Origin of the sequence: Halococcus sp. AFM35 (genome assembly GCF_051195015.1) — an archaeon.
GTDB lineage: Archaea > Halobacteriota > Halobacteria > Halobacteriales > Halococcaceae > Halococcus.
Map to the genome: position 1 here is coordinate 164,486 of NZ_JBNTJU010000002.1, position 52,451 is coordinate 216,936.

A 52,451-nucleotide genomic window follows, 5' to 3' on the forward strand; every position below is an offset into this window, starting at 1 on the left:
ACGCCGACGATGATTGAGGAAGATTTGTAGTGCGATGCCGCCTCCCGGATTTGAACCGAAGGAAGACGTGCTCACTCTCTTCGCTCGTTGCGCGCGACTTCCAGAGTTCAAATCCGTCCAGCGTTTCCATCTCGACCGTTCGCGTTGCTCACGGTCTCGAAGTATGCCGCCTCCCGGATTTGAACCGGGGACAGCTCGATCTTCAGTCGAGTGCTCTCCCAGTCTGAGCTAAGGCGGCTCATCTCGACGGATGCCGACCGAACGAAAAAGGATTTCGAAAGCCCGGTCAGTGAACGAAGAGGTCGGCCACGTCGAACTCGGTCCCACAGTCGGTGCAGACGTAGCCGAGTCCGTCCTGCGTTCGTACATGGCCGCCACACTCGGGGCAGGTCGAGCCGGATATCATCGCCGTTGCTTCACAGCGGCGGGCAAAACCCCTTTCGCTCGGCACACCTCCACGGGTTTTGTCGCTCCGGCCCAACGCATGCCATGACCTCCGGACAGGTGATGCTCGCCTTGGCTGTACTCGCCACAGTGGTGTTCACGACCGGTTTCGTGGTCATCGTCTTTCTCAATTGACACCCTTACGTGATACGGACGCGGCTCGCGTCCGCTCGCCGCGGTCCGGTATGGGCTCGGGCGGATTCGAACCACCGATCTCGGCCTTGTAAAGGCCGCGTCATAACCACCTAGACCACGAGCCCTCAACGGAGGAACCACTGCGTGCGGAATAACCCTTTCTCTCCGTCGGAACGTTTAGGCTCCCGGTCGCCTATCTTCCCGTGTGAACCGTGGGCGCGTCCTCAACGTCCTGCTCGCGGTGGCCGTCGTCGCGCTGGTCCTGACGACGGCCGTCGCCGCCGGCGTGGTGCCGCCGCCAGCGACGCTGTTCGACACTGGCGAGTACGAACGCGCGGAGGTCACGATAACGAACAACTGCTCACAGGTGCTGGGGACCGTCGAGGTTCGCATCGCCGAGACGCGCCAGCAGAAGATCGTCGGTCTCTCCGAGACCGCCACCCTCCCGAACGGCTCGGGCATGCTCTTTCCCTACGAGGAGTCAGGAGAACACACCTACGTGATGCGTGGGATGGAGTTCCCGCTCGACATCGTGTTCATCGGTGCTGACGGCCGCATCAACGCCATCGAGAGCGCCCCTGCACCCGGCCCGAACGAGGACGGCGAGAACATCCGACGCACCGGCACAGGAAAGTACGTTCTCGAAGTCCCTCGTGGGTGGATGGACCGCCATGGCATCGATGTCGGCCATCGAGTGTCTATCAACCGCTCTGGCTGAGGGTATGGACACCCCGATTCGACCGTGTGAGGGTGTTTCATGCGTGTGAGAAGCCTTTTAGGTGCGTACCCGTTTCATCTGTATAATGAGCTTTTCTCTCGACGACGAGGACCCCTTCGAGGACCAACGGGAGGGGACCGACAACGCGATGCGGCGGCTGTTCGCCGAGTACGGCCGCGAGAACGCCTTCTCCTTTGCGGTCGGTACGCTTGCGAGTCTGGTCGCTCGCGTTCTCGACCTCCTCCCCCCATTATTGCTCGGTATCGCCATCGACTCGGTGTTCTATCAGAACAGGCCGTTCGGGCTGGCGTTCGTTCCGCAGGCGTGGCTGCCGGCGTCCCGAACCGGCCAGTTCTGGCTCATCGCCGGTCTCACCGCCTTTGCCTTCTTCGGCGGTGCTGGCTTCCACTACGGCCGTAACTGGGGCTGGAACGCCTTCTCACAGAACGTCCAGCACTCGATTCGTACCGATACCTACGACAAGATGCAGCGCCTCAACATGGATTTCTTCGCCGACAAGCAAACGGGGGAGATGATGTCGGTGCTCTCGAACGACGTCAACAGGTTGGAGCAGTTTCTCAATGGCGGGATGAACTCCGTGTTCCGGCTCGCAGCGATGGTGGTCGGCATTGCAACCGTAATGTTCCTCACCAACTGGCAGCTCGCTCTCATCGCGCTGTTTCCGGTACCCCTGATTGCGGGGTTCACCTACTGGTTCGTCAAGGCCATCCAGCCGAAATACGCCGACGTCCGCTCGTCGGTCGGCGAGATGAACTCCCGCCTGGAGAACAACCTCGGCGGGATTCAGGTCATCAAATCAACCAACACCGAAAACTACGAATCCGACCGCGTCGAGGACGTCTCCAAAGGATATTACGATGCCCAGTGGGGCGCAATCACGGTTCGTATCAAGTTCTTTCCCATCCTTCGGGTCATCGCGGGCGTCGGTTTCGTCGCCACGTTCATCGTCGGCGGCGTCTGGGTGCTTCAGGGACCACCCGGTCCGTTCACCAGCGAGCTTTCGGTCGGACTGTTCGTCACCTTCATCCTCTATACACAACGGTTTATCTGGCCGATGGCGCAATTTGGACAAATCATCAACATGTATCAGCGCGCCCGCGCCTCCGCCGAGCGCATCTTCGGGCTGATGGACGAACCGAGCCGGCTGAATCAGGACCCCGATGCCGACGACCTCGCCGTTACCGAGGGTCGCGTCGAGTACGACGACGTGAACTTCGGCTACGACAGCGACGAACGCACAGTAAAGGACGTCTCCTTCGACGTGGCCGGCGGGGAGACGGTGGCGCTCGTGGGACCGACGGGTGCGGGGAAATCGACCGTTTTGAAGCTCCTCCTGCGGATGTACGACGTCGACGACGGCGAAATCCGTATCGACGGCCAGCCCATCAGCGACGTGACGCTGTCGAGCCTGCGCCAGTCCATCGGCTACGTGAGTCAGGACTCGTATCTGTTTTACGGAACAGTCAAAGAGAACATCGCCTACGGCACGTTCGACGCCACCGACGAGGAGATTATCGAGGCGGCCAAGGCAGCCGAAGCCCACGAATTCATTCGAAATCTTCCGGAGGGCTACGAGACGATGGCCGGCGAGCGCGGCGTCAAACTCTCGGGGGGCCAGCGCCAGCGCATCACCATCGCGCGGGCGATCCTCAAAGACCCCGCAATCCTCGTCCTCGACGAGGCGACCTCCGACGTGGACACCGAGACGGAGATGCTCATCCAGCGCAGCCTCGACAGGCTGACGGCCGACCGGACGACGTTCTCGATTGCCCACCGGCTCTCGACCATCAAGGACGCCGACGGGATCGTCGTGCTGGAGGATGGCCGGGTCAAAGAACACGGTACCCACGACGAGCTGCTCGAACTGGACGAGCTGTACGCGAACCTCTGGGCCGTCCAGGCCGGCGAAATCGACGAGCTACCGGAGGAGTTCGTCGAGCGTGCGACCCAACGACAGGCCCGGACTGGAGCTGGAACGGGCGACTAAAGCGACTGGTCGTCGCCGCTGTCGGGTTCGGTCGAGGTGCCTCTGTCGGAGTATCCCTCGCGGCCGACCGCGTCGTCGCCGACCATGTTCAGAACCATCGTTTCGAGTTCTTCGGCGTCCTGATACGTCTGGTCTTCGTCCTGGAGCGGTGCGAGCAGTTCCGCAAGGCGCGTGCTGCCGTCGGGCAGCCCGATTTCGGCATCGCCGTGGTCGTCGACGAGCGTGTCGTGGTCGATGGGGTAGTCGAACGAGTCCATCCGGTCGCCGAACGCGCCGAACTCGACGCCCTGTTGTCGCGTGTCATCTTCGTCGGCCATACCCGACCTGTGCGGAGCGCGCCCAAATCAGTTGTGCCTGCTTTAACCCGTTGGCATCCCACTCCGGCGTATGCACCTCACCGAGGCGACGTGGACCGACGCCGACGACCTCGATACGGACCTCGCGGTCGTGCCCGTCGGCAGCACCGAACAACACGGCCCGCACGCCCCGCTCGGCACCGACCACCTGACCGCCCGCGCGGTCGCGGCGGGTGCGGCCGAGGTCCGTGAGGAAAACGGACACGAAACCGTCATCGCGCCCGCGATTCCCGTCGGTATCGCCGAGGAACACCGCCATTTCCGGGGGACGCTCTGGGTCTCGCCCGACAGTTTCCGAGGGTACGTCCGCGACGTACTCACGAGCCTCGCCGCACAGGGCTGGAACAGGATAGTGCTCGTCAACGGCCATGGGGGCAACGTCGGCGCGCTGCGGGAGGTCTGTGCGGACGTGACTCGCCACGAGCAAGCGTACGCAGTACCGTTCACGTGGTTCGACGCCATCGGCGCGACGGGAATGGGCCACGGCGGGCCGGTCGAGACCGCCATGCTCAGAGCAATCGAGCCGGAACTCGTCCACGACGAGCGCATCGAGGCCGCGCATGAGGGTGCAGGCGATGGCTGGGGCGAGTGGGTCGCGGGGACGAACCTCGCGTTCGATTCGGCTGAGTTCACCGACAGCGGCGCGGTGGGCGACCCGAGTGAGGCGACCACCGAGCGTGGCGAGGAGCTGTTGGAGCGGGCGACGGCGGCGCTCGTGACGCTGCTCGAAGCCGTCGAGGAGCGAGACCCCTGACCGTCTACTCGGCGGCTTCCTCGCTCCCGTCGGTCGCGTCGGCGCTCGCCTCAGCGTCGTCTTCAGCCGTCTGGAACTCGTCGAGCGTCTCGCGGAGTTCGGGAACCGTGCTCGCGAGTTCGCTTGCGTGCTCGTGGGCCGCCTCGATGTCACCCATCGCGTCGTCGAGCGCCGCGATTCGTTCGCCCAGTTCGTCGCCGTCGGCGAACACCTCGGCGCGCTCGCCCATCATGTACGACTTCTTCGCGTCGCGGAGGTGTGCGGCGGCGTCGCCGGTATCGAGCGCCGAGCGCAGCGCGTTGAGCACCCCGAGCGTGTTCTCGGCCTCGACCGCCCAGATTTCCTCGGCGGCGGGCAGCGCCGCCTCGGCCGCATCGAGGTGCTCACTCACATCGGCCCGAATGTCGTCTGCGGCCTCGTCGAAGAGGTCGTCCTCGTCGAACGTCGCTTGGCTCATGGTTGGTATTGTGCCGCACGAGGTTTAAAAGCGCGCCCGAAAGCGGAAGTGAAACCCGGTTCGACAGGGTGGTTCACCGTTGCTCAGCGATTTTCGACCGACTCGATTTCCATCAGCGGGTAGCCGTTGTCCATCGCCATCCGCGCGGTGACGGTTCGGTCCTCGCGCGCGACGACGATTTTCACGGTCATGAACCGGCCCGTGAGTTCGGTGTAGCCGCCGTCGGCGGCCGCGGCGAGTGCGTCGTCATCCATCTCGACGGTGACCGACTCGCAGTGGGGCTGGTTTTCGATGGCGTCTTCCATCGCTCGGGCCAGACTCGCCGCGCTCTCGGGACTCACGGGGGTGCCGGCGAATTGGTGATACAGCGAGCCGAACTTGATGCCCACCTCGAAACACGCGCTCTCGGCTTTTGTCGGTCCCGTATCGTTGTTCTCGGAATCGCTCATGGGGGATGGTACGTGATTGTTGACCAAATGCGCTGGCAATCGACCGACCGTAAACTAACGGACAACGATATGTATCGGCAACGCATCGCCGACGGCGATTGCTGACAAAAATGAGAGACCACCACCGCCCCGCACAGCCCACATACCTCCCCAACCGATTCCCTTCGCTCGGGCTTTGGCCCTCACTTCGCTCATCCCTCGCGCGTTCTCCGGTCGCCGGCCGGATTCATCGCGCGCCACCGCGTTCGGTTATCTGGTAAAATCCGGGTAGCGAGAGCGTGGCCGCCCAGCGAGTCTGTCGCGGACTCTCACGGAATCCATTTAGGTGCGGACACCCCAGTTCCGCTATGGATTACGAAGCCAGCCTCGACCGGGCGATGGATTCGGTTCCGGACCTCGACACGGGTGATTCGCGCCTCGACGTGCCCGACGCTGAGGCACAGAAGGACGGCGCGTTCACTCGACTGACGAACCTCGGGGACGTCGCCGACGCGCTCTCGCGGGACGCCGAACACGTCCATCGGGTGATTCAGCGCGAACTCGGCACCAATGGGCAGTTCAGCGGCGACCGTGCGCGCTACAACGGCTCGTTTTCGGGGGCGGATTTCGACGCGGCCATCGACAGCTATAGCCAGGAGTTCGTCATCTGCTCGGAGTGTGGCCTGCCAGACACCCGACTGGAGATGGAGGGTCGCACGCAGATGCTGCGCTGTGAGGCCTGCGGTGCCTTTCGTCCCGTGGAGAAGAACACCGGCAGCCAGGAGACCGAACAGCGCCCCGACGTCGAGGAGGGTCGCACCTACGAGGTAAAGATCACGGGAACGGGCCGCAAGGGCGATGGCGTGGCCGAACAGGGCAAGTACACCATCTTCGTCCCCGGCGCGCAGGAGGGCGACGTGGTCGATATCTACATCGAGAACATCAGCGGGACGCTCGCGTTCGCGCGACTGGCCTGAGCGAAAGAACCGCACGGTACTTACCGGTGCCTGCCCGATTGCCACACGAATGGCGGGGAGGCCACGGGAGCCGACTGTGTTACTCACTGGTGCGTCCGGGCGCGTCGGTCGCGCAATCGTCGGCCGGCTCGGCGACGCCTACGACTGGCGGCTCGTCGACCGCGAGCCGCCGACCGGCGACACCGAACACATCTACCTCGTCGCAAACATCACCGACAGCGAGGCGATGGTCGAGGCGATGGCCGACGTCGATGTCGTGGTCCATCTCGCCGGCGACCCGCGACCCGACGCGCCGTGGGACAGCGTGCTCGAAAACAACATCGACGGCACTCACACCGTGCTTGAGGCGGCCGCAACCGCCGGCGTCGGGAAGTTCGTCTTCGCCTCATCGAACCACGCGGTCGGCGGTTACGAGGCCGACGACCGCACTCCCGAGATGTACCGCTCGGACGACGACTTCCGTCTCGACGGCAGCGAACTGCCGCGTCCGAGCAACCTCTACGGCGTGAGCAAGGCCGCCGGCGAGACGCTCTGTCGATACTACCACGACGAACATGGGATAAACGTCGTCTGCCTGCGCATCGGCAATCTCACCGAGAATCACCCGCCGGAGGATTACGAGCGCGGACAGGCGATGTGGCTCTCCCACCGGGACTGTGCCCACCTCTTCGAGCGCGCCATCGAAGCCGACTACGGCTACGAAATCGTCTACGGCATCTCCGACAACGACCGGAAATACTACTCCCTGGAGCGCGCCCGCGAGGTCCTCGGCTACGAGCCGAAGGACAACTCCGCGGAGTATTAGGTCTCGAACAGGCCATCGACGCTGCGCTCGCGGGCGGTGCGGCGGTCGGTGTGCTCGGCGAGGCGCTGGTGGACGATGGCGCGGTTCCCGCCGCGTGCGAAGTCCATCACGAGCGTCACGAACGGGCTGGTCGCCCGACCAGCATCGAGGTCCGCGCGGGCGTATCCGATGGCGCGTTCGACCATCGCTTCGTCGTAGTCGCCGTGTTCGGCGAACACCGCCGCGGCGACGGCGCTCGCGCCGAAATCGAGGTCGGCAAGGGCGAGTTCACGGCCCTCGTGGGTGAGCGCCAGCGGCGGCGCGCGCTCGATACGTTCGGGGTCGGCGTGCAGCGCCGCGAGGGAGTCTCGCACTTCGCCGACGTTTACGTCGCGGTACTCGCTGGAGAGCGGTGTGAGGTACTCGCGGGCGGTCTCGGCGAGACCGGTCGTTCCGGGCCAGTTGCGATTTCGTGCGTGATGGACCGCCGCGGTGAACTGGATGAGACCGTGGAGAAAGCGCTCGTCGTCGCCCGCGAGGTCGAGCCAGCGCTCCTCCCACGCGTCGTGGGCGGCGTGGTGGTTGCCGGCGTTGTAGATGGCGATGCCCGCACGGAGATGGTCCCTCATCGCTCTCGAATCCGTTACGACGTGACTCAGGCGATGTCCTCGCGGCCGGCGAGGTGGTCTTCGAGCAGCGCGACGTTGCGCTTGTTCGCCTTCCAGACGGCGTCGACGAGCGTGCCGAGCACCGGCACCGACCCGGCGACCGTGTCGAGGGCGACGTTGCCGACCATCATGAGCAGCGTCTTCGGCGGGACGCCGAGCCGAGCGGCTTCGGCGACGATGTACAGCGACAGCGCCGCGCCGGCGGCGTCGCCGGAGACCGGGGCGATGCTGAGCACCGGGTCGAGACCGACGCGGTAGCCAATGCCGGGGATGGAAATCGCCTCGTCGAGCAGTCGTGCCATCGTTCTGGACCGCTTGAGCGCCGCTTGTTCACGCCCTGTGAGCGCGCCCATGTCGAGGTCGTCAGCCATACTTGATTGCTGGACTCCAGCACGGATAGGTGCGTTGCAAGCCAGCGCCGGCGCTCCCGGCCGAATCGTCGGGAGAAGATGTCATATCGGTGGTCGCTCTCGCTCTCTACGAGCGCCGCGAGAGCTAGGAGCCGAGGACGAACAGTCCGACGCCGGCAACGACGAACCCACCCGGTACCGCGAGCACAGTCAGCGGAATCGAACAGATGCTCGCACCACCGTCGCGGCTATAGACGACTTCGCCGTCGGCGACCTCGATGAACTGCACCGGACTCAGCCCGCCGATTGCCTCGCCCGTCCGCGTACACGTCGCGGTCGGCGCGAGCACGGCCACGGTGGCGATGGCGACGACGCCGAGCACGACGATGACGATGCCGAGTCCCGTTTTGGCGTTCATACGACGAGGTACTGTGGCACGAAAATAAATACCCGTGGGCTGGGTGGGTTGCGAGCGCCGGATGAACACTGATAAGCGCCGCCGTCGAAGCGGCCGCATGAGCGACCACGAATACACCCTCACGGTTCGTCCGAACGCCACCCTCCACGTCGCCTACAGTACCGACGGGGCGGGCGTCACGGAGGCGTTTCTCGCCGTCGAATACGGCCGCGACGGACTGGACGGCGACGACGCGACTGCCGAGGGCATCGAGTGGCGCGGCTACGAAATCGCGCTTGCCCGCGACGGCGAGACCGTCCTCGGCAGCAACATCGAAGCGGCGCTCGACCGTGGCGTCGAGCGCGTCCTCGACGACGAACGGTCGCTGGCAGACGACGAGCGTCTCCAGCGCGCCGTCGGCGTCGCGAGCGGGTACGGTCGCCGGGCGAAAGCCGGTCTGAACAAACTCCGCGAACGGCGCTCCGAAGGCACCGACGTCGAGCTGCCGGAGACGGTTCAGGTGCCGGGACCGGGCGGGACGACCATCGATGTCTCACTGTCGGAAACCGAAGCGGCGTTCGACCTCTACGAGGACGACGGTGAAAACTGGCGCTGGCGGCTGGTCGATGACGACGGCGATACGCTCGCGGTCAGCCCCTCGGGATACGACTCGCGCGAGGACGCCGAGGCGACTATCACCGCACTCAAGACGAACGTCCTCGGCGCGGACATCGAGGGCTGACGACGACCGCAGCGTTCACTCGGGTTCGGGCGCACGCAGCGCTAGGAGGACGCCGAGGAGGGCAACGCCGCCGGCGACGAGGAAAGCCGACCCATAGCCAGCACGGTCGATGACGGTGCCGGCGGCGATGGGTGCGACGAACGCGCCGAACAGGCCGACGCTCGTCAGCAGCGAGACGGCCGTGGTCCGCACCGCCGGCGGGACGATTTCGGCGATATACGAGAAGAGCAGGCCGGTGACGAGCTGGATGGCGAAGCCGACGACGACCAGCGCGGCGACGACGAGTCCGATGTTCGAGACGAGCGCGAAGGCCACGACGGCCGGCGTGGCGACGGCGAACGACGCCACCGCGACGGGGCGACGCTTGCCGCCGAAGACGCGCTCGGAGACCACGCCGCTGGCCGACCGACCGATGGCCCCAATCGTCGGAAACAGCGCGGTGAGCAGGCCACTCGCCGCCAGCGGGATGCCGAATCCCTCGACGAGATAGCTCGGCAGCCACGTGTTGACGAACAGATACAGCGAGTAGGCGAGAAAGCAGAGCACACAGACCGTCCACACGGCAGGACTGGTGAACAGTTCGCGCAGCGCCATCCGGTCGGGTGCGGCCGTCTCGACGCCGGGAACGCGCCGGCGGGTCGCACGCAAGAAGACGGCGACGCCGACGACGCCGATGGCGGCGTACGTCGGGAAGATTGCGGGCCAGCCGGCGACGCTCTCGATGAGGGGACTGCCGAACTGCCCGAGCGCGAACCCGACCGGTGCGCTGGCGGTGAACACGCCGACGGCACTCGCCCGATATCGGGGCGGGACGGCGCTGCCGACCCCGTTCGCGCCAGCGTTCCAGAAAATGACGTAGGCGATGCCGCCGAGCACACGCGAGGCGAGCAGCCAGAGGTACGCCCCGGCAGTGGCCGCATACCAGCCCCAGACACCGGCGACGACGAGCGCGAGCGTGCCGAAGACGACCGCTTTGCGCACCGAAAAGCGGTCGAGGGCGATGCCGGCGGGAACGCTGGTGACGACCGCGGTCGCGTACATGACGCTGATGAGCCAGCCCGCCGCGCTCGCGCCGAGACCGAGCGACTCCTGAACGACTGGAAGGACGCTCGCCGGCGCGATTTCGTAGGCTGCGGCCGCGGTCGAGAGCAGAAAGAAGCCGGCGAGCAGCCCCAGCGTCTCGCGCCGGGTCCCGCCAGTCGTGTTCGTTCGGTCGCTCACGGTTTCTATACCCGGTTCTCGGAGCCGTGCCAAACAGTTTGTCGTTTCGCCCAGTGACGGCGAAAACGTCAGCGGCCACGCGGTTCGGGGGTCGCTTCGCTCACCGATTTGTGCCGCGGAAACGTCCTGGCGGAGATTTGAACTCCGGTCACCGGCTCCGCAGGCCAGTAGGATAGTCCACTACCCAACCAGGACTCAGTTCCCGATAGCAGGCAGCCGGTTAAACCCGTTACGATTGTGGCCCGCCACAAGAGCCATATCCTCGCCGGCAGGTGTGGGGGCATGAAGCGCCGCGAGTTGCTCCGAGACCTGTTCCTCGCCGGTGGTGCTTTCACCGTCGCCGGCTGTCTCGGCGGCGATGGTGAGGAGGACGGGTCGTCGCCCGACGGGACCGACACCGCTCGCACGGCGAATGGGGAGCCGACCACGGCGGGTCCCGCACCGACGACAGGGCCGGCGACGACGGAGCCGAGTGAGACGTCGCCGACGAACGAGCCGCGAGCGACGAACACGACGGGTGCAACGGAAACGACCGGCGAGCCGATTCCGATTCCCGACGCACCGGCCGGCGGCGAGAAGAACACGTCGGTGGGCGGTACGACGCGTGTGACGTTCCGGGGGAATGGCTCGCGCATCGTCGTGCAGGGGACGATAGTCGGTCAGGACGGCTGCCGGACGGCGGTGCTCGAATCGGTCCAAGGGGGCGACTCGGGGCTGGTCGTCACGGTCGCCACCGAGCGCGCAGCCACGACTGGCCGAGCCTGCACGATGGCGCTGGTCGATATCGACTATCGGTTCACGATTCGGCGCGATAGCCCGCCCGCATCGGTGACGGTGGTCCATCGCGGCGCGACCGGCGAGCGGACGGTGACGACCGCGACCCCGTGAGGGCCGTGCCGGGGACGTAGAGCGCGAACAGAAACGGATGAAATCGACAGCAAGCGGCGGGCTGTTCGGCGACGACAACGCTTAAGCGGCCACCGCGTATCAAATCGTCCAATGGGTGCGATAGCGGATATCTACGCGGATCTCGATGCCGATCTCGACGAGACGGCGTTCCGCGAGGCCGTCGAGGCGAAGGTCGAGGAGATGGGCGGGCTTGCCGACGAGGAGACCGCGGCGATGCTCATCGCTCACGAACTCGCCGACGGGGAGATCGAGGGTGTCGCGGACGTCGAGGCGGGCATGGAAGAGGCGAAATTCGCCGCGAAGGTGACGGGCATCGGCGAGCTGCGGACCTTCGAGCGCGACGACGATGACGAGGACGGACGGGTCGTCAACGTCGAGGTCGCCGACGAAACGGGGAGGATTCGGGTAGCGTTCTGGGACGAACGTGCCGAGGGAGCGGTCGAGGAACTCGACGTCGGCGACGTGCTCAAGATAGCGGGTCGCCCGCAAGAGGGGTACAACGGCATCGAAGTGAGCGCTGACCGCGCCGAACCGGCCGACGTCGAAATCGATGTCGACCCCGACGGCGCGGACAGTATCGAAGCGCTCTCCCTCGGCGAATCGGACGTCACGCTCACGGGAATCGTCCTCGACACCGATTCCATCAGGACCTTCGAGCGCGACGACGGCTCGGAGGGGAGGGTGGCGAACCTCACGCTCGGCGACGAAACCGGGAGGGTGCGGGTGACGCTCTGGGACGATCAAACAGAGCGGGTGAACGAACTCGCTCCCGGCACGACCGTCGAACTCGTCGACGGCTACGTCCGCGAGCGCGACGGCGACCTCGAAGTCCACCTGAGCGCCCGGAGCACGCTCGAAGCGGTCGATGCCGACGTCGAGTACGTCCCCGAGACGACGCCAATCGAGGAGTTGGAGATCGAGACGACTGTCGACATCGGCGGCGTCGTCCGCTCGACGGACCCCAAACGCACCTTCGAGCGCGACGACGGCTCGGAGGGGCAGGTCAGAAACGTCCGCCTGCAGGACGACACCGGCGACATCCGCGTGGCGCTCTGGGGCGAGAAAGCGGACAGGGAGATCGCCCCGGGCGACGAGATCCAGTTCGCGAACGTCGCAATTCAGGACGGTTGGCGCGAGGACCTCGAAGCCTCGGCGGGCTGGCGCGCGAGCGTATTCGCCATCGACGGCGAATCGACAGCGACCGCCGACGGAGACGACGATTCGGCCGGACTTGGTGCGTTCGCCGACGACGGAGCCGGCGGGGAGACCGTATCCGATGCTGGAGACGCAACCGACGAACGAGACGACGGGGAAAGCGAGGGACCGACGGAGTTCACCGGGACGGTCGTCCAGGCCGGCGACCCGGTCGTCCTCGACAACGGTAGCGAGACGATGCGTGTCGAGACGGACACGAGTGTGCATCTCGGGCAGGAACTCACCGCTCGTGGCCCGGTTACGGAGGACCGACTCGACGCCGAGGAACTGTTCTGACTGTGGGTACGGAAACGCTTAAGAGCGAAACAGACCCCCGTATGCCCATGAGTGTCGAGCTCCCGTTCGCCCCGGTCGACGCCGTCATCCGGCGGCATGCGGGCTCGTTGCGTGTGAGCAGCGAGGCCACCGAGGAACTCGCACGCCGGATTCAGCGGCGGGGCGCACGGCTGGCCAGCGAGGCCGCAGAACGGGCGACCGACGACGACCGAAAGACGCTGCGCGTGGCGGATTTCGACGGCGATGGCTCGGCGGACCCGGAACTCCCGGTCGCGCCCGTCGACCGCATCGCCCGGCTCGACATCGACGAGCGCTATCGCGTCTCGATGGACGCGCGGGTCGCGCTCGCGGGCATCCTCGAAACGTATGCGGGACGGGTCGCGGCGGCCGCGGCCGTCCTCGCGCGCCACGCCGGCCGGCGGACGATAACGCTCGCCGACGTCGAGACCTACTTCGAACTCGAACCGTACTACGCGTCCGGGGGGGCGTCGTGACCCGGATAGTGGGGCTGTGGAAATGAGGTTCGGCCATTCGAGCGACTGTCTCGACCACGACCCCGGCCCGCGCCATCCCGAGAGTCCGGACCGCCTGCGCGCGATTCGTCAGGGTCTCTCCAAGCGCCACGGCATCGCGTACGTCGAGGCCGACGCCATCGACGAGGCACAGGCCTGCGCTGTTCACGACGACGACTACGTCGAGGGGTTCCGCGAGTTCTGCGCCGAGGGCGGTGGCCAGTGGGACCCCGATACGGTGGCCGTCGAGGCCACGTGGGAAGCGGCGCTTGCGAGCGCCGGACAGGCCGTCTGGAGCGCACAGGAGGCACTCGATGGCGCTGACGGACGGGAGACGCCCTTTGCCATCGGGCGGCCACCCGGCCATCACGCCGTCGCCGACGACGCGATGGGGTTTTGCTTTCTCAACAACGCCGCCATCGCCGCCCAATCCGTTCTCGACGACGGTGCCGAGCGAGTCGCGATTCTCGACTGGGACGTCCATCACGGCAACGGGACACAGGACATCTTCGACGACCGCAGCGACGTCTTCTACTGTTCGATTCACGAGCGCGGGCTGTATCCGGGCACCGGCGAAGCGAACGAGGTCGGGACGGGCGACGGCGAGGGAACCACCGCGAACGTAGCCTTCCCGGCCGGCGGCGACGATGCGGCCTATCTGGCCGCCGTCGACGACGTGTTTACGCCCCTACTCGCCGAGTTCGACCCGGACCTGTTGCTCGTGAGCGCCGGCTTCGACGCCCACGAACACGACCCCATCTCACGGATGAAGGTCTCGACGGAGGGGTATGGCGTGCTGGCCGCCCGCGTTCGCGCGCTCGCCGAACGTTGCGGAGCGGGGCTGGGGTTCGTCCTCGAAGGTGGCTACGGTCTCGAAACCCTCTCGGAGAGCATCAAGAAGGTGAACGAGGTCTTCGACGGCTACGAGCCGGTCACACCCGACGGCGAGGTCGACGGCCGGCTGCGGTCGGTCATCGAGGACGTGCGGACGGCTCACGGGCTGGGCGAGAAGTAATCGGCGAGTTCGCCGCCGAACTCCGCGGCGAGAGCGGGGACGTCATCGTCCACGAGCACCGAGTACCCATCTTCGAGCGCCCGCTCGATATCGGCCCCGAGCGCCACGCCGTCGAGACCGCCTTCGAGGAGTTCGCGCGCGGTGTGGAACTCGCGTTCGCGCTCGACGACGTATCGCTCGCCGTCGACAAACGGGCCATAACAATCGGCGTCCGCGTACGTTTCGTAGAAGCGCTCGGCGTGTCCGCGCGCGCCCACCGGCGGGCCGACGTGACGTTCGATGCGTGGACGTTCGGCGACGGCGAGTTCGTAGAACAGCACTCCCGTCTCCTCGGCGAACGCCCGCGAGCGAACCACGTCGAAGCCGTGCTCGTCGAGGGAAGCGTGGACGCCCGCGAGGGATTTTTCGAGTTGGGGATAGAGCTGGTCGTCGACAATGGCGGGTGCGTCGAAGCGGACGGCGACCGGCGTCGTCCCACGACGGTCGAGTTCTCGTCGGACGTCCGCGACCGACAGCGGTGCCGGCGGGTCGTCTTCGAAGTGACTCTCGTCGGGGACGGCGAGCAGCCGGCGCGCGTGGTGTTGGAAGCGTGCGAGGTTCGTCGTCGAGAGCACCGCCGCGACGTTGCGCTCGGGGTCGGTGGGGTCGACCATCACGAGCGGGTCGTCGAAGTCCCGCGTACCGTGGCTTTCCGGGTCGAAGCGCGTGGGTGGGGTCCAGTCGGCGGCCGCTTCGACGAGCTCTCGAAAGCCGCGGTGTTCGAGCACCAGCAGCTCGGTGAGATAGCCCGAAAACCCGCGGGTGCGGAGGTCGCTACCGTAGACGCCGACGGCGGAGAGAAAGCGCTTCGCCACACGGACGTCCGTCGCGAGCGCGTCGTCGAGGTGCGATTCGAGATAGCGGGTGTGAAAGGGTGTGCGGTCGACCGCCGAACGGATGGCGGTCGCGCTTTCGACCCGATAGCAGGGCACGAGGTCGACGGCGAACCCCTCGAACGTGCCGGTGACGTAGGGGTGTTCGGCGTACTCCTCGTGGCCATCGGGGAGGACGGCGTGGCCGATGGCGAGTCCGTGGCGTTCGAGCTCCTCGCGCGGGAGGTCCGGGGGAAACCGTACGAACAGGTCGATGTCGCGGTCACCGGGGAGCCACGTCCCGCGGGCGGTCGAGCCGACGTGGAAGGTGTCGACTGCGACAGGGAGGTCCTCGATGGCCGCCGCGGCGCGCTCGTCGAGGCGGGCGGTCGCGGCGTCGAGGCGGGCGCGCTCGTCGGGGTCGGGCGTGACGCGCTCGCGGACCGCCGCGAGGAGTGTATCGAGGGCGTCGGCCATGTCGTTCTTCCCGCGCCGCCGGGGCGAAAGCGTGTCGGTCGAAAGCGAAACCGATATGAACGAACTCCCGCTTCATGCAAACGGAGCCGCCGTAGCTCAGTTGGTAGAGCACCTGGTTGTTACCCAGGTTGTCCCAGGTTCGAGCCCTGGCGGCGGCGTCGGACCTTCGGTCTGACGACCCGTGAGGCCGTGTCTCACGACGGTGTCGAACTTCTACGAAAACGTGGACCCATGAGGCGTACCTCACGACAGCGCGGGCTAAAGCCTGACGAACTCGTGGAGCGGTTCCAGTACGGTGTGCGGTCTCGGTTTCGCCAACAGACGCACTTTTATGCCACCATCGACGACTGTGCCCGTGGGCGGGCCCTTAGCTCAGTGGTGAGAGCGCTCGGCTCATAACCGAGTGGTCGTTGGTTCGAATCCGACAGGGCCCATAATTCCCCGGTGAGCGGCAGCGAGCGGCCGAAATCCTCGTGGCATTCGAAGCGGATGTGGCTACTCGCGGTACTCGTCGGTCACGTCTTCGAGGTCCACGACACCTTCGGGAGTTCGGTAGGCGGCGACGACCGAGCGCTCTGCATCCGGCGCGTCCGTCGTCTTGTCGACGGCGTAGCCGACGTACGTACAGTCCTCGCGGGTGAACTCGACGACGGAGTAGCCCCAGTTGTGGCTGTCGAAAAACTCGATATGCGGATTCATCTTCGTGACGAGCCACGTCAGTAGCGACTCGGTGAGTCGGCCGCGCCAGCCGCGCGTGAGCCGGAGCGCTTCGGCGATGTTGAGCGACGTGATGGCGGGCGTCATGAACTCGACGCCGATGCGCTCGCCCGGTGCGACGCCCGCCCCGCCGGAAACCCGACCCGGATAGGAACTCTGTTGGTAGGCCGCCACGTAGCAGTGCATGTCGCCAGTGAGCGTCACGTAGTTATCGACATCGGCCGCCGCGATTGCCTCGGTGATTCGCTGGCGCTCGCGCGTGTAGCCGTCCCAGCCACCCTGGACGGGGTAGACCGAAAGCGGGCCGGAGCCGAGGCGGAAGGGCACCGTCAGCACCTCGTCGGCCCAGACCGTCCACAGCGATTCCGAACCGGCTATCGTCTCGATGAGCCACTCGCGCTGTTCCTCGCCGAGCATCGTCCGGCCGGGCGGTTCGCGGTGGGGACCGACGTTATCCACTGTGGGAATCGCTTCCCGCGGCGGGTCGCGGAACAGCCGTTCGTCGGTCATGACGAGCGTCACGAGGTCGCCAAAGGCGAAGTCGCGCCATAGTCGAAAGCGCTCCTGCAACGAGTCGCCCTCGGGGTCGTACTCCACGCGAGCCGGCATGTACTCCCACCATGCGTGCATCGCGTCGGCGACGAGGTCGGTCATGAACTCCGGGTCGTCACCCCGTGGATGATTGCCCGCGGGCGCATCCCGACGGTCGTCCCAGTAGAAGTCATCGACGAACTCGTGGTCGTCCCAGCTGACGATGAGCGTGTGCGATTCGAGCGCCGCCTGATAGAACTCGTCCGAGCGGTAGGTGCGGTAGAGATAGCGGTAGTCCGCCAAGCCCTGCACGCGCTCGTGGCCACTCGGCAGTGATGTCCCGCGGTCGTAGTCATCGGTGTAGGGACCGGCGAAGCGCTCGTCGTTGGATTCGTAGATGGAATCGCCCACATGAACGATGAAATCGACGTCCTCCTCGGCGACGCGATGGAAGGCCGGGTAGTAGCCGTTATGATAGTTCTGACAGGCGAGCACGGCGAATCGAACTGATTCGGGCGACTCGTCCGGCCGGGGGAGCGTTCGACACCGGCCGGTTCGGGAGGCAACACCGTCGTAGACGAATCGATAGTGATACTCGCGATTTGACGCGAGTTGGCCGTCGAGATCGACCTTCACAGTGTAATCGTGGGAACGAATTCGCTGGTCGTCGGCGATGACACCGCTGTACACGACGTTCCCGAAGTCCTCGTCGGTGGCGACCTCGACGCCCACCGTGCCGCCGTCGAAGACCGCCGGCGCGAGACGCGTCCAGAGAATGACGCCTGTCGGTGTCGGCCCGCCGCTTGCGACCGATTGCGGAAAGGTCTCGGCCGGGTCGGCCGTGGCGTCGAAGTCGAAACCGTCGCCGTCGGTCGCCTCGTCGGGTGTCACGGACACCGCGAGGTCGTGGGCGTCGAGCGTCGAGAGCAGTTCCGAGTGGTCGTCCGCTTCGCATGAGGGGTCGTGGCTACCGGGGCCCGCATCGTCCGACATACTCGGACCTGACGAGGGGCGACTATCGGCGTTGCGGTAGCGGACGACCGCTCGGGCGAAAGCGTCCGGGGTCAGTTCTGCCGCGTCACGAGCAGCGCGACCGCGAGCAGCGCGACGACCGCGACCGCGAGACCGAAGCCGGGACCGGACGAGCTGCTGCCGTCGCCGCTCCCGTTCGTGCCGCCGCTTTCGTTGCCGCTGGCGTTGGTTTCGGCTCCGCCGGCACTGCCAGCCTCGGTCGCTTCACCGCCGGCGTCGGTCGCGGCGTCACCGGTCGGGGTGTCGGTCGCTGCGCCGGCGTTCCCCGAGTCCTCGACGGTGACCTGTGCGATGTCGACGATGCGGCGGTCACCCTGTGTGAGCGGTGGGTCCTGTTGGCCATTGGAAGCGACGAAATCGAACTGGTCGTTGCCGTTGCTGTCGGTGTGGACGACCGCCGTCAGTGATTTCGAGCTGTTGATCGGCTGGTCGAGCTGGATGCGGATGTTGTCCGACGTGCCGGCGCTGAGTGGGTACGAGGCCCCGATGACCTGGTTCGTTTCGTTGCCCGAGCGGGTGCTGTCGTAGATGGCGACGAACCCGCTTTCGGGGAGCGTCGCGGATTTGATGAGCACGCTCTCGCCGCTGCTGTTCTGGTCGTTGAACGTGACGGACGGGCCGCTCGTTCCGGTTGCCGAGCCACCCGTTTCCGTGTTGGCGTCGGTCGTGCCGGTCGGTGACTGCTGTGCGTGGATGGAATCGGTGGCGGCGAGCGCGCCGCCCGTGCCGGCCCCCACGACCAGCAGAGCCGTGACGAGGGCGACGGCGACTGAATTCAGTTGCATGCTGGGTCGGCATACAAATCCATCCGTCATAAATGTAGATATTCGCTCGTCCGACCCGCGCGTTTATTCCGTCGGCGACGTAGAAGACGTATGAGCGACCTCAGTCTCGATGAGACCCAGCTCGACCGCTACTCGCGTCATATCATCATGGACGGGGTCGGGCCGACTGGCCAGCGGTCGCTGCTCGATGCGGCCGTGCTCGTCGTCGGTGCGGGTGGTCTCGGCGCGCCGGCCATCCAGTACCTCGCCGCCGCGGGCGTCGGTCGGCTGGGCATCATCGACGACGACGTGGTCGAGCGCAGCAACCTCCAGCGACAGGTCGTCCACGGCGACGGCGACGTCGGCGCAAAGAAAGTCGACAGCGCCGCCGACTTCGTTGCCCACCTGAATCCCGACGTAACGGTCGAGACCTACGACTACCGATTGAATCCCGACAACGCTGCAACGCTCGTTTCCGAATACGATTTCGTCGTCGATGGCTCCGACAACTTCCGCACGCGATACCTCGTCAACGACGCCTGCACGCTCGCCGGGATTCCCTTCTCGCACGGGGCCATCTACCGCTTCGAGGGGCAGGTGACGACCTTCGCCGAGGGGTCGCCGTGCTATCGCTGTCTGTTCCCCGAAGCACCGCCCGAGGGAACGGTGCCGGACTGTGCAACGACGGGCGTACTCGGCGTCCTCCCCGGAGTCGTCGGCTCGATACAGGCGACCGAGACGGTCAAACATCTCATGGGCATCGGCGAGAGCCTCGACGGACGCCTGCTTTCCTACGACGCGCTGGCGATGCGTTTCGAGGAACTCCCCATCGAGCCGAACCCTGGCTGTCCCGTCTGTGGCGCGGCGGGCATCGACTCGATGGCCGAAATCGACTACGCCGGCTCGTGTGCGGTCGCCGACTAGGATTCGACCGGTAGCGCCGACAGCGGACGCACGGCATCGGCCGGCGGGTCCTCGAAGGCGTCGGGATGAATCACTCCTCCCAAGTGTTCGAGCGAGTCGACGAGCCGCGGCCCCGGTCGGTTGACGTACTGGTGGCCGTCGATGGCATAGATACGGCCCTCCCGTACTGCGGTCAACTCGTCCCAACCCGGCCGTTCAGTCAGGTCAGCGAGGTTCTCGGTGGTCTGGTCGAGGTCGAACCCACACGGCGCGACGACGAGAATTTCTGGGTCGTATTCCCGAATCGCGCGCCATTCGACCGGGCGCGAGGCTGCGCCGTGGTCGGTCAGGCCGTACGTGCCGCCGGCCATCTCCACCATCTCGGGAATCCAGTGGCCGGCGCTCATCACGGGATTCGTCCAGTCAAGCACCGCCACGCGCGGGCGGTCGTCGGTCAACCTGGCCGTCTGCTCGACCATCCGCACTCGCGCTTCGAGGTCGGCGACGAGTTCGCTTGCTCGGTTTTCGGTGCCCGTCGCCGCGCCGATACGACGGATGTCCGGGAAGACGTCCTCGATGCTGTGGGGGTCGGTCGTGAGCACTTCACAGTCGAGTCCCAACTGCTCGACGGCCTCGCGGACTGCCACCGCATCGACCGCACAGACGTCACAGATGCCCTGCGAGACCACGAGGTCGGGGTCGAGGCGTTCGAAAGTGCCGAGGTCGATGTCGTAGACGCCTCCCGATTGTTCGGCGGCGAGTACCTGCTCGTCGATTTCCCCGCTCGACGCTTCGGGGTCGACCCGCGAACGGTTGACGGCAGGTTTGTCGGCCACCCATGATGGATGGTCACATTCGTGGGAGACGCCGACCGGCTCGATGCCGAGCGTGGCGACGATTTCGGTCGCCGACGGGAGCAAGGAAACGACGCGCATACCTCCGGACGGACCGCCACGACCATAGCCCTTCGTGAACGGTTTCACCGCGCGGAGTCAGTATCGAGTATGGAATCGACGACGAACGGGACCTTTCGCGTGCTCGCCAGTCCGCGTGACCCCGCGGAGCTACTGCTGCTCGACATCGAGACGCAGGACCCGACCTACGTCACGACCGCGGGCTACGAGGGCGACCTCGGACGGGCAGTCGAGGGGCTGGAGCCGGGAAACCGCATCACCACCACGCTCTCGTGGACGAACGAGACGCCCCGTTTCGCCGACATCGAGGTCGAGACCCGCACCACAGTCGCGTTCGCCGACGACGCGACCGGCATCTTCGAAGTCGCTCGCGAGACGTGGCAGGAGGCACAACGCGAGGGAAACGCGATGAATTCGCGGACGACGCGAAACACCGACGACGAGGCCAACGGGGTGGTCTATACCTTCGCCAAACAGCCCGGCCAGCGCGACCTCTACGAGGAGTTCGCCGACGGCATCACGCCGCTGGAACCGCTCATCGACCGGCTGGCCGCGAGCGCCGAGCCGCCGTTCGCGGTGTTCGTCCTCCGGCCACGTGAGGAGCCGTTCGTCCCTGTGGTCTTGGCGGCCGACCGGGACGGCCAGTTCGCCACGACGATGGCCGAGACCTACGAGGGCCTCTGACGGACCGTTTATACACCGGGATGCACAAAAGCGGGCAGAATGCTCGATGAGGCAGACCGCAAGGATCTGGAGAACGTTCGGCTGCGACTGCGCGTGCTGAGCGGCATGCACAAACTCGACGCCATCGAAAACGCCGATGACATGAGCGAACGCGACGCGGGCGAAGCCGAGGGGAAAAGCGTCGCCTACGGCAAGGCCGCAGACCACATCGCGGCGCTGCTCGACGACGATTACACACAGGAAAGCGTCACCGACCTCGTCGCCGACCTCCCCGAGGAGTGGAGCATGAACCTGCTGCGGTATGCGGCCTACAGCGAGCGCACCGACGATTAATCCGAAGTGACGGCGACTTCGCCCTCGGGCCGTTCGGTTTCGGTGGTGGCCGCCTCGCGGGCCTCGCGCTCCTCTTCTTCTTTCTTGTTCTTGATCTTCTTCATCCGGAAGATCTCCTCGCGCTCTTGCTCTTCGAGTTTCTGCTCGATGTACTCCTGCGACTCCCTGAGTTCGGGCAGCAGTTTGAATTCGAGCGCGTTGACCCGTCGCTTGGTTGTCTCGATCTCGTTGAGCATCTTCTTCATCGCGGTCTCGACCTCCGCGGCGAGGATGATGGAGTCGATGAGGTCCTCGTAGGCGTCGGCTGCCTCGTCGATGTGGGCGCTCGTTCCCAGAATGCCGTAGCCACGCTCGTCGAGGCCCTTCTTCACTTTCGAGGACTCGATCTGGGGCACGACGACGCCCATGATGTTCTTCGACTGGATGGTTATCTCGGGGTGTTCCTTGAGCGCTGCCGCCGCCCCGCGCACCGCGAGGTCGCCCTCCATCGCCCGCGCCATGTCGATGGTCTGCTGGGCCTGCTCGTAGTCCTCGCCGAGACCCGAGCGCACGTCTTGGGCTTGGTCGAGGATGTCCATGAACTCCATGATGAGCCCGTCGCGTTTCTGTTCGAGCGTGTCGTGGCCGCGCTCGGAGAGGTCGATACGGTCCTCGATGGCCATCAGCTCCTTTCGCGTGGGTTTGACGTCGTTTGCCATTGGAAAAAGCTAATCGACCGAGGTCCTTAAGCTTCGGCCTCGGACTCGACCGCGCTCTCGTCCTCTTCGCTCGTCGATTCCTCGTCCGTCAGATCCGCCTCACCGGCGTCCTCGCGGTAGTACTGCTCGATGAGGTCCTCGTCGATGCGGTTGAGCGACTCCTTGGGGAGCGTCGAGAGCAGGTCCCAGCCGATGTCGAGGGTCTCCTCGACGTCGCGGTCGTTGTCGTAGCCCTGATCGACGAACTCGTTTTCGAACCGGTCGGCGAGGTCGAGATACCGGTTGTCCTGTTCGGACAGCGCCTCGCGGCCGACGATGTTCACGAGGTCGCGCAGGTCCTCACCTTCGGCGTAGGCGGCGTACAACTGGTCGGAGACGTCGCCGTGGTCTTCGCGGGTCAGACCCTCGCCGATACCGTCGTCCATCAGGCGTGAGAGGCTCGGCAGGACGTTGACCGGCGGCTGAATCCCCTGCGAGTTGAGGTCGCGGTCCATCATGATCTGACCCTCGGTGATATACCCAGTCAAATCGGGAATCGGGTGCGTGTCGTCGTCGCCGGGCATCGTCAGGATGGGAATCTGCGTGACTGACCCCTCGCGGCCCTTGATGCGGCCCGCGCGCTCGTACAGTTGGGCGAGGTCGGTGTACATGTAGCCCGGATAGCCACGCCGACCGGGCACCTCCTCGCGGGCGGCACCGATCTGTCGCAGCGCCTCACAGTAGTTCGTCATATCCGTCAAAATGACGAGCACGTGATAGCCCTTTTCGAAAGCGAGATACTCGGCGGTCGTGAGCGCGAGCCGCGGGGTGATTTGGCGCTCGACGGCGGGGTCGTCGGCGAGGTTCGAGAAGACGACCGACCGTTCGAGCGCGCCCGTGCGCTCGAAGTCCGCGAGGAACTCGTTGGATTCCTCGGCGGTGATGCCCATCGCACAGAACACCACCGCGAACTCCGAGCCGTCCTCGTCGCCGTCGCCGCCCTCGCCGTCATCCGCTTCGATTTCCTCGGGCACCGTCGCCTGCCGGGCGATCTGGAGCGCGAGGTCGTTGTGCGGCAGCCCGGACGCCGAGAAGATGGGCAGTTTCTGACCCCGCACGAGGGTGTTCATCCCGTCGATGGCCGACACACCAGTTTGAATGAACTCCTCGGGATACTCCCTCGCGGTGGGATTGATGGCCGAGCCGATGATGTCCTCGCGCTCCTCGGGGACGATCTCCGGGCCGTCGTCGATTGGCCGGCCAGACCCATCCAGAACGCGCCCGAGCAGGTCCTCGGTGACGGGCATCTTCATCGTCTCGCCGAGGAAGCGAACGGAGGCCTCGCGGTTGATGCTGCCGGTGCCCTCGAAGACCTGAATCGAGGCGAACTCCTCGCTCGATTCGAGCACCTGCCCGCGCTTCTGTTCGCCGTTCGGCAGCTCGATCTCGACGATCTCGTCGTAGCCGACCGGCTCGTCGATTTCGACGAAGACGAGCGGTCCGCTGATCTCCTCGATAGTTTGGTATTCTTTCATTGGCTGTGGTAGTCTAGTACTTCTCCCGGAGCTGGCTCTCGATGTTCGTCTCGATGTCCTCGATGAACTCCTCGTACTCCTCGGTGGTGCCGATACGGTTCAGCCGCGGTGCGGCGTCGATGCTCGTTATCTCCTCGACCGGGACCCCGGCGTCGAGCGCCGCGAACGCCTCGTCGTTGTAGGTCTTGATGGCCTGCATGATGAGGTAGGTCTTCTCCGGCGCGGAGTAGGCGTCCACGTCGTCGAGCGCGTTCTGCTGGAGGAACGCCTCGCGCAGGTAGCGCGCGATATCGAGGGTGAGCCGCTGGTCGTCCGGCAGCGCATCCTCGCCGACCAGTTGGACGATCTCTTGGAGTTCGCTCTCCTCGTCGAGCGTGTCGATGGCCCACTGGCGCACGTCGGGCCAGTCCTCGGCGACGTTCTCCTCGAACCACGGGTCGAGCTGGTCGCGGTACAGCGAGTACGACTCGTTCCAGTCGATGGCCGGGAAGTGCCGGCGTTCGGCGAGGTCGGCATCCAGCGCCCAGAACGTCTTCACGATACGCAGCGTGTTCTGGGTCACGGGTTCGGAGAAGTCGCCGCCGGGCGGGGAAACCGCGCCGACCGCCGAGATGGAGCCTTCAGTTCCGTTGATGTTCTGGAAGTAGCCCGCACGCTCGTAGAACTCGCTGAGACGGGCGGCGAGATAGGCCGGATACCCCTCCTCGCCGGGCATCTCCTCCAATCTCGAACTGATTTCGCGCATCGCCTCGGCCCACCGCGATGTCGAGTCGGCCATCAGCGCCACGTCGTAGCCCATGTCTCGATAGTACTCGGCGATGGTAATCCCGGTGTAGACACAGGATTCGCGCGCCGCCACCGGCATGTTCGAGGTATTGGCGATGAGACAGGTCCGTGACATCAGCGGCTTCCCGGTGTTCGGGTCCTCCAGTTCGGGGAAGTCGTCGATGACCTCCGTCATCTCGTTGCCGCGCTCGCCACAACCGATGTAGATGACGATGTCCGCATCCGCGAACTTCGCAAGACTTTGCTGGGTGACCGTCTTCCCACTCCCGAATGGACCCGGAATCGCGGCCGTCCCGCCCTTGGCGAGCGGGAACAAGCCGTCCTGAATCCGTTGTCCTGTGACGAGCGGTGTGGTCGGCGTCTCCTTGTCCACGGTGGGTCGGGCCTCGCGCACCGGCCACTCCTGGTGCATCGTGACTTCCTCACCGGAATCGAGTTCGGCGACCGTCTCGGTGACGGTGAACGCGCCCTCCACGACGCTCGTCACCTCGCCACCGTCGTAGTCCGGCGGGACCAGAACTTTGTGCTCGATGCTCTCGGTCTCGGGAACTGTGCCGACGACATCGCCGGCTTCGAGGTCGTCGCCTTCCTCGACGGTGGGCGTGAACTCCCATTCTTCGTCCATGTCGATGCCCGGCGCGTCGACACCCCTGTCGAGGAACGCGCCCATCCGGTCTTCGAGCACGTCGAGCGGGCGCTGGACGCCGTCGTAGATGGAGTAGAGCATCCCGGGACCCAAATCTACCGAGAGGGGTTCGCCGGTGTTCGCGACGGGTTCGCCCGGCGCGACGTTCGAGGTCTCCTCGTAGACCTGAATCGTCGTCCGGTTGCCCTCGATCTCGATGACCTCGCCCATCAGCCCTTCCTCGCCGACGTAGACCACGTCGTTCATCCGAGCGCCGAGGTCCGTCGCCACCACCACCGGACCGCTCACGCTCGCAATCGTGCCGTCCTCGTCCGTCCGTGTATCTGTTGCCTGGCTCATAAATTAACTGTCGTCCATCAGGTCGATGCCGATGGCGCGTTTGATCTGCTCGCGCAGTCCGCCGCTGCCGGCTCCCTCGCCGCCGAGGGTCACCAGCGTGGGTTCGATGCTCGTTTCGGCGTCCTCTCGCACCCCCCGCGAGAGATGTTCCATGTCGTCCTCGCGCATCACGACGATGCCGATGTCCTCGTCGTCGAAGACGCGCTCGACCGCCGCGTCGAGTTCCTCGCTCTTCTCGTCGTCGGGCACGTTCTCGAAGGCTCTGACGCCCGCGAGTCGAAAGCCCGTCGTGAACTCCGGGCTGCCGACGACGGCTATCTCCTGACTCATGGGCTGGTACTGTGAACGCCACCCGTTTCGGCCTGTCGATTCATACCATCACCAGCTCCTCCTCGATGGTCTCGGGGTCCAGCCCCGCCTCCTTGCCGCGCGCGATGGCGCGGACGTTGTCCACCTCGCGCATCTTCGCCAGCACGTAGGCAAAGACCGGACAGACCGAGAGCGGATAGCGATTCGAGAGGCTTCGCGAGTATTCGAGCAGCGCCCGGTCGAGTGCGCGCTCGACACCCAGCAGGCTCTCGGCCGATTCGAGTTCGGACAGCGCTGCATCGAGATCGTCGCCGTAGGGACCTTCGCGCAGGCGCGCGACGAGTTCGTCGGTGTTCGAGACCAATCCACGAATCTCCTCCTCCTCCTCGAACAGCCGCCCGCCGTCGATGTAGTATTCGGCGGGGTCGACGTCCGCGCCGCTCCGGGAGAGCCGCAGCGCGTTCTCGACGTTCCGGAAGTCGATTTCGGCTTCGAGGAAATCGATGTACAGCTGCGTCGGGCGGTTCGGTTCCGCAGGAAGGTCCTCGATGAGCGCCTCGTAAAACGCCCGGTCGGTGGCGTTTTCGAGCGGGACGAGCACCGCTCGCTCCTCGTAATCGCCGTAGGCCTCGGCGAGTGCCTCCCCGAACAGCGTGTCCGCAAGCATATCGACGACCGCCTCTATCGACTCCGCGCCGAGCAGGCGGTCGATGCGCTCATCCGAGAACTCGCCGGCGCGGATGAGGTCGGTCTCGACCGCCTCGCGCTCGGCCTCGGAATACAGCCCGCGCATGACAGTTTTAATGTTCCATGCGTCGAACTGACGGAGATAGCGCGCGATGTAGTCGTACAGCGGTCCCTCGGCGAACCGGAGCAGGTCGTCGAAGTGGTTCGCGAGGTTCCGGTGGAGGGCGTTCTCGATGAGGTCAACCCCGGAGTACCGCGCGCCGAGGGCGTTCATCGCCTCCTCGTACTCCGATTCTTCCATGAATCGGGCGATCTCGCCCGGTCCCATCCGAATCAGCTTGCGATAATCGTCCTCGTCGAACAGCTTCGCCCGGCGCGAGCGGACGCGCGCGGTGACGTACTCGTAGTTCGAACTCGATGCGTTCGTTCGCGTGCTCATTGGTCGAACAGTCGTTCGCTGACTGCTTTCAACTCCGCGTCCCAGACCGCATCGAACACCGAGTCGAAGGTGTTGTTCACCCGCACGCGCGAGGCTTCGCTCTCGGCGACGATGCCGCCGAGACACTCGACCGACCCAGCACGTTCGAAGTCCTCGTAGTCGTCGAGAATCGACTCGATGAGGTCGGCGTCGTCGTCGCGACCATAGACCTCGACGAAACCCTCATCGAACTCCGCCGCCGCGTCGTCGAGCAGCTCGCGGGTCAGCTCCTCGCGCCGGTCACCGGCGATGTCCGCGATTGCGGATTCGGCACGGTCGCGAACCTCGGCGAGGCTGTCGCGGCGCGCTTCGAGGCGCTTCTGTTTGGCCTCCAGTTTCGCACTGGAGAGTTTCTGTTCGCGCTCCTGTTCGATGCGCGTTTCGAGGTCGCGCTCGCGCTCGGCGAGGATTTCCTCGGCGTCGGCCTCGGCCTCGGAAATGATTTCCTCGACGCGCTCGTCGGTCTCCTCGTCGATGCGCTCGGCGCGCTCCCTGGCGTCGTCTTTGATGTCTTCGGCGACCGTATCGAGACTCATTGGTTGGAAGGCGTTACTGCAAGAACAGCGTGACCAGCGTGAGGAGCACAATCGTCTCCGGGAGCACGGTCATCACCAGCGCGATACCGAACGAGATCGAGTCCTCGGCGAGCGCGCCGATTGCGGCCGCACCGATGCCGCGCTCGGCATACCCCGCGCCAAAGCCGGCCAGCCCGACCCCGAGCGCCGCCAGTCCGGTCCCGGTGATCGCCGGACTGCCGCCTTGTTGAAGCAGTACCATCGCGTCGATAAACGCAGCCGTGAGTTCGAGTCCTATCATGGGTTTTCCGTTGCGTGTTCGCTTGCTTCCGAACAGTGCCTACTCCCGCTACTGGATTCATAAAGCTTCCCAAAAAATTCCATCAACCACGGATGGACAGGCTCATAAGGCCACACAGCACACTATGGGAAATCGAGTGACACCCCGAAACGGGGTCGAACGGTCAGTTTTCGGTCGTGTGTTTGCGCTCGTGGCCGAAGGGGCTGTAGCGCTCGCCGCCGCCCTCGTAGAACTTGTTCAGGAACTCGACGTATTCGAGGCGGATGGCCTGCAAGCCGGCGCTGGTGATGCCCAGCGCGAGCACGACGACGTGGCCGAAGACGAAGACCAGTATGCCGCCAAGCACGCCGATGATGCCCATGTGGATGAGACCGGGGAACATCAGCTCGGCCTCGGGACCGAGACCCTCGACGTAGCTGGGACCGTGGTCGAGCAGGAAGTGGAACTCCTGTGCGCCCGCGGGACCCTCACGGTAGGCCCCGAAGAAGAGCAGGTTGACGACGAACGCCATCCCGGCCTTCGCCAGCAGGACTGCGGCGAGACGCGTGTATGAGAGCACGTTCACGAGCACTTGGAGGCTTTCGAGCGCGCCCGAAACGATGCCCGGCAGCACGCCGAAATGACTCACCTCGTTGATGATGAAGAGAACGACGCCAAGCAGGAATCCCCCGACCAGCCCAACGATACCGACCGTCGCCGAAAAGCCGGTGAAGCCGAGCGCGAACGGCTCGCCGTTGAAGACGGTGAAGAGGAACTCGGGCTTGGCCGCGGCGGCCGACTCGCTGAATATCCATATCCAGATGCCGAGCATCCGGATGAGCCACGAGCCGGATTCGAGCACCGCCGTGCGCAGTCCCTCCGATAGCTCCTCGACGAAGCCGATGAGGTAGCCGACGGTCATGTGCGCCAATCCAACCAGCAGGCTCACGACGAGCCAGAGCTGCGCCCACTCGATGCCGGCCGGCGACAGCCCCTTCTCGATTGGCGGGTGGCCGCCCCAGAGGTACTCGCTCACGAGGTGCAAGCCGAAGATTTCGCCGTAGAGAATCCCGAACAGCATCGTGAACCCGCCCGCCCAGAGCGCGATTGCGCCGAGGCTGCGAATCCCGTCGCTCTCGAAGCGGGTGTAGACGAGACCGCCGATGGCCGTATAGAGGATTCCATAGCCCAAATCACCGATCATGAACCCGAAGAACGCGGGGAAGGTGAGGAACAATACGACCGAGGGGTCGAGTTCGGAGTATTTCGGCCGGTCGATGAGGTTGACCAGCAGCTCGAAGGGCTTGACCGGGTCGGGGTTCTCCTGGACAACCGGCGGCTCGCTGCCGGACATCGGCCTGTCGCCGTCGGCGGTGCCGCCGTCGGTTTCGAGTTCGACCCCGCCGTCGGCGGCCGTCTCCGGTTCGCCTCGCCCGCCCTCATCGGCGTCGGTCGGTTCGCGGTCGACGAGGCGGCCGTCGCCGTCGTAGGAGGCGCGTTCGAGTTCCTCGACCTCGCAATGTTCGCCAACACTCTCGGAAAGGGCCTCGGCGAGGTCGACGAAGCGCTCGGTCGGAATCCAGCCCTCGGCGACGAATGCGTTCTGCGTGGTCGCAAAGGAGAGCGGTGCCTCGCGCTTTTCGACCTCGATGGCGAGTTGCTCCTCGGCCGCCAGCAGGAAGTCGGCGTGCTCCTCGCGGAGCGCGTCGAGTTCGCCCTCGACGTCCTCGACCTCTTCGTCGAGGTCGTCGCGGCGCGCGTGGAGTTCGGAGACGTACTCCTCGGGCGAGCCGTCGCCGTCGGGCACGTCGATGGCCGCGAACTCCGTGCCGACGAGCACGTCTTCGAGGACATCGCTCTCGCCCTCGGTCGGCTCGGCGAACACCGCGATGGCGTCGCCCTCGGCGAACAGTTCGTAGCGGGCGACGTCCTCGGCCGCATCGAGTGCGTCGCGGACGGCACTCTCGTCGCCCTCGCCGACGCGCGTTTCGAGGTTGTCGTAGCCCGAGAGGAGGTCGAGGTCGATGCCGAGCGTCTCGATGGGGGCCATCGCGCCGATGCGTTCGTCCACGGTACGACGCTCCTCGCGGAACTGTTCGCCGCGGTCGTCGAGCGCGTTGACCTCCTCGCGGACCGATTCGAGCCGCTCCTCGACGTCGACCGACTCCAACTGTGCCTCGCGGTCGGGGTCGACATCGAGCATCGACTGGAGCGAGCGGACGGTGACGAGGCGTTCGGCTGCCTCGTCCGCGCCGGCGATGGGGTCGCCGGGGTCGAACCCCTCCCACTCGCCGTCGTAGTCGGTCACGTCGACCAGCCGGAGGTCGTGGACGGTCTCGATGACGTCGTCGAGCACGCGATTTGCGCCGGTGACCGACACCCGGCTCATCCGCTCGGGCCTAAGCATGAACCCTCTCGACGAAGCGCTCGACGACGTACTCGACTGTTTCGTCGCGGCGCTCTCGTGCCTGTGCTTCGAGTTGATCGCGTTCTTCCTCGCCCGATTGAAGGATGTCCTCGCGCTCGGCGTCGATCTCCTCGCGGGCCTCCTCGAAACGCTGTGCTTCGAGGTCGTCGGCCTCCTCGCGGGCCTCCTCGCGGATGTCCTCGGCCTCCTGCTCGGCCTCAGCGATGCGTTCCTCGCGCTCGTCTTTGGCCTCCTCGACTATCTCTTCGGCCTCCCGTTCGGCACCTTGGATTCGGTCGAGAACCTCTGGTCTCGCCATTCTTCTGTGAGGGTTGTGTGAGCGGCTATTTGGTAGTTGCGAATGTCCTCTCGGTCATCGCAGACCTGCTGTGGCGGTGCTGCGGGGCTGTGGCGCGCGATGAATCCGGCCGCAGGCCGGAGAACGCGCGAGGTCTGCACAAACGAAGTGAGTGCAGGCTCATCGGAGCTTCGCTCCGAGGGTGGATGAGTGAGCGACCGCCGGGAGCGAGCGAATCGGTTGGGGAGGGTGTGGCTGTCGCAGTGCGGTAGTGTGGTCAGGAATCGAACCGCGAGCGAACGCAGTGAGCGAGCGGGGTTTTTTGGTCCAGATTTTTGGTTGGGGGTTGAGCGAGCCGAAGGCGAGCGATGCCCCCGTCTAAAAAGGTGGGAGTTTATCCCGCAGGCAACCGGATCGGGGGCAATGGGTATCCTCGAAGACAAAGCGCGTGCGCGGCTGTTCTACAAGTACCTCTCGACGGTGTACGACGAAATCAACCCCTTCGTCTGGAACGCCGCAATGCGTACGGAGGCGCTTTCGCTGTTCGACATCGACGAGGACGACCGCGTGCTCGACGTGGGCTGTGGCACGGGCTTCGCCACCGAGGGCCTGCTCGAACACACCGAGCGCGTTCACGGTCTCGACCAGAGCGCCCACCAACTCGAACGCGCCTACGAGAAATTCGGGAGGGATGGTCCCGTCGCGTTCTATCGCGGTGATGCCGAGCGCCTGCCGTTCGCCGACGACACTTTCGATGCGGTCTGGTCGTCCGGCTCAATCGAATACTGGCCCGACCCCGTGGCGACCCTGTGGGAGTTCCGCCGCGTCACCGAGCCGGGCGGCAACGTCCTCGTCGTCGGCCCGGACGCACCGAAATCGTCGGTGTTCGGCCGACTAGCCGACGCGATAATGCTGTTCTACGACGAGGAGGAGGCCGACCGGATGTTCGCCGCGGCCGACCTCGACGTGGTCGAACATCGCATCCAGCAGGCCAAACCCAACAGTCCGCGGGCCATCACGACGCTCGCGCGCGTGCCCGAGTAGTCATACCCGCGCCGTTGTCACCGCCTCTCCCTCGGAATAGATTTTGACGGTGACCCGTGAGCCCGCACTCGGCTGCGGGGAGTTCGTCGTGCTGGCGACAGTCAACGAAGCGGTTTCGCCGGCGGTCCATGATTTATCCGCAGTGTTGCTGTTGAACGGCCCAGATGTTTCCGATTTGAATCCTTTTCCAGCGAAAAAGGGGACATCTGGCTGGTGCTTGAGTGGCTCGCCATCGACAAAAATTCGGACGGTAAGTTTGGTCACGTCAAGTGGGTCACCGCTGTGATGGGTGAGATTGATCTGGTTCGGGTATTCGTTGCCGAATTTCGCCGTAATGGCCGCCTCGGGCGCGTTTCCCGCATCGCCGACGCCGACGACGAACGCCCCGACGACGGCCGCGAGCACGACGGTGACGGCGACGATGAGGACGACGCCGATGACCGGGGAAACTGCACGGCGGGACACACGAGCGATGGCTATGGCTTGCTATTTCAACGTTCGTCCATGGCTCGGGCGGGTGTCGTCCGGTTTGCCGCCGGCGAGAAGTCCGTCCCGATGCGGATGCTTCGTTCGTTCGTCCGCGCGACGACCGGGGCGGAGCCACGGGGAGCGACCGTCCAGAGATGGCCGTCCGTCCCGGTACGGCCGACGGTGCGATTGCCGACGATGATGCGTCCGTCGACCGGCTCGCCGTCACGATTCATGAGCGCGAGTTCGAGCGGTCCCGTCGGATAGGTGCGGTTTATCGTCAAGCGGAGGTCGCCGGCGGTTTCGCTCACCGGCTCGGTCGTGGGAACTCCCGAGAGGCGTTTTCGCTGCTGTTCGGCGAACACTTCGCCCGAGCGGCGGTCGAGGTGGGTCGTCAGCCGGCCGTGGTCGTAAAACAGCGTGAAGCGATAGATGCCCGCCCGGCGGTCGCCGCTCGAATCGGTCGTCACCGAGTGGTTCCACGTCCACGGATAGCGTTCGGCCACGCGGTCGAGCGCGGCGGTGATGTCGGTCAGTTCGCCTCCTGTGGTGTTGTTTCGTTCGGTCGGAAGGGACGCCTCGCGGTAGTAGCGCCCTTCGTCCACCGTCGCCAACACGAGTCCCTCGCCGGAGGTTTCGACGTAGAGGTCGAGCGCTTCGAGGCGTTCGTCCGGGCCCGCCTCGACCCCTTCGAGGTTGGGGGCATTCGCCGCATCGAGCGGGACCGTGTTCTCCCCGCGCAGCGTCTCGGCGATGCGGTCACGAACCGGACCGCCCAGCGGGCCGAGTTCGACGCGGCGGTTGCGCGCCCAGCTCGTCGCCGGCTGCCCGCCGATGGTCGAGCCGGGAATCGACCGCGCGCGCGCGGCCACGCGGTCGGCCGCCGTCCCCAGCCGTCCGGCTGCCGTGTCGATGCGCGCGAGCTCGATGACGAACTCCCGGGCCGAAATCGTCCCGTTGTTGTACTTTCCCACGGCCGCCGACTGGCGCTGGCGTAGCTCGTCGATGCGTGCTTCGATGCGGGCGGCGCTCGCCCGAAGCATGTCGCGGCGCGCACTCGTCGAATCGGTCGCGGCGAAGCGCTCGTCGAGGACGAGCTGTCGATATCTCCCCGCAAGGCCGCGCGTATCGAGCGCAAGCGCACCCGAAACGTCGAGCGATGCCTGCCGGTACGACGCCGTTTCGAGTGCAGTCGGCGTAATCGTCAGATACTCGCTCGTGTTCGTCACGGGCGATACCGGCCGGGCACTCGGGCCGTCGCCGGCTCCCGGAACCGCGGCGGCCGCTCCCGCGAGCAAACAGCAACACACCACCACGGCGAACACACGATGCATTGACGGCGAAAACGGCTGCCTGCTATTAAAAACCACGCCGCCGAGAACGGTCGGCGAACAGGTCAGGGATGAAAACTGTTTTCGCGTCGGACCGAGCACGACCCGTATGCGCTCCCGGGCGGTGCTCGTCGTCGTCCTCGTGGTCGTCGCCATGTCGGCGGTCGTGGCCGGTCAGGTCACGCCGGGCCCAGCGCAGGCCACGCCGCCCGGAACGGACGCCGGGTCGCCGAGCGGCGCGACCAACACGACCATCGCCATCCATCCACGGCCGAACGGCGACGCGCGATTCCGGGTATCGACGGCGTTCGTCCTCGACGATGCGAACGACACGACGGCGTTCCGGGCGCTCGGCCGGGAATTCGAAGAGGGCAGCGCCGGCTTCTCGATTGGGGCCTTCCGGCGGGCCGCCAACGAATCGAGCGTCGTCACTGGCCGCTCGATGAACGTGACGAACGTGACACGAAACGCGACCATCGTCGGCGAGAACGTGAGCGGTCCCGACACCGGACGGCTCGTCCTCGGGTTCAGATGGACGAATTTCGCCCGGACGAACGGCGAGCGGCTGGTCGTCGGCGATGCGTTCAACACCACTCGCGGGACGTGGCTGCCGGGACTCACCGCGAATCAAACCTTGGTAATCGAGTCGCCGCCGCGGTACACCGTCACCCGCTCGCCCGTCGGGTTCACCAACGGCACGCTCGTCTGGAACGGGCCGGAAACCTTCCAGCCGGGGACGCCGACGGCCGTCTTCACGAGTCGTGCGAGTGCGAACCGGACCCCTGCACCTGACAACGGGCCGCTGGCGTCGCTGCCGCCGCTGGCGCTCGGGACCACTCTCGTCGTACTCATGGCTGCCGTCGGGGCCTACGCGCTGACGCGGCGGGAGACGGGTGCGTCGAGAACCGACGAACCATCCACCGACGATGCGGCGGCGAGTGACGCCGGCGAACCATCGGTAGCGGCCACACCGGCCGAGACCGAACTGCTCTCGGACGAGGAGCGCGTCGAGCGGCTGCTCGAACGCAACGACGGCCGGATGAAACAGGCCGCCATCGTCACTGAAACTGGCTGGTCGAACGCGAAGGTCTCCCAACTGCTCTCGGCGATGGCCGAGGAGGGCCGCGTCGAGAAACTCCGCATCGGGCGCGAGAACCTCATCAGCCTGCCAGAGGAAGAGTAGCACCTTTCGGAACCGTTAACATCCGCGCGGCGAGTGAAACGTTCATGAAGGTCCTCATCGCGGTGGCGGAGGTGGCCGAAGTCGAGGACGACTTCGAGATCGATGGGTTGGGTATCGACGAGCGGTATCTGAACTACGATCTCAATGAATGGGACGACTACGCCGTCGAGGCGGGCGTCCAAATCCAGGAGGCCGGCGACGATGTCGAGGTGGTCTCGGTGACCGTCGGTCCCGAGCGCGCCGACGAGACCATCCGAATGGCGCTCGCCAAGGGCGTCGACCGCGCCGTCCGGGTCTGGGACGACGACTTGGAGGACGTCGAGTACCTCGACAGCGAGACCAAAGCCGACGTTCTGGCGGCGGTCGTCGAGGAGGAACAGCCCGACCTCGTGCTCACGGGTGTGCAATCGGACGACACCGCCTTCGGGGCCACAGGAGTGTCGCTGGCCGAGGAGGTAGGCTTCGAGTGGGCCGCCGTCGTCAACCATCTGGAGTACGAACCCGGCGACGAGACCGCATCGGTCCACCGCGAACTCGAAGGCGGCGTCGAGGAACTCACCGACGTGGAACTTCCTGCTGTGCTCACGATTCAGACGGGTATCAACGAACCGCGCTATGCCAGCCTGCGCGGGATTCGACAGGCCCAATCGAAGGAAATCGCACCCAAGACGCTTGCGGAGTTGGGTCTCGATGCAAGCGTGACCGACAGCGCCGTGGCGCTCACACAGCTCTACGAACCCGAGACCGAAAGCGACGCCACGCTGTTCGAGGGTGGTCCCGACGAGGAGGCCGGCCAACTCGCCGACCTCCTGCGAGACAAGGGGGTGGTCGAGGGATGACCGTCCTCGCAATCGCCGAACACCGCCGCGGTGACCTGCGCGACGCGAGTTTCGAACTGGTTACCGCGGGCCGCGACCTCGCCGACGCCACGGGCGGGGACCTCCACGTGGCAGTCATCGGCGGCGACATCGACGGGTTCGCCGACGACCTCAATCGGGAGGGCGTCGATGTCGTCCACACCGTCGCCGACGGCGAGGAGTTCAATCACGACGTCTACACCCAAGCCGTCGAGGCGCTCTACGACGAAGTCGCACCCGAGGTCCTGCTGATGCCCAATACGGTGAACGGACTCGATTACGCGCCAGCCGTCGCCAACGGTCTGTCGCTGCCGCTGGTGACCGACGCCATCGACATCGAATCCGACGATACGCTCGCAGTCACCCGCGAGATGTACGGCTCGAAGGTCGAAACCGTGGTCGAGGTCGATGCCGACCACGTCGCGGTTTCGATTCGTCCCGGCGAGTGGCCGCCCGCCGAGGGCACCGGCGACGCCCACATCGAGGAATTCGACGCCGACATCGACGAGTCGGCCGTGCGCTCCACAGTGACAGGATTTCAGGAGGTCGGCGGTGGCGACGTCGATATCACCGAGGCCGAGGTGCTCGTCTCGGTCGGTCGGGGCATCGAGGAGGAGGAGAACATCGCGCTTGTCGAAGAACTCGCCGACACGCTCGGCGCGACGCTCTCGTCGTCGCGGCCAATCGTCGACAACGGCTGGCTGCCCAAAAACCGACAGGTCGGCCAGTCGGGCAAGGTCGTCACGCCGGAGGTCTACATCGCTATCGGAATTTCGGGGGCCGTCCAGCACGTCGCCGGCATGAAGGGTGCCGAGACCATCGTCGCCATCAACAACGATTCGAGCGCGCCCATCTACGACCTGGCCGACTACGGCATCGTCGACGACCTCTTCGACGTGGTGCCCGCACTCATCGAGGAGTTCGGCGGCGACCCGCCCGAGGTCTGAACCGCCTACAGAAGCCTCTCGGTGAGAAACGATTCACGTGGCAAGTCGCTTTGTTCGGGGCAGTACGACGCGACCACAGCGACCATCGACGCGAGGTCGTGACTCGAATGGGTGTCGTCCGGGAAGTAGAGCACGTTCACGTCAGGAAACGAATTGGAATCGAGGAAGTCGGCGTCGCTCGTCAGAACGAGATACCCGTTTTCGGCTGCATAGTCCGCGATGGTCGCATCGTCGACGCTTGCATGCAGAGCCGTGAGGACGTGCGTCGCGTCGTGACCGTCGCGTTCGAGATACTGAACCGTTTGCGGGTCGACGTTTTCGTCACAGAGGACGCGGTAGGTCATTCCGCTCCGTCGAACTCGCCCGACGATGCTCGCTCGAAGTCTTCTGGCGTCACCGCCGCTCGCTTCCGGGCGCGTGCTTCCTGCTCGGCGCGGCGACGCCTGACTTCGGCCATCTCCGCGGGGTGCTCGTGGTAGTACGTCAGCGCGCGGTAGACGTCCGCGATGTCGAGGTTGTAGCGGTCGGCGACGGTCTTCGCCGACAGGTCGCCCCCCTCAACCCAGTTAGCGACCTGCCGGACGCTGATGCGGTGGCCCGCAATGTGTGGCTCGCCGCTCATCACACCGTCGCGCACGATGCGGGCAGTCTGCTGTGCCATCTCGCTTCCCTACGGCCCTGCCGGGATTAAAACTTCGCCGCGAACGCGATTCTTCCTGGCCGCTGAGCGACCAGCCCGACGTCTGAAACGGTTCGTTTTCAGGTGTCGTTCGCCACGCGGTGGTACGGCTGTTGGGCGACGTCCGTTGCCAACTCTTCGAGCGAGGGGCGATTGCTCTCCCCGGCGAACTGTCCGACGATGGCGAGCACCTCCGCACGCGGAATCTTCACGCCACCCTCCCGGAGCACGTCCTCGGCGCGCGCGTCGAGTTCGCGCAACGTGCCGAGTGCGAGCAGGTAGGGTACTGCCCACGCCGCGAGCGTGTTGCCGTTCGTCTCAGGTGCGGCGTCGAGATAGCGCCGGGCGTCGTCGGCGTAGACCCCAGCACGCCCCGCGACGCGCCGGATGACGCCCGCGACCGCCGTCGTGTTCTCCGGCTCACAGACCCCCTCGGGTTCGACACCCTCCTCGCGGAGCCACGCCGCGGGGAGATAGACGTTGTTCTCCGCGCGGTAGTCGTCGCTGACGTCCTTGGCGACGTTCACGAGTTGTAACAGCAGCGAGAACGCGCGGTCGGTCTCGCGGAGTTCGCTGACCCGTTCGGGTGCGGCGTCACGGGCGAGCAGGTTCGTGACGAGCGTGCCGACCGTGCCGGCGGCGTACCAGCAGTACTCTTCGAGTTCCGCGACCGTCTCGATGCGCAGTCCCTCGGTGTCGGCGTGGCGCTCGACGAACAGCGCCATCCCGGCGACGAGTTCGCGGATGGGGTTGAGCACCGCCGCACGCGCGTCGGGCGCGAGCGCCTCGAACGCACGAACCACCCGCGGCGCGTTGGCGACCACTCGCCAGTCCTCGCCGCCGTCCTCCGGGAGCCACGGCTCGATGGCTCGCTCGAACGCCCCGATATCGAGGTCGTCGTCGGGGTCGAGCGCCCGGTCGTAGGTGCGAAGCAACATGCTCTGGGTTTCCGGCGGGATGTGGCCGGCGTCCTCGATTGTATCGGCGACACGACAGAGCAAGTAGCTGACACAGATTTGGGTCGCCATCGGCTCCTCAAGCAGGTCGACGGTGATGGCGAACGTTCGGGACGTCCCGTCGAGGGTCTCGTGACACCACTCGCGCTCGGTATCGGTCCGTGCGTCGGCAATCATCGTCCACATTTGGTGGTTGCGCTACAAAAGCTCTGAGAAACACGAACCGGTGATTTCGCGCGTCTCGAATCCGAGACTCCCGAGACGGGAGACCGTCACCTACTTTCAGATGCCGCCCTGAAATCGGGCAATGGACGACCTCGAACGTCGGCGGGCGTTGGTCGAGGAGCGCCTCGAAGCGGTCTGTGAGGTGGTCGAACCCGACACGCTCGGCGCGCGGATCGCCCACGCCGCGCTCTCTGGCGGGAAACGCGTCCGGCCAACGGTCACGATGTTGACCTGTGAGGCCGCCGGCGGCGACAGCGAGGCGGCGGTCGATTTCGCGGTCGGCATCGAACTCGTCCACAGCGCGTCGCTAGTCGTCGACGACATCATCGACGACTCACCCGTCCGCCGGGGTACCGACAGCGCGTGGGCATCGTTCGGGTACGGGCCGGCGCTCATCACCTCCGATGGCCTACTCGGCGAGGCGTTCGCGCTGTTTGCGGCCGACGAACGCGCGATGGAGGTCGTCGCGGAGGCGATGGTCGAACTCGGCGAGGGCGAGGCCACGGAGCTGGTCGCCCATCCCACCACCGAGGCGGAGTACATGGACCTCGCGCGCCGGAAGACGGGCGCGCTCTTCCGGGCGGCCGCGGAACTGGGCGCGGTGGCGGCCGACGCCGACGCCCGAACGGTCGAGGCCTTCGGCGAGTACGCCGAAGGCGTGGGTGTGGCCTTCCAGATACGCGACGACGTGCTCGACGCGACTGCCGACGCCGACGAACTGGGCAAACCCACGGGCCAGGACAGCGCGATGGAGCGCCCCTCGCTGGTCGAAATCACCGACCTCACGCCCGAAGAAGGCACCGAGCGCGCCCGACGGACGGCCGACGCGGCGCTATCGGCACTCGATTCGGTCGCTGTGGCCGACGAGCAGGCCGCCGAGTATCTCCGCGACCTCGCGGAGTTCGTCGTGGTGCGCGAGCGCTGAGTGTCGAGAGAAACGAGTCAGGCGTAGCGTTCGAGGTCCGGCCGGTCGAGGTCGGCGAGCACGTCGCCGGCGGTCTCGTCGAGCAGGCTCCGGCCCTCCCCCGTCACCCGTCGACCCTCGCCTTCGGCGGTCTCGACCAGCCCTTCCTCTTCGAGCTGTTGGAGCGCGGTACGGATGATTTTACCGCTTCCTTCGGTGGATTTCGGCGGCGCGACTTGGTATCTGTTCGAGCCACCTTTCGAGCCGCCGTAGGCAGTCCTCAGCCGGTCGACGCCGACCTCGCCGTCGATGGCGACCCGTCGGAGGAGGCTCGCGGCGCGGGTGCGCCAGAAGTCGTCCTGCTCGGGCGGGAGATCGCGGCTCGCGGCGGTTTTCGCGAACCGTGCCCACTCGGGCTGTTCGACCGTCTCCGGAAGCTCCGCGGCGACGGCCTCGATGAGCGCGTTCGCCGGAACGTCGTAGAGAGTTGCCATGCTTTCAAAACGCTCGGCGCGGGGTTTAAACGCGTCGTTAGCGTTCCGTTAGCGGTCGGCCAGCACCGCCGCAGTACCCCCGCCGACGATGGTCGGTAGTGCGTAGGTCGCCCCCCGATGGATGAGGACGGCGGCCGTCACGGTCGCCAGCGGCACGCCCGAGGTCGCGGTCACGAGCGCGCCGAGAACCAACTCGACACCACCCAGTCCACCGGGAAGCGGCGTGACGCCGGCCATCGCACCCGCCGGGATGGCGACGAGCACGACCGCCGCCGGGACGGTGTAGCCGAGCGCGAACAGCGAGAGCCAGAGGGATGTCGCGAGACCGACCCAGCCGGCCGCCGAGAAACAGAGCGCGAGCAGCAGTCCACGGGGGTTGGTGCCGACGCGCTCGACGGCGGTGAAGAAGCCCTCGATGCGGCCTTCGAGCGCGTCGCGATTGGGCGGGGAGAGCCTCGGAACGACCGCGCCGACCCGCTGGGCGAGCGGCGTCAGCGTGTCGACGGCGGCCCGTTCGACGCGATAGCGGTTGGTCCAGCCGAAGTAGACGGCCAGCACGAGCGCGAGCGCGAACCCGACCACGACGGCCGAGACGAGTGCGAGGTTCTCGCCGAAGGTGATGGTGGTGGCGAAGTAGCCAAGTCCAATGAGCGCGAGCACGATGGAGGGCACGAAGTTGAGCGCGTCGACGCTGGCGATGGCCGCGAGTCCCGTTTCGTACTCGCTGTCGGAGGCCCGCGAGACGAGCAGCGCGCTCACTGGCTCGCCGCCGGCCTGCCCGAAGGGAGTGACGTTGTTGGCGAAGGTCGCGCCCGCGAAGACGAGCACGGCGACCGGGGCCGTGATGGGTGCGCCGAGCACACTCAACACTGTTCGCAGCGACAGCCCCCACGCCGTGAGCCAGCAGACCGCGACGCCGACCACGACGACGATCACCGGGGGGTCAGCCAGCGACAGCGCAGCGAGGATCTCCTCGATGCCGACGAGCCACGAGAGGACGGCGAGCGCGAAGAGCGCGCCCGCGAAGCCGACGAGCGTCGCTCTGAAGTTGCCGCCACGTATCATATCCGCCGAAGGACCGACCGTGGCATGAACCCTCCGAAACGGCCATCGTCGGTGCCTCGGGTGAACCGGACGGGTTTTGGTCGCCGCCACTCCATTTGAGGGTATGGACGAACGGGCGGCGCTCGCGCTGCTCTCTGGACACATCGGGGAGGCCGGGGACGACTGTGCGGTGCTTGAGGAGTCGCTGCTCACGACGGACATGCTCCACGCGACGACCGACTTCCCCGGCGGCACCACCAGATATACGGCCGGCTGGCGGGCGGTTGCGGCCTCGCTGTCGGACGTGGCGGCGATGGGCGGGACGGCCCGTGCGGCGGTCGCGGTGTACGCCGCTCCCGACTTCGACGAGGACGAACTGACGGCGTTCGTCGAGGGTGCGAGCGACGTTTGCGAACTGGTGGGCGCGACGTACGTCGGCGGCGACCTCGATACCCACGAGGAGTTCACCGCAGCGACGACGGTGCTCGGAGCGACCGACGAACCGGTGCTCCGTTCGGGCGCGAGCCCCGACGAGGCGGTCTGTGTCACCGGGACGCTCGGGCGGAGCGCGGCGGCGCTTCGATTGTTCGAGCGTGGCGACGACGCGCGCGCGAACGAACTGTTTCGGTTCATCCCTCGAATCGCTGCGGGGCGAGCCATCGGTCGGCACGCAACCGCGATGATGGACAGCAGCGACGGACTCGCGCGCTCGCTGCACCAGTTGGCCGACGCGAGCGGCTGCGGAATGAGTGTTTCAGGGACGCTCCCGGTCGACGAGTCGGTCGAGGCGGTTGCCGACGATTCCGAGGAGGCCCACGAACTGGGCGTGTTCTTCGGCGAGGATTTCGAGCTGGTCTTCACGGTCCCCGAGGACGACCTCGAAACGGTCCGCGAGGACTCGCCCGTGGCCGTCACACGTATCGGAACGGTCGTCGAGGATGCGGTCACGCTCGATGGGGACCCCCTCCCCGACCGCGGGTTCACGCATGGGTAGGTCCCGGCGCGGCTGCGGTACGGTCGCGGCCGGCAGTTGCGGCCGCGGGGCGGTTGCGGTGCAGTAGCGGCTCCTGGTGGCTGAAGGGCGAACGAGCGACCGTAGGGAGTAAGTGAGGGCTTCGGCGGTGCTGTGCGGTTTGCGGGGCGGCCGTGGTGAGCGTCAGCATCCGCGCGAACGGAGTGAGTGCGGTTGGCCGCTCGCGCGGTTTGCGAGCGGGAGTTTTTGGCCCAGATTTTTCAAGGAGCGGTTCGCGCTTCGCGCGAACCCGACGTGGTTCGAAAGGCGCGAAGCGCCTTTCGTCACTGAGCGGGACCTTCGGTCCCGCGAGGTCGTCGGCGTGTCGCGCCGACTGCAAGCGATTCCTTCGGAATCGCCCCGTCCAAAAGAGCCGACGGCTCTTTTGAGGATGCCGAGACGGCTCCGCCGTCTCGTAGCACAGAAAACGGTGGAGGTGTCAAAGTGAGAGCTCGTTTTCCATCCCCTCGGTCGCCTCGTCGAGTCCGTCGCGGGTCACGTCGTCGGTGTGGCTGGTGAGGTCGGCGTCGAGGTAGATTTCATCGAAGGCATCGCGGAAGCGGTCGCCGACAGCGCGGCGTGCGGCCTGCGTTTCGGCGACCCGCCGGTTGGTTTCGACCGTGGATTCGGCCACGTCGAGGTCGGCGGCGACGGTCGCGGTGTCGGCATCGTTGAGGCGCTCGCGGAGCGCGCTCAGCTCGATGGGGGCGTCCGCATCGCTCTCGCGGACGAGGTGGAGGTCGAGGCGGGCGCGCTCGACGGTTTCCGGCGATTCGTCCAGCGCGTCGGCGATGGCGGCGTCGCCCTCCTCGTCGTAGAACGCTGCGACGAGGTCGACCAGTCGGTCGACGGCGAGGTCCGTCGAGAGACCGTACCGGTCGTCGAGCGCTTCGATGACCTCCTCGGTGCGTTCCTCGGGAGTGCCCTCGCGCGCGAGCGAGCCGCGCGTGTCCTCCTGGCGCTCGGTCACGGTCGACTCGTCGGTGACGTCCATGAAGATGTCGCGCAGTGATTCCGTTTTTTCGTCCATCGCTTCGGGAACGAAGCGTCTGACACCTGTCGGTAAAAGCCTGCCGCCGGCGAGAGCCGGCTCGTCAACCGATTCGATTATGATGGTTGACGACAGGTGTGGGACCATGAACGCCGAAACGACCGATACCGAACTCGTCGACGACGAGATGGTGGGCAACCTCGCGCGTGCGGCGCTGTTCGCCGCACTGTTGGGTGCGTTCGCCTACGTGAGCTTTCCGAACCCGGTCTCGCTCGTGCCGGTGACGCTGCAGGTCCTCGGGGTCTTTCTGGCCGGCATCTTCCTCGGGCCGGTGTGGGGAGCCGTGGCCTGTGGACTCTACCTGCTCGCGGGCGCGCTCGGTGCACCGGTCTTCGCAAACGGCGCGGCGGGACTGGGAGTCCTGCTCGGCCCGACGGCCGGCTATCTCCTCGCCTATCCGCTCGCGGCGCTGGTAATCGGCGCCATCGCTCACGGTGGTCGGACGCTCGGCGAACCCGATGAGCTGGGTCTCGGCAGGCTGGTGGGCGCGTTGGCGCTCGGCACCGTCGTCATCTACGCCAGCGGCGTGCTCGGGTTGATGGCCGTCCAGAGTCTGGGTCCCGTCGAGGCGTTGCTGGCTGGGGCGGCGGTGTTCGTCCCGGCCGAACTGGTGAAAATCGCCGCGGCCGTCGGCATCGTCCGCAGCGACGCGATAGCCGCCGCATGATCGAGATACGAGGGTTCACCTATCGCTACGGGGACGACCGACCGGCCGTCGACGGCGTCTCGCTCACCATCGAGGGTAGGTCGTTCGTCGTGCTCGCCGGCCCGAACGGGTCGGGAAAGACGACGCTCGTCCGGGGGTTCAACGGACTCCTCGAACCCGATTCGGGGACTGTATCGGTGAACGGCCAGCCGGTGGACGAGGACCTCGTGGCCGCCCGGACCGCCGTGGCGATGACGTTTCAGGACCCCCGCGACGGGTTCGTCGCCGCAACGGTGGGCGCTGACGTCGCCTTTGGCCCGGAGAACCTCGGACTCGGGCGGGGCGAAATCGACGACCGCGTCGAGAGCGCGCTCGCGGCGGTGCGGATGAGTGGGCGAAACGACGAGCGCATCGACCGGCTCTCCGGTGGCGAGCAGGCCCGCATCGCCATCGCGGGTGCGCTGGCGATGAATCCCGACCATCTGGTGCTCGACGAGCCGTTCGCCGGACTGGACCAGCCGGCACGGGAGTCGGTACTCGACAGGCTGGAAGCGCTACACGCCGAGGGCACGGGAATCATCGTCGTCACGCACGACTTGCGGGACCTGCTCGCGCTTGCCGACCGCGTGCTCGTCATGAACGAGGGTCGTGTTGCGCTCGATGCCGCCCCCGAAACGGCGCGCGAGCAGCTGTCGGGTCTCGCCGTTCGCGCGCCGTGTTGAGCTACGACCCTGGAACCTCGATTGCTCACCGCCTCGACCCGCGGGCGAAACTCGCCGTACAGGTGGGCTTCGCGCTCGCGGTGTTCGCTCACACCAGTCCACGCGGGCTTGCGATTGCTTCCCTGTTCGCTGGGTGCGTCCTTGCGGTGGCGGAGCTACCACCACAGACCGCCGTCCGGGAGGTCCGCTATGCGCTGCCGTTTTTGCTTGCTGGACCGCTGCTCGCCGCCATCACGCTCGGGTCGCCGTGGGTCGCCCCCGGGGAAGCGCTCGCACCCGCGCTTGCGAGCTACCGCGTGCTGCTCGTGCTCTTCGTGAGCGTCGCCTACGTCAGGACGACGCCGGTGCGCGACTCACGGGCGGCCATCCAACACGTCGTGCCGGGCCGGTTCGGTCGACTGTGTGGCATGGGCGTAGCGCTCGTCTTCCGCTTTCTCCCCGTCTTGCTCGCCGACCTCACGCGGGCGCGTGCGGCGATGCAGACGCGCCTCGGGAGCGAGCGCGCGCTCACAGAACGGATGGAGCTGCTGGTCGTCGCGGGGATTCGCCGGACGTTCGCACGGGCCGATAGGGTGGCACTGGCGCTCCGTGCCCGCTGTTTCGCGTGGAACCCGACGCTGCCGGCGCTTCGGTTCTCCCGAATCGACGCTCCGGTCCTCGTGCTCGCGGTCGCGCTGTTGGGCTGGGCGCTGCTGTGAACCGACCGGCCATCGCCGCCAGCAGACGTATGCGTGGCGGCCTCGGACGAGGGGCATGGTGCTCACCGAATCGGAGTGGGAGGAGGCCGAGCCGACCCAGGACGTCCTCGCGCGCGTTCACGAAGTGCTCGCCGAGGACGAGATGCGAGCCTACTGCGTCGGCGATTTCTTTCGGGACGCCGGCCCGGAGTCGGAGGGGTTCGAGCCGCTCGCCGCGCTCGTCGAGGCGCTCGACTGGCAGACCTCGCGGAAGCGCTCGGAGCTGCTCGTCGAGATGGCGCTCGAACGACTCGTCGCCGACGGTGCGGCCGAAAAGCGCGTGCGCCGGGAGGACGACGACCTCGTCGCGTACTACCGGGCGAGATGAGAAACTCCAAACGAGTTGTCGATTCCCGCACGACGGCGAGCAGGTGGTGCGACGTTGCCAAGATTTAACCCGGCCGCCCGACTCTACGACGATAATCGATGCCACTCGTGCTCCAGACGGGTGAAACCGTCACCCGTGAGACGTTCTGGCTGATCGGTCCCGTCGGCAAGGCACTCTTCTATTTCCTCGCCTTCCTGGCGATTGCCGTCCTCCTCTATGGAGTGTACGACCGCTTCGGACGGTATCTCCGGGGAACCGAGGACGCCTTCGCTCGCCTCGACGAGTTGCCGAGTCGAATCGCGCGCGCCGCCAAAATCGTGCTTTCAAATGAAAAACAGTTCAACCGCGACCTCTACGGCGGGCTGATGCACGCCTTCATCATGTGGGGATTTCTCACGCTGCTCATCGGCACCACCATTCTGGGTATCGACATGGACGGCTACCGAATCATCACTGGCTTGCTCGGCGAGAGTCAGTCGTTTTTCGTCGGTGATTTCTATCTCTCCTATTCGCTGGTGATGGATGCGCTGGGGCTGCTGTTCGTCGTCGGTCTCGGCATGGCCATCTACCGCCGATACGGCGTCCGCAACGAGCGCCTCTGGGACAGACATACCAGCCTCGAAGACGGCGCGTTCGTCTGGACGCTCTTTCTCTTGGGTGTGGGCGGCTATCTCGTCGAGGGGGTTCGCATCCTCGCCACCGGCTTCCCCGAGTTCGAGACGGTGAGCTTCGTGGGGTGGTTCGTCGCGCTCGTATTGGAGGGTGCGGGCGTTTCCCCGGAGTTGGCGAGAACGGTCTATCCGGCCGCGTGGTGGTCCCATTCCCTGCTGGCGCTCGGGTTCGTCGCCGCCGTCCCCTATGCCAAACCGTTCCATATGCTATCGAGTTTTGCGAACGTCGTCACGCGCGACGAGAAGGCCGGTGTGCGCCTGCCCGGCGTGCCCGCCGACGCCGCGCCCGACGAGATCGGGTTTACCGAGGTCGAGGACATGTCGTGGCGACAGATGTTGGACCAAGATGCCTGTACCAAGTGCGGGCGCTGTTCGTCGGTCTGTCCCGCCAAAGCCTCGGGTCGGCCGCTCGACCCCCGTAACGTCATCCTCGACCTCAAGAAGTACCGCGAGTCGGTGAACACCAATGGCGAGACCAAAGAGATCGTCGCCGACGGCGGTGGCGTCATTGACTCTCGGACGATGGAATCCTGCATGTCCTGTATGGCCTGCATGGATGCTTGCCCGGTGGAAATCGAACACGTCCCGCAGTTCACGGAGATGAACCGCCGACTGACCGAGATGGGCGAGATGGACGACAACGTCCAGGAAACGATGATGGACGTCTTCCAGCAGGGCAACTCCTTCGGCGACCCCGAACGAAAACGCCCCGACTGGACCGACGAGTTGGACTTCGCGGTGCCCGATGCGCGCGACCAGCCCGTCGAGTACCTCTGGTACGTCGGCGACTATCCCAGTTACGACGAGCGCAACAGGCGCATCGCGCGCTCGCTGGCGACCATCTTCGAACACGCGGGCGTCGAGTATGGAATCCTCTACGAGGACGAACAGAACGACGGCAACGACGTGCGCCGGGTGGGTGAGGAGGGACTGTACGAGATGCTCGCCGAGGACAACGCCGCCGCTTTCGAAGAGTGCGACTTCGAGACGCTCGTCTGTACGGACCCCCACAGCTACAACACGTTCGAAAACGAGTATCCCGAACTCGATGGCGTCGAGTGGAACGCCGATGGTGCGGTCGACGTTCATCACTACACGCAGGTCGTCCAAGACCTCGCGGACAGCGGCGCGCTCGACCTCGCTAGCACCGAACTCGACTACACAGTCACGTACCACGACCCCTGTCATCTCGGGCGGATGAACGACGAGTTCGAAGCGCCGCGCGACCTCGTGCGGCGAACGGGTGCAAGTCTCCACGAGATGCCCAGAAACCGGTCGAACTCCTTCTGTTGTGGCGGCGGCGGTGGCGGTCTCTGGATGGACTTCGACGAGGAGCCGAAACCAAGCGAGGAGCGCCTGCGCGAAGCGCTGGAGGACACCGACGCCGGCAACGATGTCGAGAAGTTCGTCGTCGCCTGCCCGATGTGCATGACGATGTACGAGGACGGCCGCAAGACGGGTGATTTCGAGGAGCGCATCGAGATCGTCGGTCTCTCCGAGCTACTGGCGGAGGCACTCGACGCGGGCGGAACAGTAGGGACGGCGACCGACACGAGCGCGGGTGCGGCCCCGGCGGACGATTGAGGCCGAATCAGCGAAATTTGTAGATCTAGAGTTCACATCAATCAGTTCCCAATTATATCTATATTATTTGAAGTCTACTCTGAATTTCGTTCTGGATTCGATTCGAAGTTTTGACGGAGTGGTTCTATCGCTTCGTCAGCGTCCTCTGCCCGTTCGATCTGTTCGATAGCATCAAATGCGACAAACTTCCGTTCTATTTTTCGGGTGTTCTGCTTGCTATAGTGGGTTGCGTTGTTCATCAATTCTGGTTCTTCGTGCATAGCAGTTGAGAGAAAGAAACTTGTATAGATGTATTCAGTTACATCATTGAGTCTGAAACCGGGAGGAAAAGACATAACGGCCTCAATTTCGCCCTCGATGACGTAGCTTGTTTGCCGATATGTACTACTATACCGTTCATCGTCTGTTGTGTCATCAAGTGAGCAGCTACGAATCAGTATCTTCTCGCCTTTGTACTCTCTCCAATATTCGAGTTGTGTCGATGCTCGGTCTGCTAATCCAAGTAGCGCCGAGAAGCCGGATAAGCCGAACATAAGATAGAAAAGGTGTACTGGACAAAACAATTTTCGGAAACTGCTCTACCCAGTCGAATAACGGCTGGCGTCATGATCTTACTCAAAACGCCCATTCGATGACGCCGAGGGAGATCGCCGCGAGCGCCGTCTCGAACACTACTGTGCCGACCGCCGAGAGGACGACGAATTTTCGGGTACTCATCTCGGCGAACCCCGCGGGCACGGTGAGCATCCCACGAGTGAAGAGCAGGGCGTTGCTCACCGGCACCACGATGGGTCCCCAGCGCTCGAACCAGCCGTCGAAGCGGTCGAGGGTCGACTCGCTGACTCGGAACCAGCGCTTTTCGAGCAGCCACTCGCGGCCGCCGCGCTTTGCGAGCACGAACAGTCCGACCTGTCCGACGGTCGCACCGAGGACGGCGACACCGATGATGGCTGCGATGGATGGGACTGAGTGGCCGAGCAGCCCAATCGAAACGGGCACGATGGCCTCGCTCGGCATGAAGTACATCAACATTGCCCCTTCGAGGACGAACACACAGAAGAGCACGACGAGGGCGTACTCGGAGTCGAGCAGGTCCCGGAGGTACGGCGGCATTGCGGCGACTTGGAGGACCGGGCGCGCCATCGGCGGAGGCTACTCCGGTAGTTCCTAAATCGTTTGCGTCATGGCGCGGGTGTTTTGACGCTCGCGGGCGACATGGGAATATGGACCTCACGCGCCGCCCGCGACGCCTTCGACAGGACGGACTTCGGGAACTCGTCAGCGAGACCCACCTCCACGAACACGACCTCATCGCGCCGGCGTTCGTTGACGCGACCACGGACGAACGAGTACCGATTGAATCGATGCCGGGTCACGAGCGCGTGCCCGTGAGCGAGGCGGTCGCGCGCGTCGAGGAAATTCAGGAGACCGGCGTCGAGTCGGTGATCCTGTTCGGGATTCCCGAATCGAAGGATTCGTACGGGAGCCGTGCGTGGGCCGAGGACGGCGTCGTCCAGCGTGCGCTCCGGCGCATCACCGACGAAACGGACGCTTTCTGTATCACCGATGTCTGTCTCTGTGAGTACACCGACCACGGCCACTGTGGGGTGCTCGAAGACAGCGCACGCGAGCGCTGGGAGCGCGCCGAAACCGACGGCGGCGCGGCGGTCGGCGAACACGGGGAGTCGAATCTCACCGTCGACAACGATACGACCCTCGACTTGCTGGGGAAGGTCGCCGAGAGCCACGCCGCGGCGGGTGCGGACATGGTCGCTCCGAGCAGCGCCACTGATGGAATGGTCGGTGCGATTCGGGAGACGCTCGACGGGGCCGGCTACGCCGATGTCCCCATCATGAGCTACGCCGCGAAGTACGAGAGTGCGTTCTACGGCCCATTCCGGGATGCCGCCGACGGCGCGCCGGCCTTCGGCGACCGCCGCCACTACCAGATGGACCCTGCGAATTCCGACGAGGCGCTCCGGGAAGTCGAGTTGGACGTAGAACAGGGCGCGGACGTGCTGATGGTCAAACCGGCCCTGCCCTATCTCGATGTCGTCGAGCGAGTCGACGAGCACACCGACCACCCCGTGGCGGCCTACAACGTCTCCGGCGAGTACGCGATGCTCCATGCGGCCGCTGACAACGGCTGGCTCGACATCGAGGAAGTGGCATACGAGTCGCTGCTGTCGATAAAGCGCGCCGGGGCGGACCTCATCCTCACCTACTTCGCCGAAGACGTCGCCGAGACGCTCTGAGAGCCGTATCGAAGTCGTGGATGGTTACCGAATTACCGCCGGCAGAACGGAGGAGATATTTGGCCGAGGGAGTAGTTCTACCCGATGTACGATTTCGTCGTCGTGGGGGCTGGTCCCGCTGGCTCACGCTTTTCCCGACAGGCCGCGCGGGCGGGCCACGACGTGCTCTGTCTCGAACGCGGCGAAGTGGGCCGGCCGCTTGCCTGCTCAGGCCACGTCAGCACCGATATCTGGGAGTTCACGCCCGACGGCGCGCGCGAGGAGTTGCTCCAGAACGAGGTCTCGGGCGCGCGTTTTCACGTCGATGGCCCCCGCAGCGACAGCCATCTGTTCTACAAGGACGAGACCATCTCGAACGTCATCGATAGAGTCGAGTTGGACCGCACGCTCGCACGCGCGGCCCGCACAGCGGGCACTGACCTCCGGGAAAACCACAGCGTCGTCGGTCTCGAAGAGAACAGGGATGAGGTGGTGGTGACGGTGCGCACGCCCGACGGAACCGAGACCGTCCGCACGCGGATGGTCGCGGGCTGTGACGGGCCGGTCTCGCGCGTCCGGCGCGAACTCGCCATGCCCGAGCCAGGCGAGAAACTGCAGGGAATTCTCGCCTTTTCGGACGAACACGACCCCGGTTCGCGCGTCGATGTCCACCTCACGGTGCCCGAATTCTTCGCGTGGCGCATCCCCAGAGGCGAAACGGGCGTCGAGTACGGTCTCGGGGCCGCACCGGGCGAGAACGCGACCGACCTGTTCGAGCGCTTCCTCGACGGCTATGGCGTCGAAACCGGCGAGACCTGTGCCGGGATGATTCCCATCGGGCCGCCCGAGCGCGTCACGAGCAGTCGGGCCTTTCTCGTCGGCGACGCCGCTGCCCAGACGAAACCGTTCACCGGCGGTGGCATCCTCTACGGGATGACCGCCGCCGACCACGCCGCGCGCGAGATCGATCCTCGGAACCCGAAAACGCTCGCCGAGTACGAACGGGCATGGCGTGGGGACCTCGCACGCGAGATTCGACTCGGCCACTGGGTTCGTCGGGCGTACTCGCTGCCGAAACCGATTCAGCGGACGGGTCTCGGCGCGCTGTCTGGCGAAATCGGCGTTCACATGGACAAACCCTCGACGCTCTTTTCGCCGGAGAGTTTGAAAACGCTGCTCTCACGGTCGTCCTAATACGCCGGCAGCCGTGCCGAGCGGTCGCTGCCCTCGACGAACGGCAGCGTCTCGACCGTCGCCGCGCGCTCCTCGCCGTCGATACGAACCGTCAGTTCCGCCGCATCGAGTCCGAATTCGACCAGCGCGAGCGCGAGCGGCCGTTCGCACAGGGGACTCTCGACCGCGCGCGTCACCTCGCCGACGGTCCCGTCGCCGTCGAAGACCGCCGCACCCGACTCGGGGCGGTCATCGAGAGCGAGTCCGACGAGGCGGCGACTCGGCTGGCCACGGTTTTCGACGCGCGAGACGACCTCTTGACCGACGTAGCAGCCCTTCTCGAAATCGAGCGCGTTGCGCAGGCCGAGCACGTTCGGGATTCGCCCCCGAAGCTCGCTCTCGAAGAGGGGTGTACCCGCCTCAAGCGTGAGCGCTCTCCACGTTCGATGGCCGAAGGGCGCGGCGTTCAGGCCGTTGTTGATGAGCGTGTCGAAGACCGATTCGGCCGCGTTCGCCGCACAGACCACCGTATACCCCTCCTCGCCGGTGAGTCCGTCGTCACGAACCACGGTCACGCCGTCGTCGCCCATCGACCCACGGACGAACGTCAGTTCCGATTCGGGCGTGCTCGCGCCGTTCAAGACGCTCGCGATCTTCTCGGTGGCCTTCGGTCCATGCACGCCGAACACGCCGAACTCGTCGGTTGCGACCTCGATGTCCACATCCTGAATGAAGGTCTTTGCCGACCACTCCTCGGCCACGGCCTCGGCGCGCTCCGGTGGCGTGAAGATCAACAGGCGCTCGGCGGTGGTGTAGATGTAGAGGTCGGTCTCGATCTTTCCCTGTGGGTCACAGAGAAGGGCATAACAGCCCGCGCCGTCCTCGCTGGGCACGCGATTCGAGACGACGTTGTCGACGAACTCGATTCTGTCCTCGCCGGCGACAGTCAAAACGCCATACCCCATCTCGATGACGCCGACGACGTTTCTGACCGCCAGATGCGTCCGTTCCGGACGACCATAGTGGGCGGCGACGCGGACCCCGCCCCGGTCTTCGAGGGTCGCGCCGTGGGATTCATGAAGAGCTTCGACGAGCGTCATTGCTTGTGGTCGGTCCCGGTTGCGGATAAGGCGTGTCCTACAGCCCGAAGCGCTCGCGGAGGCGGTCGAGAAACGAGTGGTCGTGGTTGTCCTCGCTGGGGTCGGGAACGACCCGTTCGTCGGGGGCGATGTGCAGGCGGCCCTCGTCGGTTTCGGTCTCGATGAGACCGTCGTCTTTGAGCGCCGATAAGGCAGTTTCGAGTTCGTCGATACCCACGTCGGCGTGCGAGCGGAGTTCGAACACCGTCATGCCGTCCTGACGGTCGACCAGCGCGTCGAGGACGGCCACCTCGACCTCCTCGCGGTCCCGGAACTCGCGCTTTGCCCTCATGGATATGGGGTTCGTCCGCACCTGTCTTACGCTTATCCCTCGGCGGACAACAGTAGTCTTTATTGCACGCGGTACGAAACCACATCCCGATGGGAGTCAAGTGTTCGCTGCTCGGGCACGACTACGGCGACAGCGAGGTCGAGCGCGAGCGCGACGAGGACGGCGACGAGGTGGTTCGGACGGCCAAACGGGTCGAGCGCT

At 65.7% G+C, this 52,451-nt stretch carries 60 protein-coding genes and 5 tRNA genes (2 of these 65 running past the window's edge); 30 read left to right on the forward strand and 35 right to left on the reverse strand.

From position 1 onward, the window contains the following. Nucleotides 1-17: the final stretch of a sodium:solute symporter family protein gene (locus ACQUQO_RS02555; RefSeq protein ID WP_435076374.1), read on the forward strand. It extends 1,489 nt beyond the left edge of the window; only the last 17 of its 1,506 coding nucleotides appear in the window; its start codon lies off the left edge, out of view; its stop codon occupies nt 15-17. 147 nt (nt 18-164) lie between these two features. Here the strand turns inward: ACQUQO_RS02555 and ACQUQO_RS02560 are convergent. Together ACQUQO_RS02560 and ACQUQO_RS02565 are read right to left on the reverse strand one after the other, a co-directional pair. Further along, nucleotides 165-238 (reverse strand) — tRNA-Phe (locus tag ACQUQO_RS02560). Between the two features lie 392 nt (nt 239-630). Beyond that, nucleotides 631-704 (reverse strand) — tRNA-Val (locus tag ACQUQO_RS02565). 80 nt (nt 705-784) lie between these two features. On the opposite strand from ACQUQO_RS02565, the gene ACQUQO_RS02570 reads away from it, so the two are divergent. Together ACQUQO_RS02570 and ACQUQO_RS02575 are read left to right on the forward strand one after the other, a co-directional pair. Continuing rightward, a complete protein-coding gene (locus ACQUQO_RS02570) occupies nt 785-1,297 on the forward strand; it encodes a DUF192 domain-containing protein (protein ID WP_435076375.1) in 513 nt (170 codons plus the stop codon). Nucleotides 1,298-1,382: 85 nt separating this feature from the next. Then, entirely contained in the window at nt 1,383-3,305 is a 1,923-nt protein-coding gene (locus ACQUQO_RS02575; RefSeq protein ID WP_435076376.1) for an ABC transporter ATP-binding protein, read from the forward strand. Here the strand turns inward: ACQUQO_RS02575 and ACQUQO_RS02580 are convergent. Further along, nucleotides 3,302-3,622 (reverse strand): DUF5789 family protein, encoded by a 321-nt coding sequence (locus tag ACQUQO_RS02580; RefSeq protein ID WP_435076377.1) that lies wholly within the window; start codon nt 3,620-3,622, stop codon nt 3,302-3,304. The two genes, ACQUQO_RS02575 and ACQUQO_RS02580, sit on opposite strands and share 4 nt — an antisense overlap. 70 nt (nt 3,623-3,692) lie before the next feature. On the opposite strand from ACQUQO_RS02580, the gene ACQUQO_RS02585 reads away from it, so the two are divergent. Next, nucleotides 3,693-4,415: a creatininase family protein gene (locus tag ACQUQO_RS02585; RefSeq protein WP_435076378.1), complete on the forward strand. Its 723-nt coding sequence runs from the start codon at nt 3,693-3,695 to the stop codon at nt 4,413-4,415. Between the two features lie 4 nt (nt 4,416-4,419). On the opposite strand, the gene ACQUQO_RS02590 is transcribed toward ACQUQO_RS02585, so the two are convergent. After that, nucleotides 4,420-4,872, reverse strand: a complete 453-nt coding sequence (locus ACQUQO_RS02590) for a DUF5790 family protein (RefSeq protein ID WP_435076379.1) — start codon at nt 4,870-4,872, stop codon at nt 4,420-4,422. An 83-nt stretch (nt 4,873-4,955) separates the two neighbouring features. Further along, complete coding sequence (locus ACQUQO_RS02595) at nt 4,956-5,321, reverse strand: dihydroneopterin aldolase family protein (RefSeq protein ID WP_435076380.1); 366 nt, start codon at nt 5,319-5,321, stop codon at nt 4,956-4,958. A 347-nt stretch (nt 5,322-5,668) separates the two neighbouring features. Between ACQUQO_RS02595 and ACQUQO_RS02600 the strand changes: the two genes are divergently transcribed. Both ACQUQO_RS02600 and azf read left to right on the forward strand, forming a co-directional pair. Beyond that, entirely contained in the window at nt 5,669-6,277 is a 609-nt protein-coding gene (locus tag ACQUQO_RS02600) for a translation initiation factor IF-2 subunit beta (RefSeq protein ID WP_435076381.1), read from the forward strand. Between the two features lie 49 nt (nt 6,278-6,326). Next, nucleotides 6,327-7,082, forward strand: coding sequence for an NAD-dependent glucose-6-phosphate dehydrogenase Azf (gene azf, locus ACQUQO_RS02605; RefSeq protein WP_435076382.1), 756 nt, complete (start codon nt 6,327-6,329; stop codon nt 7,080-7,082). On the opposite strand, the gene ACQUQO_RS02610 is transcribed toward azf, so the two are convergent. The 3 genes from ACQUQO_RS02610 to ACQUQO_RS02620 form a co-directional block, all read right to left on the reverse strand. Then, nucleotides 7,079-7,690 carry a DUF309 domain-containing protein gene (locus ACQUQO_RS02610; RefSeq protein WP_435076383.1) on the reverse strand — a complete coding sequence of 204 codons (612 nt, stop codon included), beginning with the start codon at nt 7,688-7,690 and terminating at the stop codon, nt 7,079-7,081. The genes azf and ACQUQO_RS02610 overlap by 4 nt on opposite strands. A gap of 26 nt (nt 7,691-7,716) precedes the next feature. Continuing rightward, complete coding sequence (locus ACQUQO_RS02615; protein WP_435076384.1) at nt 7,717-8,100, reverse strand: DUF4112 domain-containing protein; 384 nt, start codon at nt 8,098-8,100, stop codon at nt 7,717-7,719. A gap of 124 nt (nt 8,101-8,224) precedes the next feature. Continuing rightward, nucleotides 8,225-8,497: a hypothetical protein gene (locus ACQUQO_RS02620; RefSeq protein WP_435076385.1), complete on the reverse strand. Its 273-nt coding sequence runs from the start codon at nt 8,495-8,497 to the stop codon at nt 8,225-8,227. 97 nt (nt 8,498-8,594) lie between these two features. Between ACQUQO_RS02620 and ACQUQO_RS02625 the strand changes: the two genes are divergently transcribed. Beyond that, nucleotides 8,595-9,218: a YegP family protein gene (locus ACQUQO_RS02625; RefSeq protein ID WP_435076386.1), complete on the forward strand. Its 624-nt coding sequence runs from the start codon at nt 8,595-8,597 to the stop codon at nt 9,216-9,218. 15 nt (nt 9,219-9,233) lie between these two features. On the opposite strand, the gene ACQUQO_RS02630 is transcribed toward ACQUQO_RS02625, so the two are convergent. Together ACQUQO_RS02630 and ACQUQO_RS02635 are read right to left on the reverse strand one after the other, a co-directional pair. Beyond that, complete coding sequence (locus ACQUQO_RS02630) at nt 9,234-10,439, reverse strand: MFS transporter (RefSeq protein WP_435076387.1); 1,206 nt, start codon at nt 10,437-10,439, stop codon at nt 9,234-9,236. Nucleotides 10,440-10,561: 122 nt separating this feature from the next. After that, nucleotides 10,562-10,634 (reverse strand) — tRNA-Arg (locus tag ACQUQO_RS02635). Nucleotides 10,635-10,721: 87 nt separating this feature from the next. Between ACQUQO_RS02635 and ACQUQO_RS02640 the strand changes: the two genes are divergently transcribed. The 4 genes from ACQUQO_RS02640 to ACQUQO_RS02655 all read left to right on the forward strand — a co-directional run bounded on the left by ACQUQO_RS02640 (nt 10,722) and on the right by ACQUQO_RS02655 (nt 14,366). Next, a complete protein-coding gene (locus ACQUQO_RS02640; protein WP_435076388.1) occupies nt 10,722-11,327 on the forward strand; it encodes a hypothetical protein in 606 nt (201 codons plus the stop codon). A 111-nt stretch (nt 11,328-11,438) separates the two neighbouring features. Then, nucleotides 11,439-12,839 carry a single-stranded DNA binding protein gene (locus tag ACQUQO_RS02645; protein ID WP_435076389.1) on the forward strand — a complete coding sequence of 467 codons (1,401 nt, stop codon included), beginning with the start codon at nt 11,439-11,441 and terminating at the stop codon, nt 12,837-12,839. 47 nt (nt 12,840-12,886) lie between these two features. Continuing rightward, the gene (locus ACQUQO_RS02650; protein ID WP_435076390.1) at nt 12,887-13,333 is read left to right on the forward strand and encodes a histone; all 447 of its coding nucleotides are present in this window, start codon (nt 12,887-12,889) and stop codon (nt 13,331-13,333) included. A gap of 22 nt (nt 13,334-13,355) precedes the next feature. Further along, nucleotides 13,356-14,366 carry a histone deacetylase family protein gene (locus tag ACQUQO_RS02655; protein WP_435076391.1) on the forward strand — a complete coding sequence of 337 codons (1,011 nt, stop codon included), beginning with the start codon at nt 13,356-13,358 and terminating at the stop codon, nt 14,364-14,366. On the opposite strand, the gene cca is transcribed toward ACQUQO_RS02655, so the two are convergent. Continuing rightward, nucleotides 14,345-15,694 (reverse strand): CCA tRNA nucleotidyltransferase, encoded by a 1,350-nt coding sequence (gene cca / locus ACQUQO_RS02660; protein WP_435076392.1) that lies wholly within the window; start codon nt 15,692-15,694, stop codon nt 14,345-14,347. The two genes, ACQUQO_RS02655 and cca, sit on opposite strands and share 22 nt — an antisense overlap. Before the next feature lie 85 nt (nt 15,695-15,779). Here cca and ACQUQO_RS02665 point away from each other — a divergent pair. Together ACQUQO_RS02665 and ACQUQO_RS02670 are read left to right on the forward strand one after the other, a co-directional pair. Next, nucleotides 15,780-15,852: transfer RNA gene (locus tag ACQUQO_RS02665), tRNA-Asn, on the forward strand. Between the two features lie 203 nt (nt 15,853-16,055). Continuing rightward, nucleotides 16,056-16,128, forward strand: a tRNA-Ile gene (locus ACQUQO_RS02670). 61 nt (nt 16,129-16,189) lie between these two features. Here ACQUQO_RS02670 and ACQUQO_RS02675 read toward each other — a convergent pair. After that, nucleotides 16,190-17,935 carry an alkaline phosphatase D family protein gene (locus ACQUQO_RS02675; RefSeq protein WP_435076393.1) on the reverse strand — a complete coding sequence of 582 codons (1,746 nt, stop codon included), beginning with the start codon at nt 17,933-17,935 and terminating at the stop codon, nt 16,190-16,192. 71 nt (nt 17,936-18,006) lie between these two features. Further along, nucleotides 18,007-18,759, reverse strand: coding sequence for a DUF7282 domain-containing protein (locus tag ACQUQO_RS02680; protein WP_435076394.1), 753 nt, complete (start codon nt 18,757-18,759; stop codon nt 18,007-18,009). A gap of 90 nt (nt 18,760-18,849) precedes the next feature. Between ACQUQO_RS02680 and ubaA the strand changes: the two genes are divergently transcribed. Beyond that, a complete protein-coding gene (ubaA, locus tag ACQUQO_RS02685; protein WP_435076395.1) occupies nt 18,850-19,662 on the forward strand; it encodes an SAMP-activating enzyme E1 in 813 nt (270 codons plus the stop codon). Here the strand turns inward: ubaA and ACQUQO_RS02690 are convergent. After that, a complete protein-coding gene (locus tag ACQUQO_RS02690) occupies nt 19,659-20,576 on the reverse strand; it encodes a cobalamin-binding protein (protein WP_435076397.1) in 918 nt (305 codons plus the stop codon). The two genes, ubaA and ACQUQO_RS02690, sit on opposite strands and share 4 nt — an antisense overlap. A gap of 69 nt (nt 20,577-20,645) precedes the next feature. On the opposite strand from ACQUQO_RS02690, the gene ACQUQO_RS02695 reads away from it, so the two are divergent. Both ACQUQO_RS02695 and ACQUQO_RS02700 read left to right on the forward strand, forming a co-directional pair. Further along, nucleotides 20,646-21,239, forward strand: a complete 594-nt coding sequence (locus ACQUQO_RS02695) for a DUF6663 family protein (protein WP_435076398.1) — start codon at nt 20,646-20,648, stop codon at nt 21,237-21,239. Nucleotides 21,240-21,278: 39 nt separating this feature from the next. Next, a complete protein-coding gene (locus ACQUQO_RS02700) occupies nt 21,279-21,572 on the forward strand; it encodes a hypothetical protein (protein ID WP_435076399.1) in 294 nt (97 codons plus the stop codon). On the opposite strand, the gene ACQUQO_RS02705 is transcribed toward ACQUQO_RS02700, so the two are convergent. From ACQUQO_RS02705 to ahaH, 9 genes are all read right to left on the reverse strand, one after another. Beyond that, a complete protein-coding gene (locus ACQUQO_RS02705; RefSeq protein ID WP_435076400.1) occupies nt 21,569-22,270 on the reverse strand; it encodes a V-type ATP synthase subunit D in 702 nt (233 codons plus the stop codon). The two genes, ACQUQO_RS02700 and ACQUQO_RS02705, sit on opposite strands and share 4 nt — an antisense overlap. Nucleotides 22,271-22,296: 26 nt before the next feature. After that, nucleotides 22,297-23,784 carry a V-type ATP synthase subunit B gene (locus ACQUQO_RS02710; RefSeq protein WP_435076401.1) on the reverse strand — a complete coding sequence of 496 codons (1,488 nt, stop codon included), beginning with the start codon at nt 23,782-23,784 and terminating at the stop codon, nt 22,297-22,299. A 13-nt stretch (nt 23,785-23,797) separates the two neighbouring features. After that, nucleotides 23,798-25,555 carry an ATP synthase subunit A gene (locus ACQUQO_RS02715; protein ID WP_435076402.1) on the reverse strand — a complete coding sequence of 586 codons (1,758 nt, stop codon included), beginning with the start codon at nt 25,553-25,555 and terminating at the stop codon, nt 23,798-23,800. Nucleotides 25,556-25,558: 3 nt separating this feature from the next. Next, complete coding sequence (locus ACQUQO_RS02720; RefSeq protein ID WP_435076403.1) at nt 25,559-25,885, reverse strand: V-type ATP synthase subunit F; 327 nt, start codon at nt 25,883-25,885, stop codon at nt 25,559-25,561. Between the two features lie 40 nt (nt 25,886-25,925). Beyond that, nucleotides 25,926-26,990: a V-type ATP synthase subunit C gene (locus ACQUQO_RS02725; RefSeq protein WP_435076404.1), complete on the reverse strand. Its 1,065-nt coding sequence runs from the start codon at nt 26,988-26,990 to the stop codon at nt 25,926-25,928. Continuing rightward, nucleotides 26,987-27,565, reverse strand: coding sequence for a V-type ATP synthase subunit E (locus tag ACQUQO_RS02730; protein WP_435076405.1), 579 nt, complete (start codon nt 27,563-27,565; stop codon nt 26,987-26,989). The genes ACQUQO_RS02725 and ACQUQO_RS02730 overlap by 4 nt, the downstream gene beginning before the upstream one ends. A 13-nt stretch (nt 27,566-27,578) precedes the next feature. Beyond that, nucleotides 27,579-27,845: a hypothetical protein gene (locus ACQUQO_RS02735; RefSeq protein ID WP_435076406.1), complete on the reverse strand. Its 267-nt coding sequence runs from the start codon at nt 27,843-27,845 to the stop codon at nt 27,579-27,581. Between the two features lie 163 nt (nt 27,846-28,008). Next, on the reverse strand, nt 28,009-30,231 hold the full coding sequence (locus ACQUQO_RS02740; protein ID WP_435076407.1) for a V-type ATP synthase subunit I: 2,223 nt from the start codon (nt 30,229-30,231) through the stop codon (nt 28,009-28,011). Beyond that, on the reverse strand, nt 30,224-30,550 hold the full coding sequence (gene ahaH / locus ACQUQO_RS02745) for an ATP synthase archaeal subunit H (RefSeq protein WP_435076408.1): 327 nt from the start codon (nt 30,548-30,550) through the stop codon (nt 30,224-30,226). Before ahaH ends, ACQUQO_RS02740 begins: the two co-directional genes overlap by 8 nt. Before the next feature lie 402 nt (nt 30,551-30,952). Between ahaH and ACQUQO_RS02750 the strand changes: the two genes are divergently transcribed. Further along, a complete protein-coding gene (locus tag ACQUQO_RS02750) occupies nt 30,953-31,573 on the forward strand; it encodes a methyltransferase domain-containing protein (protein ID WP_435076409.1) in 621 nt (206 codons plus the stop codon). On the opposite strand, the gene ACQUQO_RS02755 is transcribed toward ACQUQO_RS02750, so the two are convergent. After that, the gene (locus ACQUQO_RS02755) at nt 31,574-32,038 is read right to left on the reverse strand and encodes a type IV pilin (protein WP_435076410.1); all 465 of its coding nucleotides are present in this window, start codon (nt 32,036-32,038) and stop codon (nt 31,574-31,576) included. 26 nt (nt 32,039-32,064) lie between these two features. After that, nucleotides 32,065-33,375, reverse strand: coding sequence for a DUF7096 domain-containing protein (locus tag ACQUQO_RS02760; protein ID WP_435076411.1), 1,311 nt, complete (start codon nt 33,373-33,375; stop codon nt 32,065-32,067). A 106-nt stretch (nt 33,376-33,481) separates the two neighbouring features. On the opposite strand from ACQUQO_RS02760, the gene ACQUQO_RS02765 reads away from it, so the two are divergent. From ACQUQO_RS02765 to ACQUQO_RS02775, 3 genes are read left to right on the forward strand one after another with little or no spacing between them, the layout of a single operon-like run. Beyond that, complete coding sequence (locus tag ACQUQO_RS02765) at nt 33,482-34,555, forward strand: helix-turn-helix transcriptional regulator (protein WP_435076412.1); 1,074 nt, start codon at nt 33,482-33,484, stop codon at nt 34,553-34,555. 44 nt (nt 34,556-34,599) lie between these two features. Further along, a complete protein-coding gene (locus tag ACQUQO_RS02770) occupies nt 34,600-35,394 on the forward strand; it encodes an electron transfer flavoprotein subunit beta/FixA family protein (RefSeq protein WP_435076413.1) in 795 nt (264 codons plus the stop codon). Next, nucleotides 35,391-36,359, forward strand: coding sequence for an electron transfer flavoprotein subunit alpha/FixB family protein (locus tag ACQUQO_RS02775; RefSeq protein ID WP_435076414.1), 969 nt, complete (start codon nt 35,391-35,393; stop codon nt 36,357-36,359). Before ACQUQO_RS02770 ends, ACQUQO_RS02775 begins: the two co-directional genes overlap by 4 nt. Nucleotides 36,360-36,364: 5 nt before the next feature. Here the strand turns inward: ACQUQO_RS02775 and ACQUQO_RS02780 are convergent, their stop codons facing one another. The 3 genes from ACQUQO_RS02780 to ACQUQO_RS02790 all read right to left on the reverse strand — a co-directional run bounded on the left by ACQUQO_RS02780 (nt 36,365) and on the right by ACQUQO_RS02790 (nt 38,180). Further along, a complete protein-coding gene (locus ACQUQO_RS02780) occupies nt 36,365-36,703 on the reverse strand; it encodes a DUF5615 family PIN-like protein (RefSeq protein WP_435076415.1) in 339 nt (112 codons plus the stop codon). Continuing rightward, nucleotides 36,700-37,020, reverse strand: coding sequence for a DUF433 domain-containing protein (locus tag ACQUQO_RS02785; protein ID WP_435076416.1), 321 nt, complete (start codon nt 37,018-37,020; stop codon nt 36,700-36,702). Before ACQUQO_RS02785 ends, ACQUQO_RS02780 begins: the two co-directional genes overlap by 4 nt. Nucleotides 37,021-37,118: 98 nt before the next feature. Further along, nucleotides 37,119-38,180: a phytoene/squalene synthase family protein gene (locus ACQUQO_RS02790; protein WP_435076417.1), complete on the reverse strand. Its 1,062-nt coding sequence runs from the start codon at nt 38,178-38,180 to the stop codon at nt 37,119-37,121. 121 nt (nt 38,181-38,301) lie between these two features. Here ACQUQO_RS02790 and ACQUQO_RS02795 point away from each other — a divergent pair, with 121 nt between their 5' ends. Continuing rightward, nucleotides 38,302-39,144 carry a polyprenyl synthetase family protein gene (locus ACQUQO_RS02795; protein WP_435076418.1) on the forward strand — a complete coding sequence of 281 codons (843 nt, stop codon included), beginning with the start codon at nt 38,302-38,304 and terminating at the stop codon, nt 39,142-39,144. 17 nt (nt 39,145-39,161) lie between these two features. On the opposite strand, the gene ACQUQO_RS02800 is transcribed toward ACQUQO_RS02795, so the two are convergent. Continuing rightward, entirely contained in the window at nt 39,162-39,617 is a 456-nt protein-coding gene (locus ACQUQO_RS02800) for a 30S ribosomal protein S19e (protein WP_435076419.1), read from the reverse strand. Nucleotides 39,618-39,665: 48 nt separating this feature from the next. Next, nucleotides 39,666-40,682 carry a lysylphosphatidylglycerol synthase transmembrane domain-containing protein gene (locus tag ACQUQO_RS02805; RefSeq protein ID WP_435076420.1) on the reverse strand — a complete coding sequence of 339 codons (1,017 nt, stop codon included), beginning with the start codon at nt 40,680-40,682 and terminating at the stop codon, nt 39,666-39,668. Between the two features lie 103 nt (nt 40,683-40,785). Between ACQUQO_RS02805 and thiL the strand changes: the two genes are divergently transcribed. Next, nucleotides 40,786-41,655 carry a thiamine-phosphate kinase gene (thiL, locus tag ACQUQO_RS02810; protein ID WP_435076421.1) on the forward strand — a complete coding sequence of 290 codons (870 nt, stop codon included), beginning with the start codon at nt 40,786-40,788 and terminating at the stop codon, nt 41,653-41,655. Between the two features lie 457 nt (nt 41,656-42,112). Here the strand turns inward: thiL and ACQUQO_RS02815 are convergent, their stop codons facing one another. After that, nucleotides 42,113-42,703 carry a conditioned medium-induced protein 4 gene (locus tag ACQUQO_RS02815; protein WP_435076422.1) on the reverse strand — a complete coding sequence of 197 codons (591 nt, stop codon included), beginning with the start codon at nt 42,701-42,703 and terminating at the stop codon, nt 42,113-42,115. Between the two features lie 106 nt (nt 42,704-42,809). Here ACQUQO_RS02815 and ACQUQO_RS02820 point away from each other — a divergent pair, with 106 nt between their 5' ends. The 5 genes from ACQUQO_RS02820 (at nt 42,810) to ACQUQO_RS02840 (ending at nt 47,412) form a co-directional block, all read left to right on the forward strand. Then, complete coding sequence (locus ACQUQO_RS02820) at nt 42,810-43,391, forward strand: biotin transporter BioY (protein WP_435076423.1); 582 nt, start codon at nt 42,810-42,812, stop codon at nt 43,389-43,391. Beyond that, the gene (locus ACQUQO_RS02825) at nt 43,388-44,092 is read left to right on the forward strand and encodes an energy-coupling factor ABC transporter ATP-binding protein (protein ID WP_435076424.1); all 705 of its coding nucleotides are present in this window, start codon (nt 43,388-43,390) and stop codon (nt 44,090-44,092) included. The genes ACQUQO_RS02820 and ACQUQO_RS02825 overlap by 4 nt, the downstream gene beginning before the upstream one ends. After that, a complete protein-coding gene (locus ACQUQO_RS02830) occupies nt 44,086-44,790 on the forward strand; it encodes an energy-coupling factor transporter transmembrane component T family protein (RefSeq protein WP_435076425.1) in 705 nt (234 codons plus the stop codon). Before ACQUQO_RS02825 ends, ACQUQO_RS02830 begins: the two co-directional genes overlap by 7 nt. A 55-nt stretch (nt 44,791-44,845) precedes the next feature. Beyond that, complete coding sequence (locus ACQUQO_RS02835; protein WP_435076426.1) at nt 44,846-45,157, forward strand: hypothetical protein; 312 nt, start codon at nt 44,846-44,848, stop codon at nt 45,155-45,157. Nucleotides 45,158-45,255: 98 nt separating this feature from the next. Beyond that, complete coding sequence (locus tag ACQUQO_RS02840; protein ID WP_435076427.1) at nt 45,256-47,412, forward strand: heterodisulfide reductase-related iron-sulfur binding cluster; 2,157 nt, start codon at nt 45,256-45,258, stop codon at nt 47,410-47,412. Nucleotides 47,413-47,486: 74 nt separating this feature from the next. Here the strand turns inward: ACQUQO_RS02840 and ACQUQO_RS02845 are convergent, their stop codons facing one another. After that, on the reverse strand, nt 47,487-47,945 hold the full coding sequence (locus tag ACQUQO_RS02845) for a hypothetical protein (protein ID WP_435076428.1): 459 nt from the start codon (nt 47,943-47,945) through the stop codon (nt 47,487-47,489). Between the two features lie 82 nt (nt 47,946-48,027). After that, nucleotides 48,028-48,555 (reverse strand): DedA family protein, encoded by a 528-nt coding sequence (locus ACQUQO_RS02850; RefSeq protein WP_435076429.1) that lies wholly within the window; start codon nt 48,553-48,555, stop codon nt 48,028-48,030. A gap of 80 nt (nt 48,556-48,635) precedes the next feature. Between ACQUQO_RS02850 and hemB the strand changes: the two genes are divergently transcribed. Beyond that, complete coding sequence (hemB, locus tag ACQUQO_RS02855; RefSeq protein ID WP_435076430.1) at nt 48,636-49,667, forward strand: porphobilinogen synthase; 1,032 nt, start codon at nt 48,636-48,638, stop codon at nt 49,665-49,667. Between the two features lie 84 nt (nt 49,668-49,751). Then, nucleotides 49,752-50,840, forward strand: a complete 1,089-nt coding sequence (locus ACQUQO_RS02860; protein ID WP_435076431.1) for a geranylgeranyl reductase family protein — start codon at nt 49,752-49,754, stop codon at nt 50,838-50,840. On the opposite strand, the gene ACQUQO_RS02865 is transcribed toward ACQUQO_RS02860, so the two are convergent. Together ACQUQO_RS02865 and ACQUQO_RS02870 are read right to left on the reverse strand one after the other, a co-directional pair. Continuing rightward, nucleotides 50,837-51,919, reverse strand: coding sequence for an aminomethyltransferase family protein (locus ACQUQO_RS02865; protein WP_435076432.1), 1,083 nt, complete (start codon nt 51,917-51,919; stop codon nt 50,837-50,839). The genes ACQUQO_RS02860 and ACQUQO_RS02865 overlap by 4 nt on opposite strands. Nucleotides 51,920-51,956: 37 nt before the next feature. Continuing rightward, nucleotides 51,957-52,250, reverse strand: coding sequence for a DUF6432 family protein (locus ACQUQO_RS02870; RefSeq protein ID WP_435076433.1), 294 nt, complete (start codon nt 52,248-52,250; stop codon nt 51,957-51,959). Nucleotides 52,251-52,339: 89 nt separating this feature from the next. Between ACQUQO_RS02870 and ACQUQO_RS02875 the strand changes: the two genes are divergently transcribed. Then, a protein-coding gene (locus ACQUQO_RS02875) for a DUF7093 family protein (RefSeq protein WP_435076434.1) crosses the window boundary here: on the forward strand, nt 52,340-52,451 show its start. 626 nt of this gene lie beyond the right edge of the window; only the first 112 of its 738 coding nucleotides appear in the window; it begins with the start codon at nt 52,340-52,342; its stop codon lies off the right edge, out of view.

Excerpts from the sequence above, each read along its gene's own strand:
- ACQUQO_RS02575 (WP_435076376.1), top strand. The coding sequence starts at position 1,383 with ATGAGCTTTTCTCTCGACGACGAGGACCCCTTCGAGGACCAACGGGAG.
- ACQUQO_RS02580 (WP_435076377.1), bottom strand. The coding sequence starts at position 3,622 with ATGGCCGACGAAGATGACACGCGACAACAGGGCGTCGAGTTCGGCGCG.
- ACQUQO_RS02585 (WP_435076378.1), top strand. The coding sequence starts at position 3,693 with ATGCACCTCACCGAGGCGACGTGGACCGACGCCGACGACCTCGATACG.
- ACQUQO_RS02590 (WP_435076379.1), bottom strand. The coding sequence starts at position 4,872 with ATGAGCCAAGCGACGTTCGACGAGGACGACCTCTTCGACGAGGCCGCA.
- ACQUQO_RS02595 (WP_435076380.1), bottom strand. The coding sequence starts at position 5,321 with ATGAGCGATTCCGAGAACAACGATACGGGACCGACAAAAGCCGAGAGC.
- ACQUQO_RS02600 (WP_435076381.1), top strand. The coding sequence starts at position 5,669 with ATGGATTACGAAGCCAGCCTCGACCGGGCGATGGATTCGGTTCCGGAC.
- azf (WP_435076382.1), top strand. The coding sequence starts at position 6,327 with ATGGCGGGGAGGCCACGGGAGCCGACTGTGTTACTCACTGGTGCGTCC.
- ACQUQO_RS02610 (WP_435076383.1), bottom strand. The coding sequence starts at position 7,690 with ATGAGGGACCATCTCCGTGCGGGCATCGCCATCTACAACGCCGGCAAC.
- ACQUQO_RS02615 (WP_435076384.1), bottom strand. The coding sequence starts at position 8,100 with ATGGCTGACGACCTCGACATGGGCGCGCTCACAGGGCGTGAACAAGCG.
- ACQUQO_RS02620 (WP_435076385.1), bottom strand. The coding sequence starts at position 8,497 with ATGAACGCCAAAACGGGACTCGGCATCGTCATCGTCGTGCTCGGCGTC.
- ACQUQO_RS02625 (WP_435076386.1), top strand. The coding sequence starts at position 8,595 with ATGAGCGACCACGAATACACCCTCACGGTTCGTCCGAACGCCACCCTC.
- ACQUQO_RS02640 (WP_435076388.1), top strand. The coding sequence starts at position 10,722 with ATGAAGCGCCGCGAGTTGCTCCGAGACCTGTTCCTCGCCGGTGGTGCT.
- ACQUQO_RS02645 (WP_435076389.1), top strand. The coding sequence starts at position 11,439 with ATGGGTGCGATAGCGGATATCTACGCGGATCTCGATGCCGATCTCGAC.
- ACQUQO_RS02650 (WP_435076390.1), top strand. The coding sequence starts at position 12,887 with ATGAGTGTCGAGCTCCCGTTCGCCCCGGTCGACGCCGTCATCCGGCGG.
- ACQUQO_RS02655 (WP_435076391.1), top strand. The coding sequence starts at position 13,356 with ATGAGGTTCGGCCATTCGAGCGACTGTCTCGACCACGACCCCGGCCCG.
- cca (WP_435076392.1), bottom strand. The coding sequence starts at position 15,694 with ATGGCCGACGCCCTCGATACACTCCTCGCGGCGGTCCGCGAGCGCGTC.
- ACQUQO_RS02675 (WP_435076393.1), bottom strand. The coding sequence starts at position 17,935 with ATGTCGGACGATGCGGGCCCCGGTAGCCACGACCCCTCATGCGAAGCG.
- ACQUQO_RS02680 (WP_435076394.1), bottom strand. The coding sequence starts at position 18,759 with ATGCAACTGAATTCAGTCGCCGTCGCCCTCGTCACGGCTCTGCTGGTC.
- ubaA (WP_435076395.1), top strand. The coding sequence starts at position 18,850 with ATGAGCGACCTCAGTCTCGATGAGACCCAGCTCGACCGCTACTCGCGT.
- ACQUQO_RS02690 (WP_435076397.1), bottom strand. The coding sequence starts at position 20,576 with ATGCGCGTCGTTTCCTTGCTCCCGTCGGCGACCGAAATCGTCGCCACG.
- ACQUQO_RS02695 (WP_435076398.1), top strand. The coding sequence starts at position 20,646 with ATGGAATCGACGACGAACGGGACCTTTCGCGTGCTCGCCAGTCCGCGT.
- ACQUQO_RS02700 (WP_435076399.1), top strand. The coding sequence starts at position 21,279 with ATGCTCGATGAGGCAGACCGCAAGGATCTGGAGAACGTTCGGCTGCGA.
- ACQUQO_RS02705 (WP_435076400.1), bottom strand. The coding sequence starts at position 22,270 with ATGGCAAACGACGTCAAACCCACGCGAAAGGAGCTGATGGCCATCGAG.
- ACQUQO_RS02710 (WP_435076401.1), bottom strand. The coding sequence starts at position 23,784 with ATGAAAGAATACCAAACTATCGAGGAGATCAGCGGACCGCTCGTCTTC.
- ACQUQO_RS02715 (WP_435076402.1), bottom strand. The coding sequence starts at position 25,555 with ATGAGCCAGGCAACAGATACACGGACGGACGAGGACGGCACGATTGCG.
- ACQUQO_RS02720 (WP_435076403.1), bottom strand. The coding sequence starts at position 25,885 with ATGAGTCAGGAGATAGCCGTCGTCGGCAGCCCGGAGTTCACGACGGGC.
- ACQUQO_RS02725 (WP_435076404.1), bottom strand. The coding sequence starts at position 26,990 with ATGAGCACGCGAACGAACGCATCGAGTTCGAACTACGAGTACGTCACC.
- ACQUQO_RS02730 (WP_435076405.1), bottom strand. The coding sequence starts at position 27,565 with ATGAGTCTCGATACGGTCGCCGAAGACATCAAAGACGACGCCAGGGAG.
- ACQUQO_RS02735 (WP_435076406.1), bottom strand. The coding sequence starts at position 27,845 with ATGATAGGACTCGAACTCACGGCTGCGTTTATCGACGCGATGGTACTG.
- ACQUQO_RS02740 (WP_435076407.1), bottom strand. The coding sequence starts at position 30,231 with ATGCTTAGGCCCGAGCGGATGAGCCGGGTGTCGGTCACCGGCGCAAAT.
- ahaH (WP_435076408.1), bottom strand. The coding sequence starts at position 30,550 with ATGGCGAGACCAGAGGTTCTCGACCGAATCCAAGGTGCCGAACGGGAG.
- ACQUQO_RS02750 (WP_435076409.1), top strand. The coding sequence starts at position 30,953 with ATGGGTATCCTCGAAGACAAAGCGCGTGCGCGGCTGTTCTACAAGTAC.
- ACQUQO_RS02760 (WP_435076411.1), bottom strand. The coding sequence starts at position 33,375 with ATGCATCGTGTGTTCGCCGTGGTGGTGTGTTGCTGTTTGCTCGCGGGA.
- ACQUQO_RS02765 (WP_435076412.1), top strand. The coding sequence starts at position 33,482 with ATGCGCTCCCGGGCGGTGCTCGTCGTCGTCCTCGTGGTCGTCGCCATG.
- ACQUQO_RS02770 (WP_435076413.1), top strand. The coding sequence starts at position 34,600 with ATGAAGGTCCTCATCGCGGTGGCGGAGGTGGCCGAAGTCGAGGACGAC.
- ACQUQO_RS02775 (WP_435076414.1), top strand. The coding sequence starts at position 35,391 with ATGACCGTCCTCGCAATCGCCGAACACCGCCGCGGTGACCTGCGCGAC.
- ACQUQO_RS02780 (WP_435076415.1), bottom strand. The coding sequence starts at position 36,703 with ATGACCTACCGCGTCCTCTGTGACGAAAACGTCGACCCGCAAACGGTT.
- ACQUQO_RS02785 (WP_435076416.1), bottom strand. The coding sequence starts at position 37,020 with ATGGCACAGCAGACTGCCCGCATCGTGCGCGACGGTGTGATGAGCGGC.
- ACQUQO_RS02790 (WP_435076417.1), bottom strand. The coding sequence starts at position 38,180 with ATGTGGACGATGATTGCCGACGCACGGACCGATACCGAGCGCGAGTGG.
- ACQUQO_RS02795 (WP_435076418.1), top strand. The coding sequence starts at position 38,302 with ATGGACGACCTCGAACGTCGGCGGGCGTTGGTCGAGGAGCGCCTCGAA.
- ACQUQO_RS02800 (WP_435076419.1), bottom strand. The coding sequence starts at position 39,617 with ATGGCAACTCTCTACGACGTTCCGGCGAACGCGCTCATCGAGGCCGTC.
- ACQUQO_RS02805 (WP_435076420.1), bottom strand. The coding sequence starts at position 40,682 with ATGATACGTGGCGGCAACTTCAGAGCGACGCTCGTCGGCTTCGCGGGC.
- thiL (WP_435076421.1), top strand. The coding sequence starts at position 40,786 with ATGGACGAACGGGCGGCGCTCGCGCTGCTCTCTGGACACATCGGGGAG.
- ACQUQO_RS02815 (WP_435076422.1), bottom strand. The coding sequence starts at position 42,703 with ATGGACGAAAAAACGGAATCACTGCGCGACATCTTCATGGACGTCACC.
- ACQUQO_RS02820 (WP_435076423.1), top strand. The coding sequence starts at position 42,810 with ATGAACGCCGAAACGACCGATACCGAACTCGTCGACGACGAGATGGTG.
- ACQUQO_RS02825 (WP_435076424.1), top strand. The coding sequence starts at position 43,388 with ATGATCGAGATACGAGGGTTCACCTATCGCTACGGGGACGACCGACCG.
- ACQUQO_RS02835 (WP_435076426.1), top strand. The coding sequence starts at position 44,846 with ATGGTGCTCACCGAATCGGAGTGGGAGGAGGCCGAGCCGACCCAGGAC.
- ACQUQO_RS02840 (WP_435076427.1), top strand. The coding sequence starts at position 45,256 with ATGCCACTCGTGCTCCAGACGGGTGAAACCGTCACCCGTGAGACGTTC.
- ACQUQO_RS02845 (WP_435076428.1), bottom strand. The coding sequence starts at position 47,945 with ATGTTCGGCTTATCCGGCTTCTCGGCGCTACTTGGATTAGCAGACCGA.
- ACQUQO_RS02850 (WP_435076429.1), bottom strand. The coding sequence starts at position 48,555 with ATGGCGCGCCCGGTCCTCCAAGTCGCCGCAATGCCGCCGTACCTCCGG.
- hemB (WP_435076430.1), top strand. The coding sequence starts at position 48,636 with ATGGACCTCACGCGCCGCCCGCGACGCCTTCGACAGGACGGACTTCGG.
- ACQUQO_RS02860 (WP_435076431.1), top strand. The coding sequence starts at position 49,752 with ATGTACGATTTCGTCGTCGTGGGGGCTGGTCCCGCTGGCTCACGCTTT.
- ACQUQO_RS02865 (WP_435076432.1), bottom strand. The coding sequence starts at position 51,919 with ATGACGCTCGTCGAAGCTCTTCATGAATCCCACGGCGCGACCCTCGAA.
- ACQUQO_RS02870 (WP_435076433.1), bottom strand. The coding sequence starts at position 52,250 with ATGAGGGCAAAGCGCGAGTTCCGGGACCGCGAGGAGGTCGAGGTGGCC.